General features: G+C 66.9%; 56 protein-coding genes and 3 pseudogenes (1 of these 59 only partly in view). 31 read left to right on the plus strand and 28 right to left on the minus strand.

Annotation, left to right across the window (positions count from 1 at the left end):
• Positions 1-119 (plus strand): annotated as a pseudogene (locus QZH52_RS34235) (alpha/beta fold hydrolase); the annotation flags it as partial.
• Positions 120-188: 69 nt separating this feature from the next.
• On the opposite strand, the gene QZH52_RS34240 reads toward QZH52_RS34235, so the two are convergent.
• Positions 189-971: a DeoR/GlpR family DNA-binding transcription regulator gene (locus tag QZH52_RS34240; RefSeq protein WP_286518792.1), complete on the minus strand. Its 783-nt coding sequence runs from the start codon at positions 969-971 to the stop codon at positions 189-191.
• A gap of 96 nt (positions 972-1,067) precedes the next feature.
• On the opposite strand from QZH52_RS34240, the gene deoC reads away from it, so the two are divergent.
• The 10 genes from deoC to ggt all read left to right on the plus strand — a co-directional run bounded on the left by deoC (position 1,068) and on the right by ggt (position 13,494).
• Positions 1,068-2,108: a deoxyribose-phosphate aldolase gene (deoC, locus tag QZH52_RS34245; protein WP_301815690.1), complete on the plus strand. Its 1,041-nt coding sequence runs from the start codon at positions 1,068-1,070 to the stop codon at positions 2,106-2,108.
• A 4-nt stretch (positions 2,109-2,112) separates the two neighbouring features.
• Entirely contained in the window at positions 2,113-4,518 is a 2,406-nt protein-coding gene (locus QZH52_RS34250; RefSeq protein ID WP_301815691.1) for an aldehyde dehydrogenase family protein, read from the plus strand.
• A gap of 78 nt (positions 4,519-4,596) precedes the next feature.
• Positions 4,597-5,541 carry an ABC transporter permease gene (locus QZH52_RS34255; protein WP_301815692.1) on the plus strand — a complete coding sequence of 315 codons (945 nt, stop codon included), beginning with the start codon at positions 4,597-4,599 and terminating at the stop codon, positions 5,539-5,541.
• Complete coding sequence (locus QZH52_RS34260) at positions 5,538-6,401, plus strand: ABC transporter permease (RefSeq protein WP_301815693.1); 864 nt, start codon at positions 5,538-5,540, stop codon at positions 6,399-6,401. Before QZH52_RS34255 ends, QZH52_RS34260 begins: the two co-directional genes overlap by 4 nt.
• A gap of 33 nt (positions 6,402-6,434) precedes the next feature.
• Positions 6,435-7,946: an ABC transporter substrate-binding protein gene (locus QZH52_RS34265; RefSeq protein WP_301815694.1), complete on the plus strand. Its 1,512-nt coding sequence runs from the start codon at positions 6,435-6,437 to the stop codon at positions 7,944-7,946.
• A gap of 84 nt (positions 7,947-8,030) precedes the next feature.
• A complete protein-coding gene (locus QZH52_RS34270; protein ID WP_301815695.1) occupies positions 8,031-8,993 on the plus strand; it encodes an ABC transporter ATP-binding protein in 963 nt (320 codons plus the stop codon).
• A complete protein-coding gene (locus QZH52_RS34275) occupies positions 8,990-10,123 on the plus strand; it encodes an ABC transporter ATP-binding protein (protein WP_301815697.1) in 1,134 nt (377 codons plus the stop codon). The genes QZH52_RS34270 and QZH52_RS34275 overlap by 4 nt, the downstream gene beginning before the upstream one ends.
• Before the next feature lie 17 nt (positions 10,124-10,140).
• On the plus strand, positions 10,141-10,989 hold the full coding sequence (locus tag QZH52_RS34280; RefSeq protein WP_301815698.1) for a BtpA/SgcQ family protein: 849 nt from the start codon (positions 10,141-10,143) through the stop codon (positions 10,987-10,989).
• Entirely contained in the window at positions 10,986-11,909 is a 924-nt protein-coding gene (locus tag QZH52_RS34285) for a ribokinase (RefSeq protein ID WP_301815699.1), read from the plus strand. Before QZH52_RS34280 ends, QZH52_RS34285 begins: the two co-directional genes overlap by 4 nt.
• Complete coding sequence (ggt, locus tag QZH52_RS34290; RefSeq protein ID WP_301815700.1) at positions 11,902-13,494, plus strand: gamma-glutamyltransferase; 1,593 nt, start codon at positions 11,902-11,904, stop codon at positions 13,492-13,494. The genes QZH52_RS34285 and ggt overlap by 8 nt, the downstream gene beginning before the upstream one ends.
• 34 nt (positions 13,495-13,528) lie before the next feature.
• Here the strand turns inward: ggt and QZH52_RS34295 are convergent, their stop codons facing one another.
• Positions 13,529-14,398 (minus strand): NAD(P)H-binding protein, encoded by an 870-nt coding sequence (locus QZH52_RS34295; RefSeq protein ID WP_301815701.1) that lies wholly within the window; start codon positions 14,396-14,398, stop codon positions 13,529-13,531.
• 112 nt (positions 14,399-14,510) lie between these two features.
• Between QZH52_RS34295 and QZH52_RS34300 the strand changes: the two genes are divergently transcribed.
• Positions 14,511-15,437 carry a LysR family transcriptional regulator gene (locus QZH52_RS34300; protein WP_301815702.1) on the plus strand — a complete coding sequence of 309 codons (927 nt, stop codon included), beginning with the start codon at positions 14,511-14,513 and terminating at the stop codon, positions 15,435-15,437.
• 60 nt (positions 15,438-15,497) lie between these two features.
• Here QZH52_RS34300 and QZH52_RS34305 read toward each other — a convergent pair whose 3' ends face one another.
• Positions 15,498-16,235, minus strand: a complete 738-nt coding sequence (locus tag QZH52_RS34305) for a TetR/AcrR family transcriptional regulator (RefSeq protein WP_301815704.1) — start codon at positions 16,233-16,235, stop codon at positions 15,498-15,500.
• A 166-nt stretch (positions 16,236-16,401) separates the two neighbouring features.
• Here QZH52_RS34305 and QZH52_RS34310 point away from each other — a divergent pair, with 166 nt between their 5' ends.
• The 7 genes from QZH52_RS34310 to QZH52_RS34340 are packed head-to-tail and all read left to right on the plus strand — an operon-like array spanning position 16,402 to position 22,511.
• Positions 16,402-17,160, plus strand: a complete 759-nt coding sequence (locus QZH52_RS34310) for an enoyl-CoA hydratase/isomerase family protein (RefSeq protein ID WP_301815705.1) — start codon at positions 16,402-16,404, stop codon at positions 17,158-17,160.
• 2 nt (positions 17,161-17,162) lie between these two features.
• Entirely contained in the window at positions 17,163-18,392 is a 1,230-nt protein-coding gene (locus QZH52_RS34315; RefSeq protein ID WP_301815707.1) for a CaiB/BaiF CoA transferase family protein, read from the plus strand.
• Between the two features lie 20 nt (positions 18,393-18,412).
• Positions 18,413-19,756, plus strand: a complete 1,344-nt coding sequence (gene fahA / locus QZH52_RS34320; RefSeq protein ID WP_301815708.1) for a fumarylacetoacetase — start codon at positions 18,413-18,415, stop codon at positions 19,754-19,756.
• A 58-nt stretch (positions 19,757-19,814) separates the two neighbouring features.
• A complete protein-coding gene (locus QZH52_RS34325; protein ID WP_301815709.1) occupies positions 19,815-20,813 on the plus strand; it encodes a tripartite tricarboxylate transporter substrate binding protein in 999 nt (332 codons plus the stop codon).
• A gap of 11 nt (positions 20,814-20,824) precedes the next feature.
• The gene (locus QZH52_RS34330; RefSeq protein ID WP_301815710.1) at positions 20,825-21,346 is read left to right on the plus strand and encodes a DUF302 domain-containing protein; all 522 of its coding nucleotides are present in this window, start codon (positions 20,825-20,827) and stop codon (positions 21,344-21,346) included.
• Positions 21,343-22,326: a Bug family tripartite tricarboxylate transporter substrate binding protein gene (locus tag QZH52_RS34335; RefSeq protein ID WP_301815711.1), complete on the plus strand. Its 984-nt coding sequence runs from the start codon at positions 21,343-21,345 to the stop codon at positions 22,324-22,326. Before QZH52_RS34330 ends, QZH52_RS34335 begins: the two co-directional genes overlap by 4 nt.
• Positions 22,323-22,511 carry a hypothetical protein gene (locus QZH52_RS34340; protein ID WP_286537392.1) on the plus strand — a complete coding sequence of 63 codons (189 nt, stop codon included), beginning with the start codon at positions 22,323-22,325 and terminating at the stop codon, positions 22,509-22,511. Before QZH52_RS34335 ends, QZH52_RS34340 begins: the two co-directional genes overlap by 4 nt.
• Before the next feature lie 59 nt (positions 22,512-22,570).
• On the opposite strand, the gene QZH52_RS34345 is transcribed toward QZH52_RS34340, so the two are convergent.
• The 4 genes from QZH52_RS34345 to gcvA form a co-directional block, all read right to left on the minus strand.
• Positions 22,571-22,870 carry a YciI family protein gene (locus tag QZH52_RS34345; protein WP_286537390.1) on the minus strand — a complete coding sequence of 100 codons (300 nt, stop codon included), beginning with the start codon at positions 22,868-22,870 and terminating at the stop codon, positions 22,571-22,573.
• A gap of 16 nt (positions 22,871-22,886) precedes the next feature.
• Positions 22,887-23,855: a Bug family tripartite tricarboxylate transporter substrate binding protein gene (locus QZH52_RS34350; protein WP_301815713.1), complete on the minus strand. Its 969-nt coding sequence runs from the start codon at positions 23,853-23,855 to the stop codon at positions 22,887-22,889.
• Between the two features lie 57 nt (positions 23,856-23,912).
• Positions 23,913-24,818: an SMP-30/gluconolactonase/LRE family protein gene (locus QZH52_RS34355; protein ID WP_301815716.1), complete on the minus strand. Its 906-nt coding sequence runs from the start codon at positions 24,816-24,818 to the stop codon at positions 23,913-23,915.
• Positions 24,819-24,950: 132 nt separating this feature from the next.
• The gene (gene gcvA, locus QZH52_RS34360) at positions 24,951-25,859 is read right to left on the minus strand and encodes a transcriptional regulator GcvA (protein WP_301815718.1); all 909 of its coding nucleotides are present in this window, start codon (positions 25,857-25,859) and stop codon (positions 24,951-24,953) included.
• Between the two features lie 103 nt (positions 25,860-25,962).
• On the opposite strand from gcvA, the gene QZH52_RS34365 reads away from it, so the two are divergent.
• From QZH52_RS34365 to QZH52_RS34390, 6 genes are all read left to right on the plus strand, one after another.
• Positions 25,963-26,943: a Bug family tripartite tricarboxylate transporter substrate binding protein gene (locus QZH52_RS34365; protein WP_286518826.1), complete on the plus strand. Its 981-nt coding sequence runs from the start codon at positions 25,963-25,965 to the stop codon at positions 26,941-26,943.
• Between the two features lie 26 nt (positions 26,944-26,969).
• Positions 26,970-28,394, plus strand: a complete 1,425-nt coding sequence (leuC, locus tag QZH52_RS34370; protein WP_301815721.1) for a 3-isopropylmalate dehydratase large subunit — start codon at positions 26,970-26,972, stop codon at positions 28,392-28,394.
• A gap of 27 nt (positions 28,395-28,421) precedes the next feature.
• On the plus strand, positions 28,422-29,015 hold the full coding sequence (leuD, locus tag QZH52_RS34375) for a 3-isopropylmalate dehydratase small subunit (protein ID WP_286537380.1): 594 nt from the start codon (positions 28,422-28,424) through the stop codon (positions 29,013-29,015).
• Between the two features lie 31 nt (positions 29,016-29,046).
• Positions 29,047-30,120 carry a 3-isopropylmalate dehydrogenase gene (leuB, locus tag QZH52_RS34380; protein ID WP_301815724.1) on the plus strand — a complete coding sequence of 358 codons (1,074 nt, stop codon included), beginning with the start codon at positions 29,047-29,049 and terminating at the stop codon, positions 30,118-30,120.
• 508 nt (positions 30,121-30,628) lie between these two features.
• Positions 30,629-31,648, plus strand: a complete 1,020-nt coding sequence (locus QZH52_RS34385; RefSeq protein ID WP_301815726.1) for a Bug family tripartite tricarboxylate transporter substrate binding protein — start codon at positions 30,629-30,631, stop codon at positions 31,646-31,648.
• 142 nt (positions 31,649-31,790) lie between these two features.
• Positions 31,791-32,150 carry a TniB family NTP-binding protein gene (locus QZH52_RS34390; RefSeq protein WP_301815781.1) on the plus strand — a complete coding sequence of 120 codons (360 nt, stop codon included), beginning with the start codon at positions 31,791-31,793 and terminating at the stop codon, positions 32,148-32,150.
• A gap of 291 nt (positions 32,151-32,441) precedes the next feature.
• Here the strand turns inward: QZH52_RS34390 and QZH52_RS34395 are convergent, their stop codons facing one another.
• Positions 32,442-32,891 carry an amidohydrolase family protein gene (locus QZH52_RS34395; RefSeq protein ID WP_301815728.1) on the minus strand — a complete coding sequence of 150 codons (450 nt, stop codon included), beginning with the start codon at positions 32,889-32,891 and terminating at the stop codon, positions 32,442-32,444.
• Between the two features lie 11 nt (positions 32,892-32,902).
• On the opposite strand from QZH52_RS34395, the gene QZH52_RS34400 reads away from it, so the two are divergent.
• Positions 32,903-33,289: a LysR substrate-binding domain-containing protein gene (locus QZH52_RS34400; protein WP_301815729.1), complete on the plus strand. Its 387-nt coding sequence runs from the start codon at positions 32,903-32,905 to the stop codon at positions 33,287-33,289.
• A 207-nt stretch (positions 33,290-33,496) separates the two neighbouring features.
• A pseudogene (locus QZH52_RS34405) lies at positions 33,497-33,718 on the plus strand (IS5-like element ISCARN85 family transposase); the annotation flags it as partial.
• 114 nt (positions 33,719-33,832) lie between these two features.
• On the opposite strand, the gene QZH52_RS34410 reads toward QZH52_RS34405, so the two are convergent.
• From QZH52_RS34410 to QZH52_RS34445, 8 genes are read right to left on the minus strand one after another with little or no spacing between them, the layout of a single operon-like run.
• Complete coding sequence (locus QZH52_RS34410) at positions 33,833-34,594, minus strand: enoyl-CoA hydratase/isomerase family protein (protein ID WP_301815731.1); 762 nt, start codon at positions 34,592-34,594, stop codon at positions 33,833-33,835.
• An 11-nt stretch (positions 34,595-34,605) separates the two neighbouring features.
• Entirely contained in the window at positions 34,606-35,391 is a 786-nt protein-coding gene (locus QZH52_RS34415) for an enoyl-CoA hydratase-related protein (protein ID WP_301815733.1), read from the minus strand.
• A 28-nt stretch (positions 35,392-35,419) separates the two neighbouring features.
• On the minus strand, positions 35,420-36,610 hold the full coding sequence (locus QZH52_RS34420) for a CaiB/BaiF CoA transferase family protein (protein WP_301815735.1): 1,191 nt from the start codon (positions 36,608-36,610) through the stop codon (positions 35,420-35,422).
• A gap of 4 nt (positions 36,611-36,614) precedes the next feature.
• Entirely contained in the window at positions 36,615-37,583 is a 969-nt protein-coding gene (locus QZH52_RS34425; protein WP_301815737.1) for a Bug family tripartite tricarboxylate transporter substrate binding protein, read from the minus strand.
• Entirely contained in the window at positions 37,580-38,254 is a 675-nt protein-coding gene (locus QZH52_RS34430) for a 3-hydroxyacyl-CoA dehydrogenase family protein (protein ID WP_301815739.1), read from the minus strand. Before QZH52_RS34430 ends, QZH52_RS34425 begins: the two co-directional genes overlap by 4 nt.
• A 1-nt stretch (position 38,255) precedes the next feature.
• Positions 38,256-39,146 carry a 3-hydroxyacyl-CoA dehydrogenase family protein gene (locus QZH52_RS34435; protein ID WP_301815741.1) on the minus strand — a complete coding sequence of 297 codons (891 nt, stop codon included), beginning with the start codon at positions 39,144-39,146 and terminating at the stop codon, positions 38,256-38,258.
• Entirely contained in the window at positions 39,139-40,320 is a 1,182-nt protein-coding gene (locus QZH52_RS34440; protein ID WP_301815743.1) for a CaiB/BaiF CoA transferase family protein, read from the minus strand. Before QZH52_RS34440 ends, QZH52_RS34435 begins: the two co-directional genes overlap by 8 nt.
• Positions 40,313-40,792 carry an FAS1-like dehydratase domain-containing protein gene (locus QZH52_RS34445; RefSeq protein WP_301815745.1) on the minus strand — a complete coding sequence of 160 codons (480 nt, stop codon included), beginning with the start codon at positions 40,790-40,792 and terminating at the stop codon, positions 40,313-40,315. The genes QZH52_RS34440 and QZH52_RS34445 overlap by 8 nt, the downstream gene beginning before the upstream one ends.
• Positions 40,793-40,917: 125 nt before the next feature.
• Between QZH52_RS34445 and dgcA the strand changes: the two genes are divergently transcribed.
• Positions 40,918-41,907, plus strand: a complete 990-nt coding sequence (dgcA, locus tag QZH52_RS34450) for an N-acetyl-D-Glu racemase DgcA (protein WP_301815747.1) — start codon at positions 40,918-40,920, stop codon at positions 41,905-41,907.
• Here the strand turns inward: dgcA and QZH52_RS34455 are convergent.
• The gene (locus tag QZH52_RS34455) at positions 41,877-42,803 is read right to left on the minus strand and encodes a LysR family transcriptional regulator (protein WP_301815749.1); all 927 of its coding nucleotides are present in this window, start codon (positions 42,801-42,803) and stop codon (positions 41,877-41,879) included. The genes dgcA and QZH52_RS34455 overlap by 31 nt on opposite strands.
• Before the next feature lie 311 nt (positions 42,804-43,114).
• Between QZH52_RS34455 and QZH52_RS38910 the strand changes: the two genes are divergently transcribed.
• Positions 43,115-43,543: a tripartite tricarboxylate transporter substrate-binding protein gene (locus QZH52_RS38910; RefSeq protein WP_301815782.1), complete on the plus strand. Its 429-nt coding sequence runs from the start codon at positions 43,115-43,117 to the stop codon at positions 43,541-43,543.
• Between the two features lie 7 nt (positions 43,544-43,550).
• Here QZH52_RS38910 and QZH52_RS34465 read toward each other — a convergent pair.
• From QZH52_RS34465 to QZH52_RS34495, 7 genes and pseudogenes are all read right to left on the minus strand, one after another.
• Positions 43,551-43,658: pseudogene (locus QZH52_RS34465) on the minus strand (IS6 family transposase); the annotation flags it as partial.
• A gap of 167 nt (positions 43,659-43,825) precedes the next feature.
• Positions 43,826-45,523 (minus strand): thiamine pyrophosphate-binding protein, encoded by a 1,698-nt coding sequence (locus QZH52_RS34470; protein WP_301815750.1) that lies wholly within the window; start codon positions 45,521-45,523, stop codon positions 43,826-43,828.
• A gap of 31 nt (positions 45,524-45,554) precedes the next feature.
• Positions 45,555-46,544, minus strand: coding sequence for a Bug family tripartite tricarboxylate transporter substrate binding protein (locus QZH52_RS34475; RefSeq protein ID WP_301815752.1), 990 nt, complete (start codon positions 46,542-46,544; stop codon positions 45,555-45,557).
• A gap of 13 nt (positions 46,545-46,557) precedes the next feature.
• Entirely contained in the window at positions 46,558-47,493 is a 936-nt protein-coding gene (locus QZH52_RS34480; protein WP_301815754.1) for an amidohydrolase family protein, read from the minus strand.
• A gap of 6 nt (positions 47,494-47,499) precedes the next feature.
• A complete protein-coding gene (locus tag QZH52_RS34485) occupies positions 47,500-48,369 on the minus strand; it encodes an amidohydrolase family protein (protein WP_301815756.1) in 870 nt (289 codons plus the stop codon).
• A gap of 48 nt (positions 48,370-48,417) precedes the next feature.
• On the minus strand, positions 48,418-49,353 hold the full coding sequence (locus QZH52_RS34490) for a LysR family transcriptional regulator (protein WP_301815758.1): 936 nt from the start codon (positions 49,351-49,353) through the stop codon (positions 48,418-48,420).
• Between the two features lie 23 nt (positions 49,354-49,376).
• The gene (locus QZH52_RS34495) at positions 49,377-50,348 is read right to left on the minus strand and encodes a Bug family tripartite tricarboxylate transporter substrate binding protein (protein ID WP_301815761.1); all 972 of its coding nucleotides are present in this window, start codon (positions 50,346-50,348) and stop codon (positions 49,377-49,379) included.
• A gap of 269 nt (positions 50,349-50,617) precedes the next feature.
• Between QZH52_RS34495 and QZH52_RS34500 the strand changes: the two genes are divergently transcribed.
• The gene (locus QZH52_RS34500) at positions 50,618-51,346 is read left to right on the plus strand and encodes an ABC transporter substrate-binding protein (RefSeq protein WP_301815763.1); all 729 of its coding nucleotides are present in this window, start codon (positions 50,618-50,620) and stop codon (positions 51,344-51,346) included.
• A 160-nt stretch (positions 51,347-51,506) separates the two neighbouring features.
• Positions 51,507-52,382: an alpha/beta hydrolase gene (locus QZH52_RS34505; protein WP_301815765.1), complete on the plus strand. Its 876-nt coding sequence runs from the start codon at positions 51,507-51,509 to the stop codon at positions 52,380-52,382.
• A 48-nt stretch (positions 52,383-52,430) separates the two neighbouring features.
• On the opposite strand, the gene QZH52_RS34510 is transcribed toward QZH52_RS34505, so the two are convergent.
• The 4 genes from QZH52_RS34510 to QZH52_RS34525 form a co-directional block, all read right to left on the minus strand.
• On the minus strand, positions 52,431-53,024 hold the full coding sequence (locus QZH52_RS34510; protein ID WP_301815767.1) for a DJ-1/PfpI family protein: 594 nt from the start codon (positions 53,022-53,024) through the stop codon (positions 52,431-52,433).
• A gap of 71 nt (positions 53,025-53,095) precedes the next feature.
• The gene (locus tag QZH52_RS34515) at positions 53,096-54,049 is read right to left on the minus strand and encodes a substrate-binding domain-containing protein (protein WP_301815768.1); all 954 of its coding nucleotides are present in this window, start codon (positions 54,047-54,049) and stop codon (positions 53,096-53,098) included.
• A 110-nt stretch (positions 54,050-54,159) separates the two neighbouring features.
• On the minus strand, positions 54,160-55,155 hold the full coding sequence (locus QZH52_RS34520) for an ABC transporter permease (RefSeq protein ID WP_301815770.1): 996 nt from the start codon (positions 55,153-55,155) through the stop codon (positions 54,160-54,162).
• Positions 55,152-55,599, minus strand: partial view of a sugar ABC transporter ATP-binding protein gene (locus QZH52_RS34525; protein ID WP_301815772.1) — the 3' end only. The gene runs 1,184 nt beyond the window's last position; the window shows 448 of its 1,632 coding nt (coding positions 1,185-1,632); its start codon lies beyond the right edge, outside the window; the stop codon is at positions 55,152-55,154. Before QZH52_RS34525 ends, QZH52_RS34520 begins: the two co-directional genes overlap by 4 nt.

Raw genomic sequence — 55,599 nt, forward strand, 5'->3', positions numbered from 1 at the left:
AGTCGGTCAAGCTGCTGAAGAACGGCACGCTCAAGGTGTACAAGGGCTTCCCGCACGGCATGCTCACCACCCACGCGGATGTCATCAACCCCGACCTGCTGGCGTTCTTCAAAGGTTGAGTCATCGAGCGCAAGCAAGCTGACGTCTCCCCTGAATTGCCGGCCGAGAGGGGACCTTCGATGCCCGGATCAGTCAGCGGCAGGTTGCGCGAACACCATCGAAAAATCCTTGAACTGCTTGCGCAGCCCCGCCGCCGGCGCCCCGCCCACGACGATGTGCCCGAAGGCGTCGAGGGGGCTGAAGAAGGCCGGCCGCAACAGGCCGAGCTTGCTTTCATCGACGACCAAGAAGGTCTGCGATGCGCTGCGCATCGCCGCCTGCTTCACCGGTACTTCGTGAAAGTTCGAGCAACTCGCGCCGCGTAGCGGGTCCACCCCGCCGGCGGACAGAAAGGCCTTGTTCACGCCCAGGCGATTGAGGTACTGCAAGCCCTCGTCGGACAGGAAACTGGCCGACGAGGGGTGGTACAGCCCGCCGAGCAGCATGAGTTGCGTGTTCGGCCGGCGGCTCAGGATCGACGCGATGTTCGTGGAGTAACAAACGACGCTCAGGGGCATGTCCGGCGGCAAGGCCTCTGCGAAATGGGCCATGGTGGTGCCGCAGTCGATGAACAGGCTGTCATGCGCCTGCACCCACTTGGCCGCCCGTTGACATGCCACGCGCTTGTGCGCCGCATGCTGGTCGCCCGCCACGTCGAGCGAGTATCGATCCGCCGAGGGCAGGGTGGTCGCGAGCACGTAGCCCCCGAGAGCGGTCAATGGCGAGTCGGGGGCCGACAGGTCGCGGCGGATCGTCATCGGGGTCACGGCCAGCAGTTGGGCGGCTTCGTTGATTGGCAAGGGCCCGCGGGCCTCGACAAGTTCCTGCATCCGTGAAAGGCGCAATACCCCCGCGCCGGCGGTCTTTCGCATGTTCTGTTCCTCTCATCTACCAGCCAAGTATCGCTCATCAAAATGTTACTCGAAGAACATCTTGCGCAAAGTCATGTTCTTGGAATAACATTAATCATGACATCCACTGCACTAGTCCGCACCAGAGGCGCGGTGCGCCCGCCCTCCGAGTCCGTGACAGCCGCGCCGGCGGCCGACAACCCGGGCGCAATTGCCCGCAATGTCGCGCAGCCGTTCGACGCGGGCTGGATCGACGGCATCCGCATCAACCCCTCGGCCGCCGAACGCCGCGTCGCCACGTTGCGCGGCCGGCGATCGGTCAAGCAGGACGCCCAAGCCGGGTGGCTGTTGAAGGCCCTCACCTGCATCGACCTCACGACGCTCAATGGCGACGACACGGCCGAGCGTGTGCGGCGCCTGTGCGCCAAGGCCGTGATGCCGGTGCGCCCGGACGTGCTGGCAGCGCTCGGCTTTGCCGATCGCCCACTGCACACGGGCGCCGTCTGCGTCTATCACCGCTTCGTCGCGACGGCGGTCGACGCGCTCGCGGGCACCGGCATCCCGGTGGCGGCCGTATCGACGGGGTTCCCTGCGGGGATGGTCCCGCACGGCCTCAAGTTGAAGGAGATCGAGGCCTCAGTGCGCAACGGCGCCTCCGAGATCGACGTGGTCATCACGCGCGAACATGCGCTCGGCGGCCATTGGCAGAGGCTGTACGACGAGATGCTGGACTTCCGCCGAGCCGCCGGCGCGGCGCACGTGAAAGCCATCCTGGCGACCGGCGAGCTCAAGACACTGCGCAATGTCGCGAAGGCCTCCCTGGTCTGCATGATGGCCGGCGCGGATTTCATCAAGACCTCGACCGGCAAGGAAGGCGTCAATGCCACGCCGCTGGTCACGCTGGTCATGCTGCGCATGATCCGACAGTACGAGGCCCGCACCGGCTTCCGGGTGGGCTACAAGCCAGCCGGCGGCGTCAGCACCGCACGGCTGGCGCTGGACTACCAGACGCTCATGAAGGAAGAACTGGGACGCGCCTGGCTGGAGCCGAACCTGTTTCGCATCGGCGCCTCCAGCCTGCTGGCCGACATCGAGCGCCAGCTGGAACACCACGTCACGGGCCGCTACTCGGCCTTCAATCGCCACCCGATCGGATGAACCGATGAGCAACAGCGTCGCACGCTATTTCGACACCATGGACTACGGCCCCGCGCCCGAGAGCGACACCGATGCCCGCCAATGGCTCTCGCGCCATGCGCAGGGGTTCGGCCACTTCATCGACGGTCGTTTCACGGGGGCCGACTCCGGTGCCCACTTCGAGACCGTGGAGCCGGCCACCGGACTCCTGCTCGCGCGCATCGCACAAGGCTCGCCGGCGGACATCGACGCCGCCGTGACCGCCGCGCGCGCCGCGCAACCGGGCTGGATGGCGGTCGGCGGCCATGCGCGCGCGCGTCATCTGTATGCATTGGCGCGCACGGTGCAGCGCCATGCGCGCCTGCTTGCGGTGGTGGAGGCGCTCGACAACGGCAAGCCGATCCGCGAGACCCGCGACATCGACGTGCCGCTGGTGGCGCGCCACTTCTACCACCATGCCGGCTGGGCGCAACTGCAGGAACGCGAATTCGCGGACCAGGTGCCGCTGGGGGTGATCGGGCAGATCGTTCCCTGGAACTTCCCGCTGCTCATGCTGGCGTGGAAGATCGCGCCGGCGCTGGCGCTTGGCAACACCGTCGTTCTCAAGCCGGCGGAACTCACGCCGCTGAGCGCCTTGCTGTTTGCCGAGCTGGCGGCGCAGGCGGGCCTGCCTGCAGGCGTGCTGAACGTGGTGACGGGCGACGGCGCCACGGGCGCTGCACTGGTCGCTCACGAAGGGGTCGACAAGATCGCCTTCACCGGATCGACCGAGGTGGGCCGCCTCATCCGCGAGGCGACTGCCGGCTCGGGCAAGTCGCTCACGCTGGAGCTCGGCGGCAAGTCGCCCTTCATCGTGTTCGACGATGCCGACATCGACGCGGCGGTGGAAGGCGTGGTGGATTCCATCTGGCTCAACCAGGGCCAGGTGTGCTGCGCCGGCTCGCGGCTGCTGCTGCAGGAAGGCATCGCGGCCGACTTCATCGAACGGCTCAAGCGACGCATGCAGCAGCTGCGCGTGGGCATGCCGCTGGACAAGGCAATCGATCTCGGCAGCCTGATCGACGGCTCGCAGCTCGACAGAGTGCGCTCGCTGGTGGCCGCGGGCGTGCGCGAGGGGGCGCAGTGCTACCAGCCATCATGCGCGCTGCCCACGGGCGGCAGCTTCTATCCACCGACGCTGTTGACGGGGGTGCAACCGGCATCGACCGTGGCGACGGAAGAGATCTTCGGCCCGGTGCTCGTGACCATGACCTTCCGCACCCCGGACGAGGCGGTGGCGCTGGCCAACAACACGCGCTACGGCCTGGCAGCCAGCATCTGGAGCGAGACGATCGGACTCGCGCTGGGCATCGCACCGCAGCTGCAGGCGGGCGTGGTGTGGATCAACGCCACCAACCTGTTCGATGCGGGCGTCGGCTTCGGCGGTTATCGCGAGTCGGGCTACGGCCGAGAGGGTGGACGCGAAGGCTGCCATGAGTACCTCAAGCCACGCGCCTGGGCCGCGCGCAAGCCGCGTGCCGCGCAGGCGGCATCGGGCGCAACCGGCGAAACGGCGCGGGCGCCGGTCACCTCATCGACACTGCCGGCCATTGATCGCACCGCCAAGCTTTTCATCGGCGGCAAACAGGTGCGACCCGATGGCGAGTTGTCGCACGCGGTGTTTTCCGTCTCGGGGCAACGGTTTGGCGAGGTGGGCACGGGCAACCGCAAGGACATCCGCAACGCGGTGGCCGCGGCACGTGCGGCGGACGGCTGGTCCAGTGCCACGCCCCACCGCCGCGCGCAGGCCCTCTACTACCTGGCGGAAAACCTCTCCACGCGCGCGGACGAATTCGCCGCACGCCTCGTCCGCTTCACGGAGGTGGCGGCAGGCAGTGCGCGCGCCGAGGTGGACGCCGCCGTGAGCCGCCTCTTCGCTTACGGTGCGTGGGCCGACAAGTACGAAGGGACGGTGCACGTGCCGCCGCTGCGCGGCGTGGCATTGGCAACGGTGGAGCCCATCGGCGTGGTCGGTGTCGTATGCCCGGACGAAGCGCCGCTGCTGTCCTTCGTGAGCCTGCTCGCGCCGCTGCTGGCGATGGGCAACCGCACGGTGATCGTGCCGAGCGAATCGCATCCGCTGATCGCGACCGACTTCTACCAAGTGCTCGAAACTTCCGACCTGCCGGGCGGCGTGGTGAACATCGTCACCGGCCCGGCCGAGAGCCTCATGCAGACACTGGCCCGGCACGACGACGTGGACGCGCTCTGGGTTTTCGGCGCGGCGTCGCTGTCGCGCGATGCCGAACGCCTGTCCGTCGGCAACCTCAAGCGCACGCTGGTGGACCATGGCCTGGCCACCGACTGGCAGGACGGCGCCGCGGCCGAGGGCGCGCCCTTCCTGCGGCATGCCACGCAGGTCAAGAACATCTGGATTCCCTATGGCGAATGACGCCCTCGCCAGCTTCGCGGCCGCCGTGGCCGTGCCGAAGCCTTCCCTCGGACGCAACCCCGGATTGGAATATTCGCCATGGCCCGCTATCTGCTCGCACGGTTGATCGCGCTCGTGCCGATCCTGCTCGGCACCTCGGTCGTGGCGTTCTTCCTGATCCGGCTGGTGCCGGGTGACCCCGCCATCGCGCTGCTGGGGCTGGACGCCGACCCGCAGGCGATCGCCGCCTTGCGGCAGCAACTCGCGCTCGACCAGCCCATCGTGATTCAGTACGTCACCTGGATCGGCCACATCTTCGCGGGCGATTTCGGACGTTCGGTCCAGGGCGGACGTCCGGTCCTGCCGCTGTTGCTGGGCGCGCTGGGACCGACGGCGCTGCTGGCCGCGGCGGCGCTGGCGATCTCGCTGGCGATCGCCATTCCCGCCGGGATCGTGGCCGCCACCCGCCGCAACACCAGCGCGGACTACGCCGCTTCGTTCCTCGCGCTGTGCGGCCTGTCGATGCCGAGCTTCTGGCTCGGCGTCTTGCTCATCCTGGCCTTCTCGATCTACTGGCCGATCCTGCCGGCCTCGGGCTACGTCTCGCTGACGGCCGATCCGCTGGAGCACCTGCGCCATCTCGTGTTGCCGGCGCTGACGCTGGGAGCGGCGCTGGCGGCCGCCACCATGCGCATGACGCGCGCGACGATGCTGGAAGTCCTGCGCTCCGACTACGTGCGCACGGCGCGCGCAAAGGGACTGCCGCGGCGCCGCGTGGTGTGGGGGCATGCCCTGCGCAATGCGCGCATTCCGATCGTGACACTGCTCGGCATCCAGCTCGGCCAGCTGCTCGGCGGCGTGGTCGTGACCGAGACGGTGTTCTCCTGGCCGGGCATCGGCAAGCTGACGGTCGATGCGATCTTCGCGCGAGACTACCCCGTCGTTCAAGGCGCGGTGCTGTTGACGGCGGTCGCATTCGTGCTGATCAACCTGGCGACGGACCTGGTCTACACGGTGCTCGATCCAAGGGTGAGGCTGTCATGAGCGCGAGCGCGAACGCCATCCATCGGCCGGCCGGCATGGCCGCCTTCCTGCGCACGATGACCCGCGATCCGCGCGCGGCGCTGGGCCTGGGCCTCGTCGTCCTGGCGGCCATCGCCGCATTGGGCGCGCCGCTCATCGCACCCTATGCGCCGGACTTCCCCGATTTCGTCAACACCCTGTCGCCGCCTTCCGCCGCACATTGGCTGGGCACCGACGAACTGGGCCGCGACGTGCTCACGCGCATCGTCTATGGCGCGCGGACTTCGTTGTTCGTCGGCATTCTCAGCGTCGTGGTCGCGGCCCTGGCGGGCACCGGCCTCGGTCTGGTGGCGGGCTATTTCGGCCGTTGGACCGAGGCGCTGATCATGCGCGCGATGGATGTGGTGTTCGCCTTTCCGAGCATCCTGCTGGCGCTTGCGATCACGGCCGTGCTCGGCCCGAGCCTGACCAATGCCGTGCTCGCGATCGCGGTGGTCAATCTTCCGGTCTTCGCGCGCGTCGCGCGGGCCCAGACACTGGTGGTGCGGCAGCTCGAGTTCGTCGAGGCCAAGCGCGCCCTGGGCTTCCGCACTGCGAACATCCTCTTGCGCACGATCCTGCCGAACATCCTTGCGCCGGTGATCGTGCAGGGGTCGCTGCTCTTCGCTTCGGCCATCATCACCGAATCGTATTTGTCCTTCCTCGGGCTGGGCGCACAGCCGCCCACCGCAACCTGGGGAAACATGCTGCGCAACGCGATCGGCTTCATGGAACAGGCGCCGTGGCTGGCCCTGTTTCCCGGCGCCGCGATCTTTTTGACGGTGCTCGGCTGCAACCTGCTGGGCGACGGTCTGCGCGACCGCTTCGACCCGCGCGACTAGTGCCTCGACGACAGTTCAACCTGGAGATGTGCCATGCAGTTCCCCATCCATCGGCGTCGCTTCGCCGCCTTTCTCTCCGCCGCGCCGATCGTGCTGTCGGGGCTCCCCGCCCTGGCGCAGGAGACCCGCACGCTCACGGTGGGGATCGTCTCCGATCCCGTCACGCTCGATCCCGCCCTGATGGCCTCGTTCTTCGAGCTCTCCATCCAGTACAACCTGTATGAGCCGTTGGTGCACGTCACGCCGGATCTCAAGATCGAGCCCGGGCTCGCGAGCGTCGAGACGCCGGACCCGCTCACCTACCTCTTCACGCTCAGGCCGAACCTGAGTTTCCACGACGCAACGCCGCTCGACGCCGCGGCCGTCAAGGCAAACTTCGACCGGATGCTCGACCCGGCCACCGGCTCGCCGCGCCGCAGTGAGCTGTCGTCGATCGACACCGTCACGGTCACGGGCCCCCTGACCTTCACCATCAAGCTCAAGACGGTTTATGCGCCGTTGCTCCAGGTGCTTTCGAACCGGTCGGGCATGATGGTTTCGCCGAGTGCGCTGAAAGCCCTGGGCGCCGACTTCGCGACGAAGGGCGTGGGCGCGGGCCCCTACAAGCTGGTGAGCTGGACCAAAAACTCCGAGCTCGTGCTGGAGCGCTTCCCCGGCTACTGGCGCGGCCCCGCGAAGATCGAGCGGATCGTTTTTCGCCCGATCGCCGACGAGACCGTGCGGCTGACCAACCTGCGCTCGGCAACGGTGCAACTCGTCGATGCCGTGCCGGCGCAGAACGCCACACAGCTCGGCCGGGAGGCCAACCTGACGCTCAAGCAGACGCCGGGGCTCGGCTTCAACGCCTTTTCGTTCAACACGGCCAAGGCGCCCTTCGACGACGTGCGGGTCAGGCAGGCCTTCACCACCGCCATCGACAAGCAGGCGATCCTGCGCGCGGTTTACTTCGGTACCGGCAGCATCGCCCAAGGCGCGATCCCGCCCACGATGGGCTGGGCCCACGACGCGGCCTTCGCGCCCTACAAGGCGAACGCGGCGGCGGCGCGCAAGCTGCTGGCCGACGCGGGCAAGACCGCCCCCGTGCCCGTCTCGATCACCGTCACCAATTCGCCCGCGCAGGTCCGCACGGCCGAGGTGTTGCAGGCGCAGGCCAACCAGGCCGGGTTCAAGGTCGACATCCGGCAGATCGACGCCACCAGCCTGATCAGCGTGCTGCGGCAGAAGGATTTCGACCTGTGCATGTCCCCTTGGACGGGCCGCACGGACCCCGACGGCAACCTCTACAACTTCTTCGTCAAGGCCGGCTCCAACAACTTCATGGACTACCGCAGCGACAAGGTCACCGCTTTGCTGAACAGCGCACGCAGCACGCCAGCGCAGGCCGAGCGCTCGAAGCTCTATCGCGAAGCGGAGGCACAGATCGCGAACGATGCGCCGATGCTCTTCCTGACCTTCCCGGCAACGCTGCAGGCTTCGGTCAAGCGGCTGAACTGGCAGCAGTATCCCGACGGCGCCTTGCACCTTCAGTTCGCGAGCTTCCAGTAGCGACCTATGAAAGCCATGCAACCGCCAGAGCTTGCCCGTTCGCCGGCCGAACCTGCCCGGCAGAATGCGACGCAATCCGACCCGATGCTGGCCGTGGCCAACCTGCGCGTGGGCGTGGGTGACGGCCCGGCCATCGTGGACGGCGTCGACCTCGCCTTGAACAGCGGGCGCATTCTCTGCCTCGTCGGTGAATCGGGCTCCGGGAAGAGCCTGACCGCGCTCTCGCTGATGCGCCTGCTGTCGCCAGCCATGCGCCTCGCGGCGGACCGCTTCGTGCTGGACGGCGAAGACCTCGCCCAGGCCAGCGAAAAGCGGTTGAACGCCATCCGTGGCAACCGCATGGCCATGGTCTTCCAGGAGCCGATGACGGCGCTGAACCCGGTGATGACCGTGGGCGACCAGATCACGGAGACGCTGAGAGTCCACCAGGGCCTGCGCCAGGAAGCCGCGCGGGAGGTCGCATTGGCGATGTTCCGGCAGGTCCAGATCCCGGCGCCCGAGGCTCGACTGCGGGCCTATCCGCATCAGCTTTCGGGCGGCATGCGCCAGCGGGTGATGATCGCGATGGCGCTGATCTGCAAGCCGGCGATCCTGATCGCCGACGAGCCGACCACGGCACTGGACGTGACGATCCAGAGCCAGATCCTGCGGCTGATCGACGACCTGCGCGCACAGCTGGGGACCGCCGTCCTCTTCATCACGCACAACCTGGCCGTGGTCGCCGAGATCGCCGACGAGGTCGCCGTCATGTATGCCGGGCGCATCGTGGAGCGGGCGTCCCGCACGGCGCTGTTCGGCGATCCGATGCACCCGTACACGCTGGCGCTGTTCGCCGCGATGCCGCGCGCCGACGAGCGCGGCCGGCCGCTGGCCACGATCGAAGGCCAGGTGCCCGCGCCGGGCGCGATGCCGAAGGGCTGCCGCTTCGCGCCGCGTTGCCCGTTCGCCGCGGCGCGGTGCCGCGAAGACTATCCGCCGCTGCGCGAGATCGCGCCCGCGCACTGGGTTTCCTGCTGGCGCGCGCCCCTTGAGGAGCACCTCTCATGAGCAACCCCCTTCTCTCGGTCGAGCACGTCTCGAAGACCTACGTGTCGGGCGGCGGCCTCTTCGGCCAGGCGAAATCGGCGCGCGTGGTTTCGGACATCAGCTTCTCGCTGAATCGCGGCGACGTGTTCGCGCTGGTGGGCGAAAGCGGTTCGGGCAAGACCACGATCGGGCGCATGCTGCTTCGGCTGATCGAGCCGGATGCCGGGCGGATCCATTTCGACGGCATCGATGTCCGCGCACTCGATGCCGGGGCGCTGCGGCGTCTGCGGCGCCGGGTCCAGATCATCTTCCAGGACCCGTTCGGCTCGCTCGATCCGCGCGTGCGCATCGGGGCCGCCATCGCGGAGCCGATCCTGTTGCACCGGCTGCGGCCGCGCGCACAAGTGGCGGACCGCGTCGCGGAACTGCTGACGCTGGTCGGGCTCGATGGTCGCCATGCGGCGCGTTATCCGCACGAGTTCTCCGGCGGGCAGCGCCAGCGCATCGCGATCGCGCGTGCCCTGGCGGTGGAGCCCGAGCTGATCGTCTGCGACGAGCCCGTCTCGGCACTGGACCTTTCGATCCAGGCGCAGGTGGTCAACCTGCTGGGCGAGCTGCGTGCCAGGCTGGGCGTCTCGTACGTGTTCATCTCGCATGACATGGCCGTGGTGCGGCATCTCGCAACGCACATCGGCGTGCTGTATGCCGGCCGGCTGGTCGAGACCGGACCTTCGGAGACGGTCTTCACCGATCCGCGGCATCCCTACACGCGCATGCTGCTCGCGGCAACGCCCAGCCCGGTTCCGGACGTCGTGCGCCAGCGCGAGGCAATAGCCGGCGAACCACCCAGTCCGTTCTCGACCTGGTCGCAGTGCCGCTTCGCCTCGCGCTGTGCGCATCGCATGGAGCCCTGCATGGCCGGCGAGCCGGTGCTGGCGCAGGCCGCACCCGCGCCCCGCCTGTCGGCCTGCCTGCGTGCCGCCGAGTTGCCGACTTTCGCCGCCGTCGACGACGGCGAGGAGCGCATGACTGCGGCCTACCGAACCCGCCTGGGCCTGCTTCGCCATGCCCGTGCGGCGGCCGACGCCGAAGCCTGTTCCTCGCAACGGCAGGCGGCGGCTTCCGCCGTTTCCGCTCTTTCCCCCCACTGACCTCCGGAGTCTCCATCTTGTCTGTCAACACCTCCATCTACCGCGCCAAGGACGATGCCATCGCGCGGATCTTCGGGCGCGGCAAGGCCGTGATCGGCGTCATCCATTCGCTGCCGCTGCCTGGCTCGCCGCACTACGACGGCGAGCCGGTGCAGCGGATCTACGACTTCGCGCGGGCCGAGGCCGAGCGCTACCGCGAGGGCGGGGTCGATGGGCTGATCGTCGAGAACCACGGCGACATTCCCTTCGCCAAGCCCGACGAGCTCGGACCCGAGACCGCCGCCTGCATGGCCACCATGGCCGACATCGTGCGACGTGAGTGCGGCCTGCCGATCGGCATCAACGTGCTCGCCAACGGCGCCGTGCAGGGCATCGCCGTTGCCAAGGCGTCGGGCGCGGCCTTCGTCCGCGTCAACCAATGGGCCAACGCCTATGTCGCGAACGAGGGTTTCATGGAAGGCAAGTCGGGCGAGGCCAGCCGCTACCGCAGCTGGCTGCGCGCCAAGGATGTCGCGATCTTCACGGACGTGCACGTCAAGCACGGCGCGCACGCCATCGTGGCCGACCGCACCCTGGAGGAGCTGACCCGCGACTGCGAGTTCTTCGACGCCGATGCCGTCATCGTCACCGGCCAGCGTACCGGCGACAGCGCCCGGCTCGACGAACTGGCGACCGTCCGCGGCGCCACGGCCCTGCCCGTCATGGTGGGCAGCGGCGTGAACGCGGACAACGTCGCGGCGATTTTCGGCCACGCCGACGCGGTCATCGTCGCCAGCGCCTTGAAGCACGAGGGCGGCTGGTGGAACGCCGTCGATCCCCAGCGGCTGGCTTCGTTCATGTCGGTCGTGCGCGAGGCCCGGGGATGAGCCGCGTCTTCGTGCTGGGCAACGCGACCGTCGACCAGGTCCATTGCGTCGAGCGCCTGCCAGCGCCTGGCGAGACCGTCCTGGCGTCCAGCATCGCGCGCTGTGCCGGCGGCAAGGGCCTGAACCAGGCCGTGGCGGCGGCCCGCACCGGGGCCCGCGTGACGCTGGCGGCGCCCGTGGGGCGCGATCCGGACGCGGCCCTGCTCGCCCAAAGCCTGGCCGGCGAGGCGGAGCTCGAGGCGCTGTGGCTGGCCGGCGACGCGCCCACCGACCTCTCGTCGATCTGGGTGGCCGAAGGCGGCGAGAACGTCATCGTCAGCAGTGCGGGCTGTGCGCGTTCGATCACGCCGGAGCAGGCGATGCGCTTGTGCGACACGCTGGTGCCCGGCGACTTCCTGCTGCTGCAGGGCAATCTCTCGGCGCAGGCGACGCATGCGGCAGCCGAAGCGGGCAGGGCGCGCGGCGCCTCGTGCGTCCTGAACACGGCGCCGATCGCGTGGGACATGCATGCGCTGCTGAGGCTCTGCGACATCGTCATCGCCAATGCCGGTGAGGCCGCGATCCTGACGGCGGGCGCGGCCGATGTCGGCAAGGCCTTGCGCGCGCGTGGCGCCGGGACGGGCATCGTCACCCTGGGTCCGCGGGGCGCGCTGATCTCCACTGAGGCGGGCCAGGCGACCATCGCCGCACCGCAGGTCGAAACCGTGGACACCGCCGGTGCGGGAGATGTCTTCGCCGGCACGCTGGTCGGCCTGCTGTCGACGGGCCATCCGCTCGGCCTGGCCACGCAGACCGCCGTGGCCGCGGCATCGCTGTCCGTCACGCGGCGCAACACCATGCCTTCCTTTCCGACGCGCAGCGAGATCGCGTCGCTGCTCGAACGAGGCCGGCGCCCCATGCCAGGATCCGCGCATGCGTGATCTCCACAGACCCGGACGTTCGGTCGCCATGGGCTCGCGCGGCGCGGCGGCGACCTCCCATCCGCTGTCGAGCGCGATCGCCATCGAAGTGATGCGCGCGGGCGGAAACGCCGTCGATGCGGCGCTGACGGCCTGTTCGCTGCAATCGGTGCTGGAGCCCCACAACACCGGGCTCGGCGGGGACTGCTTCGCCCTGGTGTGGCGAGCCGACACGCAGTCGCTGCACGCGCTGAACGGTGCGGGCTACGCACCGCAGGGCTTGAGTGACTCGGGCCTGCTGGCCGAAGGCATCGACCGCATCGGTACGGAGGACATCCATTCGGTCACGATCCCGGGCGCGCTCGATGCCTGGGGCCGCCTGCTGCGCGACCACGGCACCCGGTCCCTGGCCGAGATCCTAGAGCCGACGATCGACTATGCCGAACACGGCATCGTGCTCGCGGAGCGCGCGGCCGAAGATTGGCGTGCCGAAACCGCCAAGCTGCGGCACGACGAGGGCGCATGCCGCCACCTGCTGACGCCGGCGGGCGAGCCCCCGCGCGCCGGCGATCTCGTGCGCTTCCCCGCGCTCGCCAGGACCTTGCGCACGATTGCCTCCGAGGGCATCGACGCCTTCTATCGCGGCTCGCTCGCCAAGGCGATGGTGTCCTCGCTCCAACGACTCGGCGGCACGCACGCCGCGGCCGACTTCGCCGACTTCGCCAGCTTCTATGTCGAGCCGATCCAGACGCGCTATCGAGGCCTCGACATCGTCCAGATGCCCCCCAGCGGGCAAGGCTTGACGGCCCTGCTGATGCTCAACATCCTGGCGGGCTTCGATCATTCGGGCTTCGAGCCGGCCGGCGCAGATCGGTTTCACCTGCAGATCGAGGCGTGCCGGCTGGCCTACGGCGCGCGAGACGCCTATGTCGCCGACCCCGCATTCGCCGAGGTCCCGGTGCAGGAACTGCTGTCCGAGCGCTTCGCGGCGCGCTTGCGTGAGCGCATCGATCCCCGGCGGGCCATGCCGGCGCAGATCGTGCTGCCCGGGATCGGCCAGTCCGACACGGTCTATCTGTCGGTCGTCGATGGCGAGGGCAACGTCTGTTCCCTGATCAGCTCGCTGTTCCATGCTTTCGGCTCGGGGAAGGTGTGCCCCCAGACCGGCGTGGCCTTCCAGAACCGCGGGGCGGGATTCCGGGTGCAACCCGGCCACGCCAACAGCGTTCGACCGCGCAAGCGGCCGCTTCACACCATCATTCCCGCCATTGCGATGCGTGACGGCCGCCCGGCGCTGTCCTTCGGCGTGATGGGCGGGCCCTACCAGGCGACCGGCGTCGTGCATACATTGCAGAACGTCGTAGATTTCCGCATGAACGTGCAGGAGGCCCTCGATGCTCCGCGAGGTTTCCGCTTCACGGGCGCATTCGAGGCCGAGCGAGGGATCTCCGACGCCGTCCTGGCCGATCTCCACGCCAGGGGCCATCCTGTGGAGCGCGTCCAGGTGCCGTGGGGCGGCGGACAGATGATCGCCATCGATCCAGACCGGCCGCTCGTATCGGCAGGGAGCGACCCGCGCAAGGATGGGGCTGCGTTGGCTTTCTGAAAGCATGCCCGCGGGCCGCCGCTGAAGGGCCTCCTCAGGCGTGCTCGGGGTCTGCGAGGCCGCGCAAGACGGCCTCGAGTTCTGTCGCACCCTTGTGCGATGCGCTGGGCCCGCCTTCGAATTCGATCCAGCCTTCGTTGAAGCCGTCCAGCATTCGAATGCGCGGCGAGGGGTTGGCCATGCCCTGCGAACGAAACAACGATTCCCACATCGACCGCGGCACTGGCTGGGCAAGGACATCGCGCGCCAGAACGCGGCCCAGCGTCGCGGCCAGCACCTGTGGCGTGACCCGAACCGGTCCTTCGAGTTCGACCACCCGGCGTCCCTCCCAATGGTCTTGCAGCATCTGCGCCGCGGTGGCGGCGACGTCTGCCGTCGCGACCATCGGAACCGGCTTGTCCAACGGCTGGAGGAAGCTCGACACGACACCGCGCGACCGGGCGTCGTCGATGTCCCACGCAGCGTTCTCCATGAACCACGCAGCGCGCAGAAAGGCGACCGGCATGGTCAGCGCGGCAAAGGCGCGCTCCATCATCTGCAGCTGCGTCAGCAGGTTTTCTTCCGTCGCCTGGGCGCCGATGGTCGACAGGGCCACCACGCGCCGGGGCCGGGCCTGCTGCAAGGCGGCCACCAGCGCCGCGACGTTGGCCCGCGTTTCGGCATAGCCGGCCGAGGGGTCGAACACCGGGGGCAACAGCACGAAGACCGCTTCTGCACCATCGAAGGCGGTCGCCAGGGCACCCGCGTCATCCATGGATGCGAACGCTGTCTCGCAACCGAGCGAATGCCAGCTCGCAGCCTTGGCCTGATCCCGCAGGACAGCCCGTACCGGCACGCCGGCGACCAGCAGTTTCTTTGCGACCTGAGCACCCACCTTGCCAGTGACTCCCGTGACAACAAACATGATCTTTCTCCTGATGCGGCGCACCGTACGCCTTATTGAGAAGGATTTTGGGCGCGGTGCGGGCGAAAGGCGATAGCATGAAACTCATTTGTTTCATGCTTGGAAGTCATCAATGGCAGGTTTCAGTACACAACTTCTCGAAGGCATCGACGTCATGGCGGCGGTCGTCGACACCGCAAGCTTCGGACGCGCCGGAGAAGCGCTTGACATGTCCCAGTCCGGCGTCAGCCGCGCCGTTGCGCGGCTGGAGACGCGCTTGGGCATCCGCGTGTTCGAGCGCACCACCCGGTCGGTGCGGCTGACCGACGAGGGACTGCGCTTCTACAAGCAGGTCATGCCGCTGGTCGGCGCGCTGGCGGAAGCCACCAGCGGCGCCGCAGGCGGCGGTGCGGCTGTGCGAGGCCGCCTTCGGGTCAACGTCGACCCTTTCTTCTCGCGTCTCATCCTGGGCCCTCGACTGGGCATCTTCCTGGACCGCCATCCGGACCTGGAAATGGAACTCCGCAGCCGGGACGACCTGGGCGACATGGTGGCCGACGGCTTCGACCTGGCCATTCGCTTCGGACATCCCCGGCCCTCGTCCCTGGTGGCGCGAAAGCTGCTCGACACCCGGGTGCTGACGGTGGCGTCGCCGGGCTACGTCCGGCGCCATGGCTGCCCGTCCGACCCGCGTGAACTCGAGGCCGGGCATCACCGGTGCATCCTGTTCCGCGACTCGGCGACGGGTCGGCCCTTCCCCTGGGAGTTCCACCAGCGTCGCCGCAAGCTCACGGTCGCGGCGCGCGGTGCACTGACCGTCAATGACGCGGGTACCCTCTACAGCACCTGCCTGGCCGGCCACGGCATCGCTCAGCTCTTCGAGTTGGGGGCCGAGTCCTTCATCGCCCGGAAGAAACTCGTGCCCCTGTTTCCGGACTGGCCGGATGAGCGCTTCCCGCTGTATGCCTACTATCCCACTCGCCATCACGTACCGGCCAAGACGCGGGCGCTGCTGGACTTCGTGGCAAGCCTCGTGGAGGAGGGCGGCGAGGTCGGATGACGCGAGGGCGCAAGCGGCCGGAGTTCGGCTGCTTGCCCTGTGCGCTGAGCGCCCCGAGGCTCAAGAGCGACGCGGAGAGGGCGGCTGCATCCGGGTCTGCTCGAACTTCTCCGGACCCGAGACGACCGCAGCAAGAAACAGATCGATCGAGAACTCGATCATGCGCTGCGGGTCGAGGTTGCTGTCGGTGCGGGGGATGCGCCCGCCCAGGAGGAGCGCCGCGACGCCGTGCTCCGTCGACCAGGCAGCATGCGAAAGGTAGTGGAGCTGCTCGCTGTCCCAGCCGCTCTCGAGCGCCAGCTCGAACACCGAGTCCGAGAAGTACGAGTACGAGATGTTGCTCGTTGCCTCGACATCGCCACGCACGAATTCCTGCAGCAGCCGGGGACCGGTCATCAGGTCGAACAGCCCCGCGTGCATTTGCGCGAAGCGCACGTAGCTCAGCATCATCTCGCGCGCCTTCGGCAGCGCGGGCAGGTGCCGCGCGGAGATCTCCATGCGCTGTTCGGCAAGCTCCTTGAAGCCGCTGATCGCGATTGCGGCGAGCAACTCCTCCTTGCCTTTGAAGTGGCGCGACGGCGCGGCCTCGGAAACGCCGAGCCGGCGTGCCAGCGCCCGCAGGCTCAGCTCGCTCGCACCGTTCTCCTCGAACATCCGGCGGCCTTCCTCCACCAGGGCGTTGCGCAATCCGCCCCGCTCGTAGGTCGGCTCGCGCAGCTGCGGCGGCAGCGCGCGCAGCTTCCTGGCAGCAGGCTGCGAGGCGCTACGAGTGGGTATCTGTGACGCCTTGCTGGTCATCGCTGTAGGGCTCCTTGCAACTCGGCTGATCTTACAAGCGCAGCGCGTGCGAATTCGACCGCACCGGTTCGGGTTAACACCGATAACAGACTAAGTTAACACCGTTATCATTCTCCCATCGGTGCAAAACGGCCATCCCGGCGATGTCACCTCAAGGAGAAGATCGATGAGCTCGATTTCGTATGAAAAAGACGGTGCCGTCGGCGTCGTCACCATGGCCAAGCCGCCGCACAACCTGATCGACAACGCCATGCTCCAGGAGCTTGCGTCCACCTACGCAAGAGCGGTCGAGGAGGGATGCCGCGCCATCCTGCTGCGAAGCTCGATGCGCCACTTCTGCGCCGGCGCCGACCTCAACGTGCTCGCCTCGGAGCGCTGGGACCAGAAGGCGCTTGCGAGACTCTGGGCGTCGCTCGAGGACGTGCCGGTCCCGACGGTCGCGGCCGTTCACGGCGCGGCCCTGGGCGGCGGCTTCGAGCTGGCCTTGATGTGCGACATGATCGTCGCCGCGGACACGGCCTCGTTCGGCATGGCAGAGTCCTCGCTCGGGCTGTTGCCGCTCCTCGGCGGCGTCCAGCGCGTCGTGCAGCGCGCAGGCCTGGCGCGCGGAAAGGAAATGGCCATGTTCGGCCGCCGCCACGACCCGCGGGTGCTCGAGCGCTGGGGCGTCGTCAACCTGGTTGCAGCAGAAGCCGAACTTGCCGGCGTCGCGATGTCGTGGGCCAGGCAACTGGCGGCCGGAGCGACGGTGGCGCTGCGCGGCATCAAGACCGTCGCGAACCTGTCGGCCCGCGGCGGCATTTCGGCCGGCGATGCGCGCCAGGAAGAGGTCAACACGTCCATGTGGAACAGCGCGGATCAGGCGCGCGGCCTGGCCGCCTTCGTGGCCACCGGGCCGGGCTCCGCCGTCTTCGAAGGGAATTGAGCATGAGCGCGCCACTTGAAGGTCTGCGGGTCATCGATTTCACCCGCGTGCTGTCCGGTCCGGGCTGCACCAAGGCGCTGCGCGATCTGGGCGCCGACGTCACCAAGATCGAACCCCCTGCAGGCGATGTGGGCCGCGCGGGCGTACCGCATGTCGGTTCCATGTCGACGTACTACGCACAGCAGAACGCCGGCAAGCGGAACATCAGCCTCGATCTGAACTGGCCCGAGGCGCGGGACATCGTGGCGAAGCTCTGCGCCGACGCGGACGTGATCGTCGAGAACTTCCGCCCCGGAACGCTCGCACGCTTCGGCTTCGGCTACGACGACGTCGTGAAGTTCAATCCGAAGGTCGTCTACGTTTCGATCAGCGGCTATGGCCAGACCGGCCCGTGGCGCAATCGGCCGGCATTCGCACCAACGGTCCACGCCGAGACGGGCCTGACCGACATCCTCCAGAAGCACTACGAGGGCGCCATGGTAGAGATGCGCAACGACGCATGCAGCCACGCCGACGTCTACACGGGCCTCCACGGGGTCATCGCCGTCCTGGCCGCGTTGCAGCACCGGTCGCGCACCGGCGAGGGGCAGTACGTCGACGTCTCGATGGCCGCGACGATGCTGTCGGCCAACGAACGCGCCGGCGCGCAGTTGTCAGGCCTGGAAGTCAATGACGAACCGTACGCGCTCAGCGCCAACGAGTCTCCGCTGTTCGAGCTGCCAGACGGCCGGCGCCTCACCATCGCGACAAGTCCGGTGTTCTCGCCGATGTTCATTCGCTACTGCTCGATGATGCGCCGCACGGACCTCCTCAAGGATCCGCGCTTCGCCACGGCCACCCTTCGCAAGGCCAATCTCGCCCTCTTGATGGCCGAGATCAAGGCCTGGATCCTGACCTTCACCGACCTGGACCAGCTTCAGGCGCAGGTCAGCGAAGCGGGCCTGGCGATCGGTGTCGTGCGCAGCACGCAGGACCTCGCGGACTCCGAGTGGGCGAAAGACTGGGGTGCGGTGGTCGAGGTCGAAGACCGTGAAGGCGGCACCGTGCGCATGCCCGGGCCCCCATGGCGCTTCGGCCGCTCCGAACTGCCGAAGCCGGGCTTGCCCTATTTCCAGGGCGAGAGCAATGCCGAGGTGCTCGGCGAACTGGGGATCTCCGCCGAACGCATCGAGACGCTGCGCCAGAGCGGCGTGCTGCGAAGCCGCCGCAGCCCGGCGGGCGCGTTCGACTGAGCCGAGGCCGAGGCGAACCCATGCGCACGATCGATCACACCCACGATGCCGCAGCGACAAGCTGGCTGGCGAGCGCCAACGGGGCGGCCACCGACTTTCCGATCCAGAACCTGCCGTTTGCCGTGTTTCGAAGGGCAGGGGCCCTCGAACCGCTGCGCGGCGGCGTTGCCATCGGCGACGAAGTCATGGACCTGGCCGCCTTGAGCAGAACGCAATGCCTCGACGGCTTGGCGCTGCAAGCCGCGCAGTCGTGTGCCGCACCGGCGCTCAACGACTTTTTCGCCCTGGGACCGGTGGCATGGCGCACATTGCGGCGCGCACTCTTCGAGCTTCTCCACAAGGACGCCGTCGCCACCAGGCCGTCTCAGGTCGATGCGGTCAGGGGCTGTCTCATGCCGCAATCCGAGGTCGAGTACGCGGTTCCGGCTCGCATCGGCGACTACACGGACTTCTACACGTCGATCCATCACGCGCGAACGATCAGCTGCCTGCTGGACCCGAAGGGAGACGTGCCCCGGAACTTCCAATGGGTTCCCACCGCCTACCACGGCCGCGTGTCTTCCATCGGCGTGGCCGGGCAGAGGTTCCGGCGCCCACATGGCCAGGCGCTGCGGGACGGGAGCACGACGCCGGAATACGGACCTTCGCAGCGCCTCGACTACGAGCTCGAACTCGGCATCTATGTCGGCACGGGCAACGCGCTCGGCGAGCCCATTGCGCTCTCGCGCGCCGAGGACCACGTCTTCGGCATCTCGCTGCTCAACGATTGGTCGGCGCGGGATATCCAGGCCTGGGAAATGGCGCCGCTCGGCCCGTTCCATGCAAAGAACTTCGCGACAACCGTCTCGCCCTGGATCGTCACGATGGACGCCCTGGCCCCCTACCGGACGCCGTGGACCCGCCCCGCGGCCGATCCGCAGCCGCTGCCTTATCTGGAGAGCGAGTCTCACCGCGCGCAGGGCGCCATCGATATCCGTCTCGAGGTGTCGATCGAGACCCATCGCATGCGCGAAGCCGGACTCCCTGCCGAGACGATGTCACGCACCAGCTTCTCTCATCACTACTGGTCGATCGCGCAGATGCTCACCCACCACGCGGCCGGGGGCTGCAACCTGCAGCCGGGCGACCTGCTGGGCAGCGGCACGATCTCGGGGCCCGAGCTTTCCGAAGCCGGCGCATTGATGGAGCTCGCCCTTGCCGGCAGCAAGCCGGTGCAACTCGGCAACGGCGAGCGCCGAAGCTTCCTGGAGGATGGGGACGCGATCATCTTCCAAGGCTGGTGCGAACGGGAGGGATTCAATCGCATCGGCTTCGGCTTCAATCATGGGCGGGTCCTCCCCGCCGTGTCGCCATCTGCCGAATAGTTTCTCGCCGCGATCCGCTTTCCGGTCTCTCCAACTGGCAATCACCTCGGAGCCCCTCATGAAGAACAGCAACCAAGGAACCGGCCGCCTTCTCGGCTGGATCATCGCTGCCGCCGTCCTGCAGCCCTTCGGCAGCGCCCAGGCGCAGTCGCTCTCCTCGAAGCCGATCGTGCTGCGCGTCGCCTATCCCGCCGGTGGTCCCGCCGATGTCGCGGCCCGCAAGGTCCAGCTACCGCTGCAGTCGGCGCTCGGGCAGACGGTCATCGTCGAGAACCTGCCCGGCGCGGGCGGATCGATCGCCGCGGCGAGCGTGCTGAACGCGCCGCCCGATGGCCAGACGCTGCTGGTGACGACCGGCAACGACATGATCCTCTCGCCCCTCGCGATGTCGCAGGTCAAGTACAAGCCCGAGAACTACCGGCTGTTGGCGACCATTCTGCCGACCGACTTCACGCTGGTCACGAGTGCCGAGCACGCCTTCGCCAATGTCGACGAGCTCATCGAGCATTCGAAGAAGCCGGGCAGCAAGGAGATGACGGTCGGCAGCTGGGGCTACGGCTCGGCGCCTTACCTCGTGGCGGCGGACTTTGGCGCCGCCACGGGTGCGCGACTGATGGACGTGCCCTACAAGGGCGCGGCGCCGGTCGTCCAGGCGCTGCTCAGCCGGGAGATCGACATGGCCTTCGTGCCGCTGGCGCCCAACGTGCTGGAGCTGGTTCGCACGGGCAAGATCAAGGCGATCGGCGTGGCGAACACCAAGCGCAACCCCTTCCTGGCGCAGGTGCCCACGTTGAGCGAGGGCAAGTACCTCAAGAACTTCGTGTACAGCGCATGGGCGGCCGTCTTCATCCCGGCCTCGGCGCCTCCCGCGGCGGCGGCCCGCCTCAGCAAGGACTTGGCGGAGATCGTGAAGGGCGACGAATTCCAGCGCTTTCTTCGCGACTCGGCCGCGCTGCCCGTCGAACCCATGACGCTCGACCAGTCTGCTGCCTTCTACCAGCAGGAAGTCGAGAAGTTCCGCCGCATCGCCAAGCTCGTCAAGCTCGAACCACAGTAGCAGGAGTTTCCATGACCAACCCTTCCCAATTGACAGACATCTCGGTGACGACCTCCGTCCTTGCCTTGGACCACGTGAGGATCAACACGCCGAAACCCTATGCCGAGGTCAAGACCGCGCTCGAATCCAGGCTGGGCCGGCTCGACGACTCGATCCGGGACCTGTTGAAGAAGAACGAGATCGAAGCCGTGCGCGTCGCCCTGCAGAAGGCGGCGGGCGAAGACGGGCTCGCCATCCATTACGTCGGCCCGCACGGAGACTGGCTGGCGCTGAAAGGCGAACGCGGGAAAGCGACCGCGTACCTGATCGGCAATGTGCTGTACGCCGTGCAGATGACGAGCGTCGACCTTGCGGCCGGCCTCTACGCGCCGCTGCGGGTGGTTCTCTATGAAAACGCGGAAGGCGGCTCGACTTTCGAGTACGACAAGCCGTCCACGCAGTTCGGCCAGTTCGGCCAGCCGGAGATCGACCGGATCGCGGCGATCCTCGACGAGCGGCTCCATGCAGTCCTGCTCAAGGTGGCGACGCCATGACGACGCATTGCCTGAAGACGCTGGCCTTGATCGCAGCCGCCAGCGTGCTGGCACTGGCCTCGCCGATCGCGTCCGCGGAAGGCTATCCTTCGCGACCCGTCAAGATCGTCGTGCCGTACACCGCCGGCGGGCCAGTCGACCAGCTGGCGCGGGGCCTCGCGGAGCGGCTAGGCAAATCGACGGGGCAGCCGTTCATCGTCGAGAACAAGCCGGGCGGCAACACCATCGTGGCCGCATCGATGGTCGCCAAGGCGCCGGCGGATGGCTATACGCTGTTCATGGCTTCGTCCGCGAGCCTGGCCGTGAATCCGCTGGTCTACAACAAGCTGGCCTACGACCCGGACCGCGACTTCGCCCCCGTGTCCCTGGTCGCGTCGGCGCCGCTGGTGATGGTGGTCGGAAACGCCACGCCGGCGACCCGATTGAAGGACCTGATCCCCTACATCCGCAGCCGCGAAGGCAGCTTTGCCTATGCCTCCAACGGCAACGGCAATCCGCTGCACCTGGCCTGTGCGCTCTTTGCATCGATGGCCAACGTGGACATGCTGCACGTGCCCTACAACGGCACCGCGCCCGCCCTTGCGAGCGTGCTTGCCGGCGACACGCAGATGACCTGCGACATCGTGCTGAACTCGATGCCGCAGATCAAGGCGGGAAAGCTCCGTCCGATCGGCATCGTGGGCCCCCGGCGCGTCGCAGCGCTTCCCGACGTGCCGACCTTGGCGGAAGAAGGGCTGCTCGGGGTCGATGCTGCGGTCTGGTTCGCACTGGTGGCACCCGCGAACACGCCTGCCGAGGTGGTGGCCAGGCTGAACAAGGAGGTCGTCAAGGCCATCGACGATGTGGCCATGAAGGCGCGGTTCAGCGCCATGGCGATGGAGCTCGGCAGCAGCTCGCCGCAGGACGTCGTCGACCTGACGAATCGTGAACGCAGCAAGTGGGCGGCTGTCGTGCGCAAGCACGGCATCAAGGTCGAATGAGCAACGCTGCGATGACCGCGAAGCCGCTCGCGATGGTACCGCCGGAAGCCTGCGTGATCGTGGGTGGCTGCAACGGCCTGCACTGCATCCCGGCGGCGCAACAAGCCGAGTACTACCGCGCGCAGAAGTACGTGGCGCTGCTCGGCCTCGTTTGCCTGCCCGTGCTGGTCTACCTTCTGAACTGAGGCTTCGTTTTCTCTTCTCGGCGCGGCCTTCCTCGTGCGTGTTGGCGAACGAAAGTCGTTCAGAGGCCCGAGACCCGCTGGCGATCGAAGAAGCTCCTGCGCCAAGGCAGGATCTGAACCGACCCGAACAAGCCGCCGGTGCTGAAGGGGTCGTCGCCGACGAAGCGCTCCGCCGCGGCGCGATCTTCGGTGTCGACGATGATCATGCCGCCGATCGCCTTGCCGTCGTCGTCCAGCACGGCGCCGCCGGCCAGCATCTGGTCCTGGCGGGCCGCAAGGTAGGCGAGGTGCCGCGGCCTCAGGTCGGCCCGCAGGCGCTCGGCGCCGGGCTTGTCGTACGCAAGGATGATGAAGGGCATGGTGGCGGGTCCGGGCTCAGCTGGTCGTGATGTCGGCCTTCTTGATGATCGCGCCCCAGGTGTCCATCTCGCGTGCGATGAAGGCCCGGAATTCCGCAGGCGTGCTGCCGACCGGGTCCGCGCCGTTGGAGACCAGGGCCTCTCGCGTTGCCTTGGTCTGCAGCGCCTTGCGCACTTCGGCGCCCAGGCGTTCCACGATCGAAGCGTCCGTGCCCGCCGGGGCCAGCAGACCGGCCCAGGCGCTGACGTCGAAGGGCTTGCCCGTGATCTCGGCGACAGTGGGCACGTCGGGCAGCGACGGCGAACGCTGCTGCGTCGAGGTCGCAAGGGCACGCAGCTTGCCGGACTTCACCAGCGGCGCCGCCGCGACGACGTTGGCGAACATCAGGTCGACGTGGCCACCCATGACGTCCGACAGCGCCGGACCGGTTCCCTTGTAGGCCGCATGCGTCATCGAGATGCCCGCATCCAGTGCCAGCAGTTCCATCGCCAGGTGGTCGGCCGTGCCGCTGCCGGTCGAAGCGAAGGCCAGCCGCCGGGTCTTCGCGAGCGCGAGGACATCCGCCAGCGACCGGACCGGCGACGCCGGCGAGGTCACCATGATGAAAGGCGACTGCACCGCAAGGCTGATCGGCGCGAAGGCCTTGAGCGTGTCGAAGGGCAGCGCCTTCATGAGCCACGGATTGGTGACATGCGGGACACTGGCCAGCAGCAGCGTGTAGCCGTCGGGCGGCGAACTGGCCACGTACTCGGAGCCGATCACGGTGCTGGCGCCGGGCCTGTTCTCGACGATGAAGGTCCGGCCGAAACCCTCCGAGAGTCCGGAGGCGAGCGCACGCGCGACAACGTCCGTGCCTCCGCCGGCGGTGAACGGCACGACGACCTTCACGGGCCGGGCCGGGTAGCCGTCCGCCGCGCGCGACGGCAGCACGGCAGCCGACAGGCATGCGCCCCCCAGCAATGTCACGATCTCGCGACGGTTCATGTGAATCTCCTCGGTGCGGCTGCAATGGACAGCGCGGGGTGTGGATGAGACGCCCGTCTAGGCGTTGAAATGGAGCCGCGGGCCGCTGTGCGGCCACGGCAGGGAGACCAGTTGACCGGCGCCGGACAGGGTGACAAAGGCGGTCTTGAGATCGGGCCCGCCGAAGCAGATGTTGGTGACGTAGGTGTCCGGAAACGCGACCTGGGACCTCAGTTCACCGCTCGGCGCGATGACCGAGATCGCCCCCGTGATCAGCGTGGCGACGCAGATTTGGCCCCCGGCGTCCAGCGCCAGGCTGTCGAAGCGCTGGAAGCCCGGCAGCCCGCACACCAGGCGCCCGCCGTGCGGCGAGGGGAAGGGATGCTTGCGGATGCATCCCGCCTCGACCAGGTCGAAGGCCCACAGGCGGGCGGTCTCCGTCTCGGCCACGTAGACCGTGGCGCCATCGGGCGAGAGGCCGACGCCATTGGCGGCCAGCAGGGGATAGGCGACCTCGACGATGCGGGAGCCGTCGGGCAGTGCGTAGTAGAGGCCGCCGTTGTCGCGCGACCGTGCGTGCTTCTTGCCGAAATCAGTGAAGTAGAACCCGCCCTGCGCATCGAACACGAGGTCGTTCGGCGACGAGAGCCGATGGCCATCGCAGTGGGTGTAGAGCACGCGGCCGTCGCCGGTCGCGAGATCGAATCTTCGGATGCTGCCGCCCTGGTAGCCGGGCGCTGGGCCGATCGAGGTGAAGCGCCCCGGCGCATAGGCGCTGCCGCCGTTGTCGCAGACGTAGAGCGCGCCGTCGGGTCCGATCGCCGCTCCGTTCGGCCCGCCGCCGCAATCGGCGACCTGTTCGACGCGGCCTTCGGGCGTGACGCGGATGATCCTGCCCGCACGCATTTCCACAAGCACCACCGAGCCGTCGACCAGGGCCACGGGCCCCTCAGGAAATTGCAGACCTTCGGCGAGGATTTTCATGTACGTCGTGCCAGCCAACCCGGCGCCGAGCGCCGAAAGAAGGCTTCTGTCTCCAATGAACTTTGCGCTGACGATAACGAAGTGACGCGGCCACCTCAATGACAATTAAGTCATGTGAGAAATGAGTAAACCTCATTCAATGGGATGGTCCTCGGCTGCCTCGGCCTCGGCCGCGATCCACGCCTCGAAGTCGCTCACGCGCTTGGGCACCGGCCGGTCCGCGCGCCAAGCCATGAAATAGCCGCCCTCGGTGGGCACGCGCAGGTCGAAAGGCGCCACCAGCCGGCCGCTCGCGAGGTCGTCGCGCACGAAGGCCAGCAGCGCCACCATCACGCCGAGTTGTTCCGCCGCGGCCTGGTAGGCCATGGCCGCGTTCTCGAACTTGAGGCCGCGGTTGCCGTCGATCCCTTGCGTTCCGGCGGCCGCCAGCCAGGTCGGCCAGTCCTGCGGCCGGTTCAGCGAACACAGCAGCGCGTGCTGCGCGAGGTCGGCGGGCTCGCGCAACGGCGGGTCGCGATCGATGAGGCCCGGCGCGCAGACCGGCAGCAGCGTCTCGCGGAACAGCAGCCTGAAGCCCGCGCCGGTGGGCGGGCGGGGCTCGGAATGGATGCTGACGTCGACGTCGTCGCGATCGAAGTCGGCCGGCTTGTGAGAAGTGGTGATCTGCACGTCGACCTGCGGATGCAGCGCATGGAAGCGTGCCAGCCGCGGGATCAGCCAGCGGATCGCGAAGGTGGGCGGCACCTTGATGCGAAGCAGCCGCTCGTCGGAGCGCTGCTGCAACTGGCGCGTGCCGTGCTCGATCTGGTCCAGCGCGACGCGCATGCTGGCGAAGTACGACTGGCCTGCGGAAGTCAGCCGGATGCCATGCCTTCCGCGATCGAACAACTGCACCTCGAGCCAGCCTTCCAGCGTGGCGATGTGACGGCTGACCGCCCCCTGGGTCACGCAGAGTTCCTGCGCGGCACGAGTGAAGTTGCCGCAGCGCGCTGCGGCCTCGAAGGCGCGCAAGGCATTGAGAGGAGGCAGACGACGGCTCATCGGACTGAATTTTACTCATACCTTGCATGCCTTTATTGTGATTGCCGCGCCCCGGCGCCCCACATAGGATCGCAGCGGAGAACCTACAACCAGGAGACACCGAATGATGAAGAAATTGCATGTCTGGCTGCTCGCATCCAGCCTGCTTGGATGGCATGCCGCGGCGCCGGCGCAGGACGCCGCGGCGTCCTATCCGAATCAACCGATCAAGCTGATGGTCCCGTGGCCCGCGGGCGGAGGCGTGGACACGACCGCGCGCATCGTGTCGGATCTGCTGGGCCACCGACTCGGCCAGCCCTTCGTGATCGACAACCGCGGCGGCGCAGGCGGCAACATCGGCACCGAGCTGGCAGCCCGCCAGAAGCCGGATGGCTACAACCTGCTGATGTCATCGATCAGCCCCAACGCGGTCAACATCAGTCTCTACGGCAAGCTGGGCTTCGATCCGGTCAAGGACTTCGAGCCGATCATCTACGTCTCGGCCGTGCCCAACATCCTTGTGGTGCCCGCCAATTCGCCGTTCAAGTCCGTCAAGGACGTGATCGACGCGGCGCGCGCCAACCCGGGCAAGCTCAACTATGCCTCGGGCGGCGTCGGCTCCTCGCAGCACCTGGCGGCCGTGCAATTCGCGCTGGCGGCCAAGATCGACATCGTCCACGTGCCCTACAAGGGAACCGCGCCGGCCGAGACCGACGTGGCGGCGGGACACGTGTCGCTGATGCTCGACACCACCACCTGCCTGCCCTTCATCGCTGGCGGCAAGATGCGCGCGCTGGCGGTCGCTTCCAAGACGCGCAACCCGGCCCTGCCTGATGTGCCGACCTTCGATGAAGTGGGACTGCCCAACGTCTATGCCTCGTCGTGGTATGGCTTGTCGGCGCCGGCCGGCACGCCGCGCGCCATCATCGACAAGCTCAACGCCGAGGCCAACGCGGTGCTCAAGTCGCCCGAATTGCAAAAGCGCATGCTGGCGTTCGGCGCCGAAGTCGGCGGCGGCACGCCCGAGGACTTCGGCCGTTTCATGGCCAGCGAAACCAAGCGCTATGCCGAGATCGTCCGCATCTCGGGCGCCAAGCTCGACTGATTCATTTCCGCACGCCGGTCACTCCCATGTCACTCGCCCCCGCTCCGCTTACGCTCTTTGACAAGATCTGGAAGCCGCACGTCGTGATGAAGCGCGACGACGGCCAGAGCCTGCTGTACGTCGATCGCCACCTCGTGCAGGACGGCTCGGCACCCGCCTTCGAGATGCTGCGCCAGCGCGGCCTCGGTGTGCGCCGGTCGGACCTCGCCTTCGCGACGCCCGACCACTACGTGCCCACCGGCAGCCGCGTGCTGGCCGACATCGCCGACGCCGAGAAGCGCGCGATGGCGCAGGCGTTGCAGGATGACAGCGCCGCCGCCGGCATCCGCTTCTTCGGCCTCGACGACGAGCGTCAGGGCATCGTCCACGTCGTCGGCCCCGAGCAGGGCTTGAGCCTGCCCGGCGCGGTGATCGTCTGCGGCGACAGCCACACGGCCACCCACGGCGCGCTGGGGGCGCTGGCCTTCGGCATCGGCGCCTCCGAAGTGGCGCACGTGCTGGCGACGCAGACCCTCTGGCAGCGCAAGCCGCGCACGCTGCGCGTGGTCATCGACGGCAGGCTGCCGGAGGGCGTGTCGGCCAAGGACATCATCCTCGGCGTGATCGCGAAGGTCGGGGCCGCGGGCGGCACCGGCCATGTCGTCGAGTACGCCGGAGAAGCGATCCGCGCGCTCTCGATGGAAGGCCGCATGACGGTGTGCAACATGTCGATCGAGGCCGGGGCTCGCGCCGGCCTCGTGGCGCCCGACGACACCACCTTCGAATGGCTGGCGGGCCGCCCCCATGCACCTCACGGGGCGGCCTGGGACACCGCGCTGGCGCGCTGGCGAGGGCTGCCCGGCGACGAGGGCGCCGTGTTCGACAAGGAAGTGCGACTGAACGCCGACGACATCGCGCCGATGGTCACCTGGGGCAACAGCCCCGAGGACGCATTGCCGATCACGGGCCGGGTGCCGGACCCGGCCGATGCGCCCAGCGCCGAGCGGCGCGACGCCCTGCAGCGCACGCTGGCCTACATGGGCCTGCAGCCGGGCCAGTCGCTCACGGCGCTGTCGGTCGACCGGGTGTTCATCGGCTCCTGCACCAACGGCCGCATCGAAGACCTGCGCAGCGCCGCGGCGGTGGCGCGCGGGCGGCGCGTGGCCGACGGCGTGGAAGCCTGGGTGGTACCGGGTTCCGGCCTTGTGAAGCGGCAGGCCGAGGCCGAAGGGCTGGACGCCGTCTTCCGGGCAGCGGGCTTCCAGTGGCGGCATGCGGGCTGCTCCATGTGCCTGGGCACCAACGGCGACCAGGTTGCCGCCGGCCAGCGCTGTGCCTCGACCTCGAACCGCAATTTTGTCGGCCGCCAGGGCCCGGGTTCGCGCACCCATCTGATGAGCCCGGCGATGGCCGCGGCCGCAGCCGTCACCGGGCGACTCGCCGACGTGCGGGCCCTGCCTTCCGCCTCCTGAACAACAGAAACGCACCGACTCGCAACCATGCAAGCTTTCAGTCAAGTTGAAGCCGTCGCGGCGCCGCTGGCCCGCGCGAACATCGACACCGACCAGATCGTGCCGGCGCTCTACCTGCAGAAGCCGCGCTCGGACAACTTCGGCCACTACCTGTTCCACGACGTGCGGCACGATGCGCTGGGCCAGCGCCGACCCGACTTCGTGCTCAATGCCGCCGCGTACGCAGGGGCCCGGATCCTCGTGGCAGGCCACAACTTCGGCTGCGGATCCTCGCGCGAACATGCAGTCTGGGCCCTTCACGACGGCGGCTTCCGCGCCGTGATCGCACCGAGTTTCGGCGACATCTTCCAAGCCAATGCGCTCAAGAACGGCTTGCTGCCGGTGCGCCTGCCCGAGCCGGTGGTCGAAGAACTGCTGGCGGCGCTGCTGGCAGCGCCCGGCACGCAGCTGCGCGTGGACCTGGAAGCCCTGGTGGTGACCGGGCCGCATGGCCGCACCGAACCATTCGCCATCGACCCTTTCGCTCGCCATTGCCTGTTGGAGGGCCTGGACGAGATCGACTACACGCTGACGCAGCGCGCGCGCATCGAGGAATTCGAGCGCCACCACGCGCCGCAATGACTTCCCCTCAATTTCCAGAAAGGATCCAGAAATGAAGATTGCAGTGATGCCCGGCGACGGGATCGGCCACGAGGTGACCGCGCAAGCGGTCAAGGTGCTCAAGGCGGTGGTGGGCCACACCCAGCCATTGGAGCTCGTCGAGGCCGCGATCGGCCAGGCCGGCATCGACGCCGCCGGCGATCCGCTGCCGGCCGCGACGAGCGAGATCGCACGCAAGGCCGACGCGATCCTCTTCGGCTCGGCCGGCATGCCGGGCGACGAGGCCATTCCATTCATGATGCGGCCCGGGGCCAGCCTGCTGCGGCTGCGCAAGGAGCTCGGCCTGTTCGCCAATTTCCGGCCGGCGTTCCTGTTTCCCGAACTCCTCGGCGCCTCCACCCTCAAGCCGGAGGTGGTCGAGGGGCTGGACCTGATGATCCTGCGCGAGCTCACCGGCGACGTCTACTTCGGCGAGCCGCGCGGCAGCGGCATCAACGCGATGGGCGAGCGCGAGGCATTCAACACCATGCGCTATTCCGAGCCTGAGATCGAGCGCGTCGCGCACGTGGCCTTCCGCACCGCGCGCTCGCGCCAGCGCCGCCTCTGCTCGGTCGACAAGGCCAACGTGCTCGAGGTCATGCAGCTGTGGCGCGAGGTGGTCACGCGCGTGGGGCGGGACTATCCCGACGTGGAGCTCACGCATCTCTTCGTCGACGCGGCCGCGATGCAGCTGATGCGCGCGCCGAAGCAGTTCGACGTCATCGTCACCGGCAACATCTTCGGCGACATCCTGTCCGATGCCGCCGCGATGCTCACGGGTTCCATCGGCATGCTTCCTTCGGCGTCGCTGGCCGCCGGCAGCTTCGGACTCTATGAACCGGTGCACGGCACCGCGCCGGACATCGCCGGCAAGAACCTGGCCAACCCGCTGGCGTCGATCCTCTCGCTGGCGATGATGCTTCGCCTCTCGTTCGATCAGCCGGACAACGCGGAGCGCGTCGAACGCGCCGTGCGCCGAGTGCTGGCCGACGGGCTGCGCACCGGGGACATCTACCAGTCCGGCTGCACTCGGGTGGGAACGGAGGAGATGGGCGCCGCGGTGGTTGCGGCCATGAACGCGAGGTAGCGATCAGCACTCGCGCCCCAGGTCCCCTTGCCGGGGACCTGCGAAATGCACTCGCGATGCTTCTCGCACGCCAAGTGGGGCCGGACGCCCGCGCAGCGTTCCCGGATCAGCAGGGGTCTGCTCTGCGCCATGCTCCACGCCCATAGACCGGTCGCCTGCGCCGCACCTGCAACACTGGCTCATTCTGAGCGCTTCCGACCCCTGCCTGCACGGCCGGTGGGAGGCTTCGCGTCTCCTTCGCCACCGCGGTGCGCCTCGAGCTGACGCAACGTCCCTGCCGTCGCTGCCTGGCGGTCGCGCAACTGGCTTATCTCGCGCTCGGCCTGCGCGCGAGCGCGTCGCCGAGGCAGAGCACCGCGCGACCGACCTTGTCGAACGGTTGCGCCGCAAGGAAAGGAGTGACGGTTTGGCTTCGTTCGATGACCCGCTACGGGACTTGTGAGGCCCATCCCACGCTCCTATGATGGTCCGCCAGCCCCCGCCAGCCTCACCGACATCGGAGACCCTCATGAACAACATCCCATCGAAGCGCACCTTGTCGCGCCGCATCGCGTTGCACTACGGGCTCAGCGCTTTCGGCGCCGGCGTTCTGCCCGCATCTGCCCTCGCCCAGGGCGCCTGGCCCACCAAGCCGGTCTCGCTGGTGGTGGGCTATCCACCGGGCGGACAGACGGACTTCGCCGGGCGCGTGCTCACAGCCGGCATGCAGGCCAGCCTGGGCCAGAGCGTCGTGATCGACAACAAGCCCGGCGTCAACGGCAACATCGCCACCGACTACGTGCTCAAGGCACCGCCCGACGGCTATAAGCTGCTCGTGGGCAACGGCAGCAACATGGTGCTGAACCCGCACACCTACCGCAACACGCCGGTGGCCGATCCGCTCAAGATGACACCCATCGGGTTGCTGTTGACCTCCTCGTTGATGCTGGTCGTGCCGACCAGCCTGCCGGTCAAGGATGTCCCCGAGTTCATCGCCTGGATCAAGGCGCAGGACAAGGCGGGCAAGGCCGTCGACTACGCCTCGGGCGGGCCCGGCAGCCTCGTGCAGACCGCGATGGAGCTGTTCCGCGAGCGCATCGGCAAGCCGAAGATGAGCCACGTGCCGTACAAGGGCAGCAGCCCTGCGATGACCGACCTGATCGCCGGCCGCGTGCCCGCCATGTTCGATGCCTCGTCGGTGGTCGCGCCCTTCCTCAAGTCCGGCCAGCTGAAGGCGCTGATGGTCACCGGCCCCAAGCGGGTGCCTGCGTTCCCCGACGTGCCCACGGCGGCCGAAGCCGGCATCAAGGACTTCCAGATCATCTCCTTCATCGGCCTGTACGGCCCGCCGGGCCTGAGCCCCGACATCGTGAAGAAGGTGAACACGGCGATGAACAGCGCCCTCAAGGAACCCAATGTCCAGAAGACCATCGCCGATCGCGGCGACGACGCCGGTGGCGGCACGCCCGAGCAGCTCGCGGCGCTGACCCGGGACTACTACAAGCTGCTCGGCGAGGTGGTCAAGAACAACGACATTCGCGCCGAGTAGGCAGCTTCGGCGTCTCGTGTTTGAGGCTCGGGCGCGGTCGAGGCCGCCGGTTTGAAGAAGCGCGTCCCGTCAAACGCCGCGAGAGACGTCGTCGCTCGTCGCGGAGGCGACGCTTGACTGGGTGCACAGAGCCTTGCTGTTCGTGCTTGGCGCCCCGCATAGCGCAAGCGCGAGCCTGTCCGTACTCGAGCGCCTTGCGCGCGAACTGCTACGCCGGATTGCGCCGCGGATGCTCGTCGTCGACGAAGTGCATCACCTGTTGGCCGGGAACTACCGCGAACAGCGCGCCTCCCGCAACCTGCCGAAGTTCCCGGCCAACGACCTGAGGTTCAGGAGCGTGCTGGTCGGCACCGCCGATGCACCATTGGCCCTGACCACCGGCTCCCTGATGATCAGTCGCTTCACCCCGTTCGACATCCCGCGCTGGCGCGAGAGCGATGACCACGGCGACTGCTGGGAGCGTTCGAGCGAGTGCTGCCGCTGCGCAAGCCCTCGGACCTGATGCAACGTGCGATCGCTCAGCGCTCGTGCTCGCCGCGAGCGACGGCCTGACCGAGCTGAGTTCAACGACTTCAACATCAGGACCGCACGAAATGGCGCTCGGACGACGCTCAGCGAAAGGACGGCTTTGCAGTGCTGGCAGCCAAAGTACGTTTGACTGCGGCGATCGAGATCCAAGAACTCGCAGGCGGCTTGGGGCCCAAACTCGACTTCTGACCTTGCCAAAGGGGTGGGCGATGGGACATGACCGGAAAGCGCCTAACTGCAGGCGCGCCAGCCACCTGTGCCGGCATCAGAACGCGTAGAGCGCCCGGGGGTTGCCGGCCAGCACCTGCTGTCGCAACCCTGGCGTGGCAAGCCACTCGCGCAACGTTGCGGCGAGCGTCTGAGGCGGGACGGGGCGGTAGGGGCTCACCTGGTGAGCCCCTCGCCCGGGCTCGCGCGCCGTGTGCGGCCAGTCGCTTCCCCAGAGCACGGCTTGCGGGGCGGCCTGCAGGAATACGCGGGCCCATCGCGCCGCGAGGCCGGGAGATGCGAGGCGATAGGGAGCCGACAGCTTCACGTGTATACGCCCGGTGCGCAGCAGGTCGATCAGCACGCCGCCGCCTTCCTGTGGCCCGGCTTCGGCCAGTGCGAAATGGTCGAGCACCACCGGCGCCGGCAGCTGCGGCAGGCGATCTGCCAGCGCGGCCGTCACCTGCGCCGCCGCGTACAGCTGCAGGTGCCAGCCCAGGTCCGCCACCCGTGCGCCCCATGCTCGAGCTGGACCTGTCCGAGCGCATCCGCGGCCTAGTCACCGTCGCCTGCATCCCCTCGGCCGTCGACAACTTCGGGGCCGGCGTGGTGCGCGACTTTCGCCAGCGCTTTCCGAGCACCCGGGTGCGCATACTGGAGGCGCAGCATGTGCCCGCGCAGCTCAGCCTGATCAACGCCGGCCTGGGCGTCGGCGCGGTGCCTCGGCTGGCACTGGCGGGCGGCGCCGGATCTGCCCTGGTCTGCGTGCCGCTGAGGGAGCCGGAGATCGTGCGCAACGTGGGCATCGTGCGCCGGCGCGGGCGGACGCCCGGCGCGGCCGTGCAGGCCTTACATGACGCGTTGGTGGGTGCGCACCGGCGCACGCCAGGGGAGCCGATCCGCTAGGTTCAGGGGAAATCGACCGATCCCGTCAAGATCCGCGAGGCTTTCTCGAGCTGCCGAAGCAGTCACGCGCGATGGCAGCTGACGCCGAACAGGATCTGCGCACGGCCGTAGTCGATCTGTCGCGCATGGCGTGTGACTGCCGCGTGCAGGCCGGCGTCTCGCGGCTGCAGCTCAATCCGGCGGTGCGGGATCTCGGCCTTTTCTTTACGGTCGCTTGCGCTCGATCTGGGCTTTATCCCCGTCGTGCCGCCACCGAAGACGCGAGTCGAACCGTGGGAGCACGACCGCGAAATGTACAAGCGCCGCAATGAGGTCGAGCGACTGTTCCGGCGCCTGAAAGGCTACCGCTGCATCTTTTCCCGCTTCGAGAAGATCGACGTAGTGTTCATCAGCCTCGCGCTGATCGCCGGTGGACTTCGTTTGTGTTGACACGCCCTAGCCCGACCATTCCAGATTCAAGTGCCACACTGACGCGTCGCGGCCTGGACGATGAACGACGCGACCCTCTGCGCCGTCATAATGTGGAGCATGGTCGGACTGCGCTCAGGTGTCCTTGAATTTCGCGGCGCGTTTCTCGCTGAATGCCTTCATGCCCTCAGCGGCGTCCGCGCTGCGGTAGGCCAACGTGGACAGATCCGCCTCCAGCCGCAAGCCGTCGTGCAGCGCCATCTCGTGGGAGCGCTGCACCGCCTCTCGTGCAAAGCGCTGGGCGATCAGGCTATGGCGGCAGAAGGTGCGCGCGAACGTGAACGCGTCGTCCAGACTCTCGGCGCGGCCGTTCACCAAGCCGATGGCCAGCGCCTCGTCGATGCCCAGCGTGCGCCCGCTCATGATGATCTCTAGGGCGCGGCCTGCGCCGACCAGGCGCGGTAGGCGCTGCGTGCCGCCGTAGCCGGGGATCAGCCCCAGCTTGATTTCCGGCAGACCGAACTTGGCGCCCGCCATGCCCAGCCGGAAAGTGCACGCGAGCGCCAGCTCGGCACCGCCGCCGAAGGCATAGCCGTTGACCAGCGCCAGCGACGCCATCGGCATTCGGTCCAGCTGAGCGAACACCTGCTGGCCCAGTTCGGCGCCCTCGCGTTCCTGCATGAGCGAGCGGCCCTGAAGCTCTGCAATGTCGGCGCCGGCGCAGAAGGATTTTTCGCCCGCCCCGGTGATGACCAGTGCCCGCGCCGGGGAGCGCGCCACGTTGTCGAAGGCCTCACCGAGCTCGCGGATTGTCCCGAAGTTCAGGGCGTTAAGCGCCTCGGGCCGCTCCAGCTTGATGACCGCGAACTCGTCCAGGTATTTCAGCAGCACCGCCATGGGAGTCCTCCTCAGTGGCCGAACTTGCTGGCATCGGGCCGGCGCTTTTCCGCCATTGATGCTGCCAGTTCGTGATGCTCCCCGGTGTCCAGGTAGCCGCGCAAAAGCAGGTCATGCGCCATGCGCGACAGCCCGCCCACGCCGCCATGGCGCGCATTGAAGGCGGCCTTGATCGAAGCCAGCGCGAAAGCGCCCCGGTCCGCGATCTCCAGTGCGTAGGCACGTACGGAGGAGGAAAATTCCGCGTCGGGAACCACCTTGTTGATCAGGCCAATCTCCAGCGCCTCGCGCGAGGAAATTTTGGGATTGCGGTACCAGATGTCCTTTGCCCGCTTCTTTCCGACGAGGTCTTCCAGGTACCAAGTGCCATAGCCCGCGTCGAAGCTTCCCATCATTGGCCCGACCTGTCGGAACAGCGCGCTTTCCTTGGCCACCGTGACGTCGCACACCATCTGCAACACGTTGCCGCCGCCCACGGCGAATCCGTTGACGGCCGCGACCACCGGCTTTTGCAGCCGGTCGATGCTCTCGTAGATATCCAGTGTGGGCAGCACGCCGGCGTACAGCTGCGTGTCTTCCATGCCCTCCTTGCGCCCGCCGATGCAAAAGAATTTGTCGCCCGCGCCGGTGAGCACCAGCACGCGGGTGCGCGTCTCGCGCCGAATCTCGTTGATGCAGTCGCGGATCTCGTGGCACATCGTGGGCGTGAACATGTTGCCGTCGTGCGGCCGGTTCAGTGTGATGGTGGCCACCGGACCGTCTTCTGAGTAGATGATCTCTTCGTATTGCTTGTCCATAATGTTTCTCCGGAAAAGATGCTATGTGTCAGGCGCCCAGCCAGTCGGCCGTCACTGATGCGAGATCGGCGCCCAGGCCCGGCGGCGGGCAGCGATAGCTGTCGTGGCGACCGTCAATCTGGATGCTCAGGCCGACCTGCGGTACGCCTTCTTCACGCGTGCCTGCCACGCGGTAGAGGACGCCCCGCCGCGCCATGACGGGGTCAGCGCAGACCTCGTCGATGGAGTTGATCGGCCCGGCCGGCACGCCCGCCTTGGCGAACAACCCCAGCCAGTGCGCGCGGCTCTGGCTGCGCAGAATCCGCTGAATGCGTTCAACCACCTCCGAGCGGTGTTCGCGCCGGCCCGCGTTGCTGGCCAAGCGCGGGTCCCCGCCGTAGGCCTCCTCGCCCACGCAGCTCCAGAACTTGCCCCAGATGCGATCGTTGCCCAAGCCCAGCGTCAGGAGCTTGTCCTTTGTCTGGAACACCTGGTAGATCGCGATCACACTGTCGCGGCCTCCCGAGCGGTGCGGCACTTCGCCGCTGCCGAGATAGGCCATGATGCGCGGCGTCATGAAGCGGGTCATGCTGTCCACAAGCGCCACATCGATCATGCAGCCCTGGCCCGTGCGCTGCTTCCTCACCAGCGCGGCCAGCACGGCCATCGCAGCGTCCTGGCCCGCCAGGAGGTCCGCCGCCGGCGTGCCCACCTTCTGCGGCTCGCGACCAGATTCGCCCGTGAGGTCCATCACGCCGGAGTAGCCCTCGGCGATCAGGTCATAGCAGGGCATGTCGGTGCGCTGGCCTTCCAGGCCAAAGCCTGTGATCGACGCATGGATCAGGCCCGGCCGCACCGCAGACAGGCTCTGGTAGTCCAGCCCCAGCTTGCGCTGCACGCGGGCCAACTGGTTGACCAGCACCACCTCCGCCGCGCCCACCAGTTTCATCAGCAGTTCGCGGCCCTCGCCGCCCGCCGGATCGAGCGCGAGGCTGCGTTTGTTGCGGTTGACGGCGAGGTACCACAGCGAACTGCCGTCTATGAAGGGCGGGCCCCAGGCGCGCACGTCGTCACCCGCAGCGGGGCGCTCGATCTTGACGACGTCTGCGCCGAAATCGGCGAGCAGTTGGCCCGCGTAGGGGCCGGCCACGCTGCTGGTGAGATCGAGCACGCGCACGCCCGCGAGCAGGTCGAAACCCGCGCCCGGCGAAACGAGCGGAAGTGACTGTGAAGGCAGCACGCAGTTACTCGCGCTCGATGTTGGCGGCGCGGATCACCTGCGCCCATTTCTTGGACTCGGCCGCCTGGAAAGCGGCCAGGCCCGCGGGCGTGGTGACGTACGTCTCCAGGCCGCCGGCGGCATACAGGTCCTGCACGGCTTTTTGCTTCACCGCGTTGATGATCAGCTCGTTCAGCCGTGTCTGGATGGCGGGCGGCAGATTAGCCGGCGCATAGGCGGCAAACCAGTAGCTCATCTCGTAGCCCTTGACGCCAGCCTCGTCCATGGTCGGCACATCGGGCGCGAGCGCGGAGCGGGTCTTGCCCGATACCGCCAGCGGCCTCAGCCTGCCGGTCTTGATCAGCGGCAGCGCGGTCGGCGTGTCGGCCATCATCATATCCAGTTGCCCGCCGATCAAGTCCTGCAGTCCGGGCGGATTACTTTTGTAAGGAATGTTGGTGATAAACACGCCCGCCATGCTCTTGTAGAGTTCCGAGGCCACGCGGCTGGATGAAGTGCCGCTCCCGAACGACAGCTTGCCCGGGCCCTTCTTGGCGGCAGCAGTGAGGTCGGCCACCGACTTGTAGGGGCCCTGCGGGTCGACCACCATCACAAGGTCGCCCTTGGACAGGGCGGTGAGCGGCGTGAAGTCCTTGACTGGGTCATAGGGCAGCTTCTTGAACAGGTGCTCGTTGGCCGCATGCGTGCTGTTGGTAGTGATCAGCACCGTGTACCCGTCGCCCGGGGAGCGCGCCACTTCCTGCGCGCCCAGGAAGCTGTTGGCGCCGGCTCGGTTTTCCACCACGACCGGCTGCTGCGTCTGCCGCGTGATGCCGATGCCGATGGCGCGCGCCAACAGGTCGGTGCTGCTGCCGGCCGAGAAGGGCACGACGAAGCGGATCGGCTTGTCGGGGTATTGCGCCAAGGCGGGCGCCGCGCCGCCCAGCGCCAAGGCGATGGTCACCAGGGAGCGGGTGAAAGTGCCGGATGTCATGAGGTCTCCTTTGTAGTGGATGAAGCGATCTGCCGCCGCAGGGCGGCCACCAGCGCGCGGCGCGCGGGCGCATAGGCCTCCTCGCGCAGCTGCTCGAAGAGCGACAACGTGATGTCGTGGTGTTCGGCCAGGCCCGTACGCTCGAGGAGGGTGATCGGCCCTTCGGGATAGCCCAGGCCCAGGCGCAGCGTGGTGTCCATGTCCTGCGCGCTGGCCAGGCCCTCGTCCAGCCGGCGCAGCGCGGCGTTGTAGTAGGGGCGCACCAGCCGGTCCACGATGCGGCCCGGAAAGTCCGCGCAGACGGCTACCTTGAAGCCCGCCGCCTCGAACGCGGCGCGCGCGGCAAGCAGTGCGGCCGGGTGGGTGTGCGGCTGGCGCACCAACTCCACCAGCGAACTGGGGGCCGCGGTGCCCAGGCGAAAGCGCGCGAAGCCCACCACGTTGGAGCCTTCCAGCCCGCGGTCCTCGCCGGTGTGCACTCCCAGGCATTCGCTGCCCAGCTCGATGGCGATGAAGGGCGCGTCCTCGTTGCGCGTCGCGACTGCGAAGGCCGCGCCGGAGCCCTCACCGATGTACACCAGAGATGGTCCGCTCTCCTGCGCGGCCGAGGTGAAGGCGTGGGCGCTGGGGAAGGAGCGGCTCGTGCCCGCGTAGACGATGTGATAGCTCATTTCAGGCGCCAAAGGTCTTGCTGTCGCCGTAGGTGTGGAATCCACGGCCCGATTTCTTACCCACCTGCCCGGCCGCCAGCATGCGGCGAACCAGGGATGGACACGCCGCGCGCGGCTCGTGCGTGAGGCCGTGCATGGCCTCGCACAGCAGCTTTTGCGTGTCCAATCCGACGAGGTCCAGCAGTTCCATGGGTCCCATGGGGTAGCCCAGCGCATGCTTGACCGCCGTATCGATGTCCTGCGGCGAAGCCACGCCCTGCTCCACCAGGCGAATCGCGTCGTTGTTGAACGGGATGAGGAAGTAGTTGAGGATGAAGCCGGGCGTGTCCTGCGTGCGCACCGGGTTCTGGCCGAGGTCCTTGCAGAACGCCCAGGCCCGCTCGAAGGTATCGGCGGAGGTCAAAAGACCGGGCGACATCTCCACCAGCTTCATCAGCTGGGCTGGCAGGCAGAAATGCATACCCACGAAACGCTCCGGCCGGCCCGAGCCGCCTGCGATCTCGGTGATGGAGATCGTGGAAGTGTTGGAGGCGAACAGCGTGTGCTCCGGGCAGATCTCGTGCAGCTTCGAGAACAGCTGGTGCTTGGCCGCGAGGCTTTCAAAAATGGCCTCGATCACCACGTCGGCGGCCGCCACGTCCTTCATGTCGCTGGTGCCCTTCCAACGGCCCATGATGCCGGTGAACTGCTCCGCGGACAGCTTGCCGCGCTCCATCGATTTGCGCAGGAAGGCTTCGGCCTGGATTTTGGAGCGCGCGACAGCGGCCGCGTCCTGGTCGAACACGATGGTATGAAAGCCGGACCGCGCCGCCACGATGGCGATGCTCGTGCCCATGGTTCCCGCGCCGACGATAGTCACCGTGCGGATGGCTTTCGTGCAGATTTCACTCATGTCGTTGTTGTCCTTCCTTGAAACCGATGCTTTCCAGGATTTCCTGCGTGTGTTCGCCCACGCGCGGTGGCGGCAAGCGGTAGCTGCCGGGCGAAGCGGAGAAGTTCACAGGGATGGAGGTCATCACAACCTCGCCCTCGGTGGGATGCTGGTAGCGCTTGAAGAAGCCCGTCTCGCGCAGGTACTCGTCCTGCATGAGGTCATCCAGCGAATTGACCGGGCCGAACGACACGTCGCGGGCTGTGAAAATCCCGGTCCATTGCGCAGTCGTCTTGTGCCGCAGCCGCTCGGCCAGGATGCCGTACAGTTCGTCGATGTGGCGCATGCGGGAAGCCATGTCGGCGAACCTCGCTTCCTGTGTCAAGTGCGAGAGTTCCACGGCGTCCAGCAGCCTCTTCCATTGCGCGTCGTTCACCGCAAGCACGCACAGGTGCCCGTCGCGGGTCGGGTAGGGACGCCGGTGTGGCGAGAACATTCGGCTGTAGCCCAGCCGCGTCCCCGGCTCGCCCAGCGCGCCTTCCCACAGGTGCTCGAACAGGCTGAACTGCAACATGGTCTCGTACATGGGAACTTCCACCCGCTGGCCCTGGCCGCTGCGCTCGCGGTGCAGCAGCGCCATGCTGATGGAAGAGGCCAGCACATAGCCGCAGAACTTGTCCGCGATCACGGTGGGGAAGTAGCGCGGCTGGCCGTCCTCGTCGCAGTTCATGGAGGCCAGGCCGCTCGCGCCCTGGATGATGTCGTCGAAGGCCGGCGCGTCGCGTCGCGGGCCGTCGCTGCGGTAACCGGGCGCGCAGGCGAAAACAATGCGCGGGTTGCGCGCGCGGATGGTTTCATAACCGATGCCCAGTCGTTCGGCGGCGGCTGGCCGCAGGCTATGCACGAACACGTCGGCCGTCTCTACCAGCTTCATCAGCGCAGCCTGGCCATCGGCACTCTTGAGGTCCAGCACAATGCTGCGCTTGTTGCGGTTCATGATCAGGAAGAACACCGACATCCCCTCGTGGCGGGTCGGGCCGTTGTAGCGGTTCTGGTCGCCACCGGGCATCTCGACCTTGATCACGTCGGCGCCCATGTCGCCCAGGATCTGCGTGCAGACCGGCCCCAGGACGTTGATCGTGAGGTCGATCACGCGCAGGCCGGCGAGGGGGCCGGGGGCGGGTGCGTCACTCACTGTGGTGCCCCTTTACCAAGCGCAGCGGCGTGACCACCTGCACGACCTCGCCGCGCTGGTTCTTGATCTCGTTGCGGGTGCGCACCAGGCCCAGGCCCGGGCGGCTCTTGCTCTCGCGGCACTCCAGCACCTCGCACTCCACATGGATGGTGTCGCCCACCAGCACCGGCGCCTTGATGTCCAGTTCCATGTGCAGGAAGGCGAAGCCGGTGCCCTGCATGGTGGACTGCACCAGCAGGCCTTCCGCGTAGGCGAACACCAGCGCGCCGGGCGCCACGCGCGCCTTCATGGCCGAGTGGTGCTGGATGAATTCGACGTTATTGAAGATGACTTCCTGCTGGCCGGTGCAGTTGATGAAGTTCACGATGTCCGACTCGAACACGGTACGGCCCACGGTCTTGAATCGGCGGCCCGCGGGCAGGGCCTGCCAGCAAAAGCCCAGGCCGACGGTGGGAATGGACGCTGCGGTCATGGTTGGGGTACTTCCTTTGGTTGGTTGTGTGCGTCTGACTGGGAACGAATGCTGCGCGCCTGTCCATTGGCGCGGCAAATGACTGTGTTGCATCCATTTATGGCGCTTGCAGCACACTGGTTGCCATGAGCATTTCCGTCACTTGCCACAGCCGCACCTATCCCATCCGAGGCGTGTTCCGCATCAGCCGCGGCGCCAAGACCCAGGCGTATGCGTTGGTGGTGTCCATCACCGACGGCGCGCACACCGGTGCGGGCGAATGCATCCCGTATGCGCACTACGGTGAGAGCGTGTCCAGCGTGATGTCGCAGATCGCCTCCATCACGCCGCAGCTGCGCGGTGGCCTGCAGATCCATGAGCTGCAGCAACTGCTGCCGCCAGGTGCCGCACGCAATGCAGTGGACTGCGCGCTGTGGGCGCTGCGCAGCCGCCGCTCGGGCCTGTCCTGCGCGAGCTATGCTGGCCTGCCCGGGCCGCTGCAACCCGTCACCACCGCGTTCACGCTCAGCCTGGACACACCCGACAAAATGGGCGAGGCCGCGCGCGCCCACCGCCACATGCCCCTGCTCAAGCTCAAGCTGGGCGGCGGTGTCGAGGACGTGGACCGCGTGTGCGCGGTGCGCGAGCAGGCACCCGGTGCGCGCCTGATGGCCGACGCCAACGAGTCGTGGAGCGAGGAGGACGTAGAGCGGAATCTGCCGCTCCTCGCGCACCTAGGTCTCGAACTGCTGGAGCAGCCGCTGCCCGCGGGCAAGGACGCCATGCTGGCCGGCTACGACAGCCCGGTGCCGTTGGCGGCTGACGAGTCCTGCCGCGACCGCCGCTCCATCGCCGACATACGCGGCAAATACAACTATGCGAACATCAAGCTGGACAAGGCCGGCGGGCTGACCGAGGCGCTGGCGCTGGCCAACGAGGCGCGCCAGGCCGGTCTGAAGGTGATGGTGGGCTGTATGGTGGCCTCATCGTTGTCAATGGCGCCGGGCTTGGTGCTGGCACAGGGTGCGGACATCGTCCACCTGGATGGCCCCCTGCTGCTAGCACAGGACGCACAGCCCGCGCTGCGCTACGAGCGCGGCGTGCTCTATCCCGATCCCGCCGTCTGGGCGGCATAGCCGGGCAGGCTCGCCAGCGCGATCTGCGCCACGCGCCGCACGGTGGCGTCCCGTTCCTGCGCACGGCGGGCCAAAAAGAGTGGCAGTTCCAGGTGCTCGGTCGCATCCTCCAGGTCCACCAGCGCCACCCGCCGGTCGGCAAAGCGCCGGCAGCTGGCCGGCAGCAGCGCCACACCCAGGCCCTCGCCGACGAAGGCCAGGATAGTCGCCATCTCCACCGCCTCCAGCGCCGCGCGCGGCTGGAAACCCGCCACGGCGCAGGCGGCGCGCACGCGCGCATTGAGCGCCGGTGAGCGGCGGTCGGGATTGGTGATGAAGCGCTCGCCTTCCAGCAGCGCCAGCTGGAAAGAGGCTCTTTTCGCCAACGCATGGCCGGCCGGCAGCGCCGCCACCATGCGCTGGCGGTGGATCAGCGTGAGCGCGAGCTCATCAGAGGGCACGACGGCCTGGCGCACCATGCCGATGTCAATCTCGCCGTCGACCAGCTTGGCCAACTGCTCTGTGGAAGTGAACTCGCTCAGCTGCAGCTGCACACCGGCCGCCTCCTGCTGCAGGACGCGCAAAAGTTGCGGCACCACATCGAACGAGGCCGACTGCACAAAGCCGATGCGGCACAGGCCGTCGCGGCCGGACGCTATCTCCTGCGCGGATTTCTCGACTTGGTCGATTAGCGCCAGCACGTCGCGCGCGCCGCGGGCATAGGACAGGCCGGCCGGCGTGAGCACCACCGAGCGGCTGGTGCGATTGAGCAGTGCGATGCCCAGCTGCTCCTCCAGCTTCTGCATGGCGATGCTGAGCGCGGGCTGGCTCATACGCAGCTTCGCGGCGGCGGCCGTGAAGCTGAGCGTATCGGCGAGCGCCACGAAGTAGCGCAGGGTCTTAAGGTCGCTTTGCACGCGGGTATCACCGGTATGGAAGCCCCATTGTGGCCTCAATCGAACGAGAGCTTTCTGCCCTGGATGCCGATCCCCCACTGGTCACATCGCGCTGCATCCGTTGCACCATCTCCCTCGAGAACTGAGCGCCGGCACGCGAATTGCGCGCTCAGCCCGGAACGGACAGCACCTTGGGGGGCGATGAAGGCGAGCCGGCTCCAAGCTTGAGCCTCACACTATCTGGAGTGATCGATTGTTGGAATAAATCGATCCATTGTCTTGGCGCCATGGATCGTGTGCAGCGCCATGGCGCCCTTGCTGAGCGCGCCCGCATGGGCCCGAGGCCGCTCCGACATCTACCCGGCCAGGCCGATCCGTTTGCTCGTGGGCTTCGCTGCGGGTGGCGGCACCGAGGGCATGGCCCGCACCATGGCCCAGCGCATGGGCGAACTGCTCGGACAGCCGGTGGTCGTGGACAACCGGCCCGCCGCCAACGGCAACATCGCTGCCGGATCGCCGCCAAGGCCCCCGCCTATGGCTACACACTCATGTACAACGCATCGGCGCTGGTCATCAGCCCCAGCTTGTATGCCAAGACCGGCTACGATCTGGAGAAGGACTTCACGCCGGTGGGCGGTACGACCAACGTCGCCATCGTGCTAGTGACCGCGCCACGACGGGGTGCGCGCTCGATCGGCGAGTTCGTCCAACTCGCCAAGAGCCGACAAGGGACATTGACCTATGCGTCCTCCAGCAATTGAAACATCACGCACCTTGCCAGCGAACGCACACGAGCATGATCTCCAGCGGGAAATGCAAACGCCTGATGACCCCTCGCAGGGTCGAATTCGCAAGTTGGATGTGCAGCGGTACCATGAACTGCATTGTTGCCGACCGGCCTATCGCGACAGAACCCTCCAAGTCGCCAGACGCTCACATACCGTATCGATTCAAGAGCTTCATTCCGTACCGAACAGTATCGCGCTGGGTCCATACATGCACGGATAGGACGAATACTCCAAGCTCGATTGCTTTGTACTCCGTCATGCCTGTCGCGCCAGCGCAGCGTTTCGAACGCTGCTCAAGGTGCTGCGGGCCGACAGGTTCTCGACGTCCGTGACGATCTCGATGAGGCCACCCACGGGATTGGCCAGGACCCGGTTCAGCGCCTCACCGAACGAGGCGTTGTCGGTCACTCGCTCCCCGGCGAGGCCAAAGGCACGCGCCAGCGCGGCGAAGTCCGGATTCAGTAGCGTCGTGCCGGACACCCGCGTCGGGTACTCGCGCTCCTGGTGCAGGCGAATGGTCCCAAATGCGTTGTTGTTGACCACGATGAAGAGAATCCGCGCCCCATACTGCACGGCCGTGGCGAGCTCCTGCGCATTCATGAGAAAGCAGCCGTCACCACTGACGGATAGCACGCTTCGATCCGGATAGGTCAGCTTCGCGGCCACTGCCGCGGGCACGCCGTACCCCATGGCGCCCGAGGTCGGCGCCAGCTGCGAGCGGAAGCTGTCGAACGACCAGTACTTGTGGATCCAGCCAGTGTAGTTGCCGGCGCCGTTCGACACGATGGTGTCCGCCGGCAGGGCCTTCTGCAACTGCTGGACGATGGCCGCCAAGTCCACGCCCGGCACGCCATCCGGCGCGACGCAAGATGCTTCGTAGTCGGCGCGCAGCGACTGGCACCAGTCGGCGCGGTCGACTGCGGCTTCCGACGGTGCCAGCGCGCGCAGCGCACGCGCCATCGGTGCGGCGCCGGCATTGATCGGCAGGTCGGCCTGGTACACGCGGCCGAGTTCCGAGGGCTCCGGATAGATGTGAATCAGCGCCTGCCGGGGCTGCGGCGCTTCCAGCAAGGTGTAACCGGCCGTCGTCATCTCGCCCAGCCGCGCGCCCAGGACGATCACCAGGTCGGCCTCCTGCAGATGCTTGGTGAGCGAAGGCTCCGCGCCGATGCCGAAATGGCCCGCATACAGCGGATGGCTGTTGGGAATGAAATCCTGGCAGCGCAACGATGCGCACAGCGGGATCTGCTGCGCCTCCGCATGCGCGAGCACGTCGTCGCCGACCTGCCGCGACCACTCTCCGCCGCCGACGATCATCAGCGGGCGCTTCGCTCGCGAGAGCAGGGTGGCGTAGTGCTCCAGCGCATCGGCGGTGGGCGCCGACGGCACCGGATGTGCCCGCTTGCCGGCGCCGGTCGATGCGTCGACGAGGTCGGTCAGCATGTCTTCCGGCAGCGACAGCACCACCGGCCCTGGCCGGCCGCTGAGCGCCGTCTGGAATGCCCGATGAACGTACTCGGGCAGTCGCCGGGCGTCGTCGATCCGGGCTGTCCACTTGGCGAGCGGGCGGAACATTGCCTCCAGGTCAACCTCCTGGAAGCCTTCGCGGTCGCGGAATCCCCGTGCGACCTGGCCGATGAAGAGCACCATCGGTGTGGAGTCCTGGAAGGCCGTGTGGACCCCGATCGATGCGTTGGTTGCGCCCGGCCCGCGCGTCACGAAGCAGACGCCAGGCTTTCCGGTCAGCTTGGCGTAGGCGTCGGCCATGTTCGAGGCGCCGCCCTCCTGACGACAGACCACGAGATCCATCTTGTCGCGTTGGTCGACCAGCGCGTCGAGCACCGCCAGGTAGCTTTCTCCAGGCACGCAGAAGATGCGATCGACGCCCTGGCGCTCCAGGCAGTCCACGAGCAGTTTCGCGCCGCTCCGCGTGCCTTGAACAGATTCCGACATTGAATTTCCTTGGATGGCCTGCCGCGCGTCGTCACTCGAGGCGCAAGTTCGTCTTCTTGATGAGATCGTTCCACTTGAGCGTCTCCGTCCTGACGTAGGCGCCGAATTGTTCGGGCGTCTTCGGCTCGGAGCTCACGCCCAATTCGGCCAGCCGGGCTCGCACGCCGGGGTCGGCGAGCGCGATCTGGATCTCGGCATTGAGCTTGAGCACGATGTCGCGCGGCGTCTTCGCCGGAGCGACGAAGCCCCACCAGACGACCGGCTCGAGGTTCGGGTAGCCTGCCTCGGCGGCGGTCTGGACCTCGGGAAGCAGCGCGAAGCGGCCCGGGCTGCCGACCATGATCGCGCGCAGCCGCCCGCTCTTGATGTGCGGCAGCGACTGCGGCGGATCGAGCAGCATGAACGACACGCGTCCCGCGATCAGATCGACCAACGCCGGCGCGCCGCCGCGGTAGGGAACATGCAGCATGTTCGCCTGCGACACCGACTTGAGGAGTTCGGCCGCCATGTGGCCCGAACTGCCCGAGCCCGCCGAGGCGAACGAGATCTTCGACGGATCAGCCTTGGCCGCGTCGATGACGTCCTTGAGCGACTTGGCCGGCGAATCCTGCGCAACCACGAGGATGAGAGGCGCGTAGCCGATGTAAGCGACCGGCGCGAAATCCTTCAACACGTCGAAGCTCAGGTTGGGATAGAGCGCGGTCGTGGCGAGCGGATTGGAGCCGAGCAGGATCGTGTAGCCATCGGGCGCGGCGCGGGCCACGTACTCGGCGCCGACGTTGCCGCCCGCGCCGGCGCGGTTCTCGACCAGCACCGGCTGTTTGAGCTGCACGGAAAGCCGCTCGCCGATCAGCCGGCCGAGGATGTCCAGCGCGCCGCCCGCCGGGAACGGGATGACCATGTGAACCGGTTTGTTGGGATAGGACTGCGCCCAGGCCTGTGCGCCAGCCGCCAGTCCGAGGCTCAGCAGGCAGGCGCGCGCGAGGGCCGCCAGCCACCGGGTCGATCGAGGGTCGCTCATGGGGTTGTCCTTTTCAAGATGTGGATCGCTTCGTTGGGGGTCGGCTGCCGACCTGAAGCGCGGCGGCCACCGGCCAGCGCAGGAGCTTTTCGAGCGTCCTGCCCATCACCCATTCCTTGTCCTCGGGGCCCAGGAAATCCAAGGTACGGGTGAAATGGTCGATGCACTCCGCGTAGGTGCAGGGAAGCCGCGAATAGTCGGAGCCCCACATCAGGCGCGAGGGGCCGAAGGCATCGAAGATGCGTTCCAGGTAAGGCCGCAGATTAGCGAACGGATAGGGCTGCGTGCTGTAGCAGGGCGCGGCCGAGGCCTTGACGGACACATTCGGAAAGCGCGCGAACGCCAGCATCTCGTCGAGGTCTGCAAAACACTCGTCGTCGCGCAACTGGCTCGCGCGGCCCATGTGGTCGATGATCAGGGTGAGATCGGGATAGCGCGATGCAAGTCGCGGCAGCTTGTCTAGCATGCCCGGCATCAGCATCATCACCGGGATGCCGAGCCGCTGGCAGCCTTCCCAGAACCATTCGATCGACCCGTCGTCGAGCCACTGGCTCCACTTCGGCTTGTACCAGGTCATGCGGATGCCCAGCATCGACGGCCGGAGCCGCCAGCCCTCCAGCGACTTGCGCGCATCGGGCAGCGACGGGTCGAAGCGGCCCATGATGCCCAGCCGGTCGGGGCAGAGCGCGGCGGACTCGAGCGCATAGTCGTTGTTGTCGCCTACCGGCGAAGGCGGGACGATCACCGCGCGCTGGACGCCGCATGCATCCATCACGGCCAGGAACTCCTGCGGCGTCACGGGCTCGGCGCGATGCGCGCGGGCCCCCGGCACGGTAAGGAAGGACTTGGAATGCAGTTGGTCCGCGGGCCAGGGGCGGGCTTCGCTGTGCGGCTGCCAGAAGTGCACCTGCGAGTCCGTGATGACGAACTCCGACGGCTTGTTGCTCATGCCAGCTCAGTTGCCGTAGAGGGCTTCGGGCGTGGTCACCAGGATCCTCTCCCGGTCGGCCTCGTCGGGCGCCCACTCGGCGAGCAGGTCGAGCAGATCACCGTCATTGGGCATGGTGCGGCCGACCATGTTCACGTGCGGCCAATCGGAGGCCCACATCATCCGCTCGGGCGCATGCCTGACCAGGGCGCTCGCGATCGGCGCAACGGAAGGGTAGGGCGGCTCCTCATCAGTGCAGCGCATGGGGCCCGACAGCTTCACCCAGACGCGGCCGGTGTCGAGCATCTCGAGCAGCTTCTTGACGGCAGGCTGGTCGACCCCGCCCGCGGCGGGCACGCTGGCGAGGTGGTCGATCACGATCTTGTCGGAGTCCAGCGCCATCAGGGCGTCGGAGTACTCGACGAGATCGATGCCGTGCGGGTAGAAATGCACCGGCCAATCGAACTGCCTGACGCGGGCGGCCACGTCAGGCTGGATTCGCGGCAGGTTCCTGGCGCGCCGGTCGCTCACGAAGCGGATGCCGCGCACGCCCATGGCATGCAGGCGAGCCAGTTCTTCGTCGTCGGTCTGCGCAGAAGGGAATATCACGCCCCGGAACCGGTCGGGGTAGCGCGCCAGCGTGTGCTCCAGATGCAGATAGTCCAGTCCGTAGCCGCCGCCGCTCACGAGCAGCGACCGGGCGAGGCCCAACTGGTCCTGCATCGCAATGGCGGACTCGGCCGAGACTTCGTCCGAGTAGTACGGGCTGTCAGGATCGAAGGCGTATTCCGAGGCGGGGCCGAACAGGTGGATCTGCGTGTCCCATGCGCCCTTGGGCACTTTCATCCTGGGTTTGCGGGGGGCGTAATCGGGCGGCGGCGTGAGGTACTGCGACATGGCAGCCATTCTCGTTTCGGCGCCGCGCTTTCATCGTGCCCTCCCGGACTAGCTGCTATCCGTCATCTGCATAGCAGCTTCCGCAGAACTCCTGGCGAGCGAAATGGCCAATTGCTGCCTCAGCATCAACATGGTCTTGCGCGCAATGCTGGTCAGGGGCCGCTCCGCGGAATGCGCGAGCACCAGCACGCTCTTGAGCTCGGGCGAGACGATCTTGTGGCTCGTGAAGCGCTTGGCCGCGCCCTTGGGGATCGCGTTGATGCTCACCACTGCAAAGCCCAGGTCGGCCTCGACCAGATCGACGATGCCGGCGATGGCGTCGATCTCCTGGACGATCCGGAGTTTGCAGCCGATGTTGGCCAGGCGGGTCTCGAGGAGCATGCGCATCGGATGAGGGCGCCCTTGCAGCACGAGCGGCAGTTCAGCCAGCCTTGCGAGCTCGATTGTGGGCGGCAGCGGAGTCTTGGTGCGGCTCGATCCGACGACGTACAGATTCTGTTCGTGCAGCGGCAGGGTTTCCAGCATCGGCGTCGGCACGGGGTCGTGGAGCAGGGCGATGTCCAGCCGCCCGGCGAGCAGCCACTCCTGCAGGTGAAAGGTCAGACCCTCGGTCACGCGCAGCGATCCGAGCGGAAACTGCCTCCGGAACTCGAAGACGGTGGGAATGGTGATCAGGCGGGCGATGGAATGAGGAAAGCCGAGCGCGACCTCGCCGGAAGGCTCGTCGCGCGAGTTGTCCAGTTCCGTGCGGGCGCGCTCGATCTGCACCAGGATGCCCCGGCAGTGGCTCAGGAAGCGCTTGCCGGCCTCGGAAAGGCTGACGCCGCGGCCGTTGCGGTGGAACAGGGTCTGGCGCAGTTCGATCTCGAGCGCGCGCACCTGGCGGCTCAGGGCCGGCTGGGGCACCTGGAGCAGCCACGCCGCCTTGGTGAAGCTGCCCAGGTCGGCAACAGTCACGAACCATTCGAGTTGCCTGATCTCCAAGTGTTCACCTCTTTTTCTGCATCCTAGTTCAGTGGGATGTTGGAGGCCTTGACCACGCCTGCCCAGCGCTCATTCTCCGCCTTGAGATAGACCGCGAACTCTTCCGGCGTGCTGCCGATGGTCTCGGCACCCACGATCTGCGCCTTCATGGCCGGCGTGCGCACCATCTGCTGCACCTCGGTGCTGAGCCTGCGGATGACCGCATCGGGCGTGCCGACCGGCGCCATCAGGCCCAACCAGCCCGTCACGTTGTACCCCGGAACGCCCGATTCGCTGATGGTGGGCACCTCGGGCATGTAGTGCGAGCGCTTCGAGGCCGTCACGGCCAGCGGCTTGAGCTTGCCCGCCTTGATCTGCGGCAACGCCGTGATGATGTTGTCGAAGAAGAGCTGTACCTGCCCGCCCATGAGGTCGAGCACCGCCTGCGTCGCGCCGGGGTAGGGCACGTGAACGATGTCGAGGCCGGCGTCCTGCTTGAAGAGCTCGGCCGACATGTGGGAGGAGGTCCCGTTGCCCGACGAGCCATAGTTCAGCTTGCCGGGATTCTTCTTGGCGTAGTCGATCAGGTCGTTCACCGAATTGAAGGGCGACGAGGCCGCCACCACCAGCACGCCGGGCACGTCGGCGACCAGCGAGATCGGCACCAGGTCACGCATCGGGTCATAGGGCGGCTTGCGCATCAGGTGCGGATTGACGGCGACCGTGCCGATGGTGCCCATGTAGAGTGCAGTGCCATCGGGCCGTGCATTGATCACGTTGAGCGTGGCCGGTACTCCGGAGCCGCCGGTGCGGTTTTCCACGATCACGCTCTGGCCCAGGCTCTTCTGGAGCCCCGCCGCCACGGTGCGACTCACGATGTCCACAGTGCCGCCGGCCGAGACCGGTACGACGATGCGAATCGGGCCACTCGGAACGCCATCCGTCTGGCCAACTGCCGCATGCGCGGCAGCGAAGAGGATCACGGCGCCGATCAGTTTTCCGAACGATTTCTTCATATCAGATGTCTCGATGTTGACTGCACGCGGCGGCGTGCTTCGCTGGCGATCGCATGGGAGCACTTTGGACGAATGGCCTATTCTGCGTGCGGTCGGCCCTTCAGGATCCGCGCTTCCAAACTAGCTGCTATGCAGAAGGCAGCTAGCTTGCTCCTGCCCGTGGCGGGCGATCGTCGATCCCTGCATACCAGCTAGTCGGTGGTCGTGGGTGAGGGGGCGAGGAAGCGCATCAGAATGCCCCGCAGCCTCTTTTTGCGAGCCAGACGACCATGGATGACAACCACCAACAGCTGATCGACAGCATTGCGCCTTCGGGGCGCTTGCGCGCGGCAATCAATTTCGGAAACATCGTGCTTGCCCAGCGCTTTCCGACCGGCGAACCCCAGGGCGTCTCGGTAACGCTGGCCAGGGAAATGGCGGCCCGGCTCGGGCTTCCGCTCGACCTGGTGACTTTCGACGCCGCCGGCCAGGTCTTCGACGCCTTGGTGGAGCGCGGCGCCTGGGACGTCGCCTTTTTGGCGATCGATCCTCAGCGCGGCACGCAGATCGACTTCACGTCCCCCTACGTCACGATCCAGGGCACCTATCTGGTCCCTTGCGATTCGCCCTTCGGCTCGACCGGTGACGTCGACAGGCCCGGCATCCGGATTGCGGCATCCCGCGGGTCGGCTTACGAACTCTATCTGCGACGACATCTGAGACATGCGGAACTGGTCTGCGCCGACAGTCCGGAGGCTTCGTTCCGCTTGTTCATGGACGGCAAGTTGGACGCGATGGCATCGGTGCGGCAACCGCTCTCCCTTCTTGCTGCCGAATACCCTGGCCTGCGCGTGCTCGGCGATGCGTACATGCGGGTCGACCAGGCCATCGGTACGCCGAAGGGCCGCGCACCGGCCCTTCGCTGGCTGAACGATCTCATCGCAGAGACCAAAACCAGCGGCTTCCTGGCAGAGGCGCTGCGCAGCAGCGGCCAGGGCGATGCCGTGCTCGCTCCATAGAGCTTCCACTCGGCCTTCACCCGGTGCAGACCCTGAGACTGAACTGTCGGAACTCACGCGGAGGTCAAGCTCGCGCCGGTTGTCGAGAGCTTTCTGTGTGATCGCTTGGCGCTGGTGGTTTCACTGATGAAGGGTGCCGCGCCTTCGGTTGAAATACTCCATGCCCCTTGACCTCCCTCATGGCTTTGCAAGCCAGCAAGAAATCGATGAGTCGTACAACCCGCGGCTGCGCGCCGTTGATCTGAACGCTTCGTTACAGCACTATGTCCAAAGAAGCCAACAGGCTCGCGAGCAGTTGGGCTATCGGGGTCAAGTGCCCTACGGCCCGACACTGGCAGAGACGCTGGACATCGTGGCGTCCGAACGGCCCGGCGCACCGGTCTTCTTCTATGTCCATAGCGGTTACTGGCGCATGAACGCCGCACGCGACTTCACGCAGGTGGCCTTCGGCGCGCACGCGCGCGGCTTCACCACCGTTCTGGTCGACCACGCGCTGTGCCCGCAGGTCACGCTCGACGAGATCGTGCGGCAGGTGCGCTCTGCGGCAGCCTGGGTCATCCGAAACATTGCCGACTACGGTGGTGACCCGGGACGCATCGTGATCGGAGGCCATTCGGCAGGAGCCCATCTGGGCGCGATGCTGCTGTGCACCGCGTGGCGAGAGGACTATGGACTATCCGATGATCCATTCTCGGGTGCGGTGCTCGTGAGCGGTCTGTATGACATCGCGCCGCTGCGCTACAGCTATCTACAGCCATCGATTCAGCTCGACGAGGCGAGCGTCCTGCGCAACTCGCCGGTGCGCCGCGTTCGCCGGTGCCCTACGCCTGTGCTGCTGAGCTGGGGTTCGCTGGAACAAGCAGCCTTTCAACGTCAGTCGACGGCGATGGGCGAGGCGTGGCTCGCAGTCGGCAACGAGGCGGAGCTCATGGTGCAGCCCGACGAGGATCACTTCACGGCGATCAGGGGCTTCGAGCATGGCGACAGCATGCTTTGCGCCGCCCTCGAGCGCATGGCCGGTGGTGCCGCGCGTTGAGGGCATGCTCGACGCTGAGGGGATCTTGCCAGCGTCGAACGCGTCGCGTCACTCGTGTCGGATTTCAGTACCCAGCACCTTCAGGCATTCGCGGATGAAGGCGGCCAGCGCCGTCCATCCCTTGGCCGAGACCATCGTGCCGTCCACGTAGGCGTCGGTGGGCGACAGGTCGATGAAGGTGCCACCGGCCAGCGTCACTTCGGGCTCGCACGCGCCAAGGCCCGCGACCTTCTTGCCGCGCACGACGCCATCGACTGCGATCAGGATCTGCACCCCATGGCAGATGGTGAAGATGGGCTTCTTCTTCTCATGAAAATGCCGAACGATGGCCTGCACACGTTTATCTGTGCGGATGTATTCGGGGCCACGGCCACCGGCGCAGTACACGGCGTGGTACTGGTCGAGCTGGGTCTCCGCTTCTGAGAAGGTCTTGTTGATCGCCGCATAGTGACCCAGTTTCTCGGTGTAGGTCTGGTCACCTTCGAAGTCGTGCAGCGAGGTCTTGATCAGATCACCTGCCTTCTTGTCAGGACAGACGACGTGAACGGTGTGACCCACGGCTTCCATGGCTTGCTCAAAGACGAAGATTTCATACTCCTCCGTGAACTCGCCGGTAAGCATGAGGATTTTCTTGCCTGGCATGGTGTTGCGCTCCTTGTGGTTAAAAACGAAAAGCGACTCGTGTCGCTTCTTGGGGAATGGTCGGTTCGAACTCAGAACGGTGAATCCGGGAAGTAGTACTCCTTGGCGTTCTTTTGCGTGATCAGCGGTGCATCCAGCTTGAGCGCGCCACGCACGGGCGCTTTGCCGACAAGGTTCGCCACGGTCAAGTAGATGGCCGTCTTGATCATCGAGGGTGGATAGGGCGTCTCCACCGGCGTCAGGGCATCGTTATCGATCACCTTCTTGACGACGTCCTTCATGCCGTTGCCACCCAATGCGTATTTGATGTCCTTGCGCTTGGACTGCTTGATCGCTTCCAGAACGCCCAAGAGCATGTCGTCGTCGTTGGCCCACACCGCGTCGATTTGCGGATACTTGGCCAGGTAGTCCTGCATCAGCTTGAAGGCCTTGTCGCTGTTCCAATCGGCGTACTGAATGTCGAGGATCTTCAGGTTTGATCCCTTGATGCCGTCCTGGAAGCCCTTGATGCGCTCGTCGTCGATCACCGTCGGAATCCCGCGAAGCACGACGAGGTTGCCCTTGCCGCCGAGCTTGTCAGCCAGAAATTTCGCGGTGTTGCGGCCCACGGCGATGTTGTCGCCTGCCACGTAGAGATCCTGGATGGTCGGATCACTGAGCCCGCGATCGACGACGGTGACGAACGTCCCCTTTTCCTTGACTGCCTTGACCGGCAGCGTCAGTTCTTCAGAGGTGTGTGGAAGAATCACCAGCGCCGCGAGCTTGCGCCCGGCGGAAAGATCTTCGAGCGCGCTGACCTGTGCCGATGCCGAGGGCGAGGTCTTGACCACGACCTCGATCTGATCCTTGTAGGCACTGTTTATCTCCTTGGCCGCAGCCTGTGCGTGGTAGACCACGCCTGCAGTCCAGCCGTGATCGGCTGCTGGAATTGAAACTGCGATCACCTTCTTGTCGGCGCCGTAGGCACCACCTGCCGCCAGCAGCGCTGCCAACGCCGCAACGGCCATCCACTTCGACTTCATCATTTGTCACCTCTAACCTGTGTAGATTGATGCATGGACCTGAATCATGTGCACCCGAGTGGTCCGGACACGGGGCAATTTCACAAACTGGTTGTTCGAGAGCTCTCGACGGTCTACTTCTTCGAGAGGCGCTGCACCAGCATCGCGATGATGATGATTGCGCCTTGCACGGCGCCGACCAGGTACTCGGAGACCAGGTCGGACAGCACCATCAGGTTGGCGATGAGTTCCAGCACCACGGCACCGGCCAGCGTGCCCCAGATGCGGCCTTTGCCGCCGCGCAGGACGGTTCCACCAATCACCACCGCGGTGATCACCTGGAGTTCCCACAGCAGCCCGGTCGTCGGCGTGGCCGCACCGAGGCGTGGTACGTAGCAGATCGCGGCGATTGCCACGCAGACGCCCTGGACCATGTAGGCGATGGTTCGCGTCTTGATGACCGAGATGCCCGAGTAGCGCGCCACGTCCTCGTTGGCGCCCACTGCGGCACAGCGGCGTCCGTATTTCATCCGGTAAAGGATGAAGGCGCCTACCGCAGCGACTGCGAGCGAGACCAGGATCGGGATGGGCACGCCGCCCACTGTGCCGAAGTAGACGGGGCGGTAAGCATTGCGCAGCGAGGCGTCGATCGGGATCGTGCCGCCGTCGGACATGTACGTGATGAGCGAGCGGAAGATTCCCATCGTGCCCAGCGTGGCAATGAACGGTTCGATCTTTCCGACTGTAATGATCAATCCGTTGAAAAGACCGCAGGCCAGGCCCACCAGCAGTGCGACGGCCATGCCTGCTGGGATGGCCCAGACGCCCCATTCGGGCGCCATCCGGTTCATGAGCATGATCATCACGCCGGTAATGAACGCGGCCATCGAGCCGACCGAGAGATCGAGCCCACCCGAAGAGATGACGAATGTCGCGCCCACCGCAATGATCGCGATGAACGCGCTGCGTGCGATCACGTTGGCGAGGTTGGTGGCGGAGAGGAAGTCGCTGTTGATCAGAAAGCCGATGGCGAGCAACGCGACCAAGGCAACGAAAGGGCCGGCCTCTGTCCAGTTGATATGCAGTTCGCGTTCCTGCCTCAGCGGCGCGTCCTGGGTGATGGCGTTCATGGGGCGTCCTCTTTGATGGGGCTCGGGTTTGCGGCGTCGGCAGCCAGCGCACCGTCGGTAGTGGCAAGCAGTGCGATGTTGTGTTCGGTCATGCGCTCAGCGCTCACCTCGCCGACGATGCGACCCTGGCGCATCACCAGGACGCGATCGCAAACGCCGATGAGTTCCTGCATCTCGGAAGAGATGACGATGCAGGCCTTTCCGCGTGCGACCAGCTCCCGGATGAAGGCATAGATCTGAGCCTTGTTGGCGATATCGATGCCGCGGGTAGGTTCGTCGATGACAACGATGGAGGGATCGGTCAGCAGTACCTTCGCGAGCAACAGCTTCTGCTGGTTGCCGCCGGACAGTTGGCCTGCGCGGGTGCTCTTGCCCTTGAGGCGGATGTCATACGTGCTGACCGCTTCCTGCAGCCCCTCGGCTTCACGGCGCTGGCGCAGCCAG

It is taken from the genome of Variovorax ginsengisoli (genome assembly GCF_030486595.1).
Classification (GTDB): domain Bacteria; phylum Pseudomonadota; class Gammaproteobacteria; order Burkholderiales; family Burkholderiaceae_C; genus Variovorax; species Variovorax ginsengisoli_B.

Bases quoted from the DNA above. Each gene is read 5' to 3' on its own strand.
- ggt (WP_301815700.1), top strand. From the start codon at position 11,902: ATGCGTGATCTCCACAGACCCGGACGTTCGGTCGCCATGGGCTCGCGC.
- QZH52_RS34470 (WP_301815750.1), bottom strand. From the start codon at position 45,523: ATGTCGGAATCTGTTCAAGGCACGCGGAGCGGCGCGAAACTGCTCGTG.
- QZH52_RS34435 (WP_301815741.1), bottom strand. From the start codon at position 39,146: ATGAGTGAAATCTGCACGAAAGCCATCCGCACGGTGACTATCGTCGGC.
- QZH52_RS34385 (WP_301815726.1), top strand. From the start codon at position 30,629: ATGAACAACATCCCATCGAAGCGCACCTTGTCGCGCCGCATCGCGTTG.
- QZH52_RS34240 (WP_286518792.1), bottom strand. From the start codon at position 971: ATGCGAAAGACCGCCGGCGCGGGGGTATTGCGCCTTTCACGGATGCAG.
- QZH52_RS34500 (WP_301815763.1), top strand. From the start codon at position 50,618: ATGGATGACAACCACCAACAGCTGATCGACAGCATTGCGCCTTCGGGG.
- QZH52_RS34520 (WP_301815770.1), bottom strand. From the start codon at position 55,155: ATGAACGCCATCACCCAGGACGCGCCGCTGAGGCAGGAACGCGAACTG.
- QZH52_RS34430 (WP_301815739.1), bottom strand. From the start codon at position 38,254: ATGAGCTATCACATCGTCTACGCGGGCACGAGCCGCTCCTTCCCCAGC.
- QZH52_RS34410 (WP_301815731.1), bottom strand. From the start codon at position 34,594: ATGGCGGTGCTGCTGAAATACCTGGACGAGTTCGCGGTCATCAAGCTG.
- QZH52_RS34355 (WP_301815716.1), bottom strand. From the start codon at position 24,818: ATGAAAATCCTCGCCGAAGGTCTGCAATTTCCTGAGGGGCCCGTGGCC.
- deoC (WP_301815690.1), top strand. From the start codon at position 1,068: ATGACATCCACTGCACTAGTCCGCACCAGAGGCGCGGTGCGCCCGCCC.
- QZH52_RS34275 (WP_301815697.1), top strand. From the start codon at position 8,990: ATGAGCAACCCCCTTCTCTCGGTCGAGCACGTCTCGAAGACCTACGTG.
- QZH52_RS34305 (WP_301815704.1), bottom strand. From the start codon at position 16,235: ATGACCAGCAAGGCGTCACAGATACCCACTCGTAGCGCCTCGCAGCCT.
- QZH52_RS34325 (WP_301815709.1), top strand. From the start codon at position 19,815: ATGAAGAACAGCAACCAAGGAACCGGCCGCCTTCTCGGCTGGATCATC.
- leuB (WP_301815724.1), top strand. From the start codon at position 29,047: ATGAAGATTGCAGTGATGCCCGGCGACGGGATCGGCCACGAGGTGACC.
- QZH52_RS34515 (WP_301815768.1), bottom strand. From the start codon at position 54,049: ATGATGAAGTCGAAGTGGATGGCCGTTGCGGCGTTGGCAGCGCTGCTG.
- dgcA (WP_301815747.1), top strand. From the start codon at position 40,918: ATGAGCATTTCCGTCACTTGCCACAGCCGCACCTATCCCATCCGAGGC.
- QZH52_RS34425 (WP_301815737.1), bottom strand. From the start codon at position 37,583: ATGACATCCGGCACTTTCACCCGCTCCCTGGTGACCATCGCCTTGGCG.
- QZH52_RS34330 (WP_301815710.1), top strand. From the start codon at position 20,825: ATGACCAACCCTTCCCAATTGACAGACATCTCGGTGACGACCTCCGTC.
- QZH52_RS34495 (WP_301815761.1), bottom strand. From the start codon at position 50,348: ATGAAGAAATCGTTCGGAAAACTGATCGGCGCCGTGATCCTCTTCGCT.
- QZH52_RS34265 (WP_301815694.1), top strand. From the start codon at position 6,435: ATGCAGTTCCCCATCCATCGGCGTCGCTTCGCCGCCTTTCTCTCCGCC.
- QZH52_RS34295 (WP_301815701.1), bottom strand. From the start codon at position 14,398: ATGTTTGTTGTCACGGGAGTCACTGGCAAGGTGGGTGCTCAGGTCGCA.
- QZH52_RS34315 (WP_301815707.1), top strand. From the start codon at position 17,163: ATGAGCGCGCCACTTGAAGGTCTGCGGGTCATCGATTTCACCCGCGTG.
- QZH52_RS34300 (WP_301815702.1), top strand. From the start codon at position 14,511: ATGGCAGGTTTCAGTACACAACTTCTCGAAGGCATCGACGTCATGGCG.
- QZH52_RS34250 (WP_301815691.1), top strand. From the start codon at position 2,113: ATGAGCAACAGCGTCGCACGCTATTTCGACACCATGGACTACGGCCCC.
- QZH52_RS34400 (WP_301815729.1), top strand. From the start codon at position 32,903: ATGCTCGAGCTGGACCTGTCCGAGCGCATCCGCGGCCTAGTCACCGTC.
- QZH52_RS34345 (WP_286537390.1), bottom strand. From the start codon at position 22,870: ATGCCCTTCATCATCCTTGCGTACGACAAGCCCGGCGCCGAGCGCCTG.
- QZH52_RS34255 (WP_301815692.1), top strand. From the start codon at position 4,597: ATGGCCCGCTATCTGCTCGCACGGTTGATCGCGCTCGTGCCGATCCTG.
- QZH52_RS34270 (WP_301815695.1), top strand. From the start codon at position 8,031: ATGCTGGCCGTGGCCAACCTGCGCGTGGGCGTGGGTGACGGCCCGGCC.
- QZH52_RS38910 (WP_301815782.1), top strand. From the start codon at position 43,115: ATGGGCCCGAGGCCGCTCCGACATCTACCCGGCCAGGCCGATCCGTTT.
- QZH52_RS34475 (WP_301815752.1), bottom strand. From the start codon at position 46,544: ATGAGCGACCCTCGATCGACCCGGTGGCTGGCGGCCCTCGCGCGCGCC.
- fahA (WP_301815708.1), top strand. From the start codon at position 18,413: ATGCGCACGATCGATCACACCCACGATGCCGCAGCGACAAGCTGGCTG.
- QZH52_RS34505 (WP_301815765.1), top strand. From the start codon at position 51,507: ATGCCCCTTGACCTCCCTCATGGCTTTGCAAGCCAGCAAGAAATCGAT.
- QZH52_RS34260 (WP_301815693.1), top strand. From the start codon at position 5,538: ATGAGCGCGAGCGCGAACGCCATCCATCGGCCGGCCGGCATGGCCGCC.
- QZH52_RS34445 (WP_301815745.1), bottom strand. From the start codon at position 40,792: ATGACCGCAGCGTCCATTCCCACCGTCGGCCTGGGCTTTTGCTGGCAG.
- leuD (WP_286537380.1), top strand. From the start codon at position 28,422: ATGCAAGCTTTCAGTCAAGTTGAAGCCGTCGCGGCGCCGCTGGCCCGC.
- QZH52_RS34480 (WP_301815754.1), bottom strand. From the start codon at position 47,493: ATGAGCAACAAGCCGTCGGAGTTCGTCATCACGGACTCGCAGGTGCAC.
- QZH52_RS34415 (WP_301815733.1), bottom strand. From the start codon at position 35,391: ATGGACAAGCAATACGAAGAGATCATCTACTCAGAAGACGGTCCGGTG.
- QZH52_RS34350 (WP_301815713.1), bottom strand. From the start codon at position 23,855: ATGAACCGTCGCGAGATCGTGACATTGCTGGGGGGCGCATGCCTGTCG.
- gcvA (WP_301815718.1), bottom strand. From the start codon at position 25,859: ATGAGCCGTCGTCTGCCTCCTCTCAATGCCTTGCGCGCCTTCGAGGCC.
- leuC (WP_301815721.1), top strand. From the start codon at position 26,970: ATGTCACTCGCCCCCGCTCCGCTTACGCTCTTTGACAAGATCTGGAAG.
- QZH52_RS34485 (WP_301815756.1), bottom strand. From the start codon at position 48,369: ATGTCGCAGTACCTCACGCCGCCGCCCGATTACGCCCCCCGCAAACCC.
- QZH52_RS34285 (WP_301815699.1), top strand. From the start codon at position 10,986: ATGAGCCGCGTCTTCGTGCTGGGCAACGCGACCGTCGACCAGGTCCAT.
- QZH52_RS34340 (WP_286537392.1), top strand. From the start codon at position 22,323: ATGAGCAACGCTGCGATGACCGCGAAGCCGCTCGCGATGGTACCGCCG.
- QZH52_RS34335 (WP_301815711.1), top strand. From the start codon at position 21,343: ATGACGACGCATTGCCTGAAGACGCTGGCCTTGATCGCAGCCGCCAGC.
- QZH52_RS34510 (WP_301815767.1), bottom strand. From the start codon at position 53,024: ATGCCAGGCAAGAAAATCCTCATGCTTACCGGCGAGTTCACGGAGGAG.
- QZH52_RS34365 (WP_286518826.1), top strand. From the start codon at position 25,963: ATGATGAAGAAATTGCATGTCTGGCTGCTCGCATCCAGCCTGCTTGGA.
- QZH52_RS34310 (WP_301815705.1), top strand. From the start codon at position 16,402: ATGAGCTCGATTTCGTATGAAAAAGACGGTGCCGTCGGCGTCGTCACC.